Raw genomic sequence first — 50,736 nt, forward strand, 5'->3', positions numbered from 1 at the left:
GAACCGCTGACATCCTGCTTGCAAAGCAGGCGCTCTACCAACTGAGCTATACCCCCACGATTTCAGTTAACAGTCACCAGTCACCAGTCATCAGTTTTCACTGCTCGCTGTTTGCTGCTCACTGCTCGCTGAATCAGGTGGGCCATCCTGGACTTGAACCAGGGACCTCACCCTTATCAGGGGTGCGCTCTAACCACCTGAGCTAATAGCCCACGTTTTTCGGCCTCGTCGAGTTTTCAAAAACTGAAAACCGAGATTCCGAATCCTCGTTCGTTTGAAAGACACGACCGAATACTCTTCGCACGACCTAGGTTGACCTCAATTGAGTGGGCTTATTTATATCCTTCACTCAATTGGGGAACGGTCTCCCTAAAAGGAGGTGATCCAGCCACACCTTCCGGTACGGCTACCTTGTTACGACTTCACCCCAGTCATCAGCCCTGCCTTCGGCACCCTCCTCCGCGAACGGTTAGAGTAATGACTTCGGGCATGGCCGACTTCCATGGTGTGACGGGCGGTGTGTACAAGGCCCGGGAACGGATTCACCGCAGTATGCTGACCTGCGATTACTAGCGATTCCTCCTTCATGCAGGCGAGTTGCAGCCTGCAATCTGAACTGAGGCCGGGTTTGAGAGATTAGCTCACTTTCGCAAGTTGGCTGCTCGCTGTCCCGACCATTGTAGTACGTGTGTCGCCCAGGACATATGGGGCATGATGACTTGACGTCATCCCCACCTTCCTCCGGTTTATCACCGGCAGTCTCCCTAGAGTGCCCCACTTAAGGATGGCAACTAAGGACGAGGGTTGCGCTCGTTGCGGGACTTAACCCAACATCTCACGACACGAGCTGACGACAGCCATGCACCACCTGTCTCCGCGTTCCCGTAGGCACTCTCAACTTTCGCCGAGATTCGCGGGATGTCAAGCCCTGGTAAGGTTCTTCGCGTTGCATCGAATTAAACCACATACTCCACCGCTTGTGCGGGCCCCCGTCAATTCCTTTGAGTTTCACACTTGCGTGCGTACTCCCCAGGCGGGAGACTTAACGCGTTGGCTTCGGCACTGCCCGGGTCGATACAGGCAACACCTAGTCTCCATCGTTTACGGCTAGGACTACTGGGGTATCTAATCCCATTCGCTCCCCTAGCTTTCGTCCCTCAGCGTCAGGTTCGGCCCAGCAGAGCGCTTTCGCCACCGGTGTTCTTCCCAATATCTACGCATTTCACCGCTACACTGGGAATTCCCTCTGCCCCTACCGACCTCTAGCTTTTCAGTTTCCACTGCCTTTCCGAAGTTGAGCCTCGGCCTTTGACAGCAGACTTGAAACGCCGCCTACGAACGCTTTACGCCCAATAATTCCGGATAACGCTTGCCTCCTCCGTATTACCGCGGCTGCTGGCACGGAGTTAGCCGAGGCTGATTCCTCAGGTACCGTCAGTTCTTCTTCCCTGAGAAAAGGAGTTTACAACCCAAAGGCCTTCTTCCCCCACGCGGCGTTGCTCCGTCAGGCTTTCGCCCATTGCGGAAAATTCCCCACTGCTGCCTCCCGTAGGAGTCTGGGCCGTGTCTCAGTCCCAGTGTGGCTGCTCATCCTCTCAGACCAGCTACCGATCGTCGCCTTGGTAAGCTCTTACCTCACCAACTAGCTAATCGGACGCGAGCCCCTCTCAAGGCAAATTTCTTTTCACCTTTCGGCATATGGGGTATTAGCAGCAGTTTCCCGCTGTTATCCCCCTCCTCGAGGCAGGTTCTCACGCGTTACTCACCCGTCCGCCACTAAGTCCGAAGACTTCGTTCGACTTGCATGTGTTAGGCACGCCGCCAGCGTTCATCCTGAGCCAGGATCAAACTCTCCGTGTTAAACTTTGAGTTTGTTGCGTCCGAATTTCTTTACGCTTTTACACTCTTTCGAGTCTTTGGCGACTTCTTTCGTCCGACTTCCTGTTAAAGTGTTTTTTGACGAAGAGCTAAAGCTTTTTTCAAGCTTTAGGTCGTGCTTTCAAACGATTCTTTTTTCGAGGTTCGGTGCGCTGCTTGAGGGCGGCGTTGTTTGCCTCTCCTCTCGAGCGCTTAACCAATCTAACAAGACCATTAGGGACTGTCAACCCCTTTTCGGAGTTTTTTTTGACTTTTTTGAATGACGATGACTGAAATGCCCACACAGTAAGAGTTTTGGGCTTGGAATTTTTTTTGGATTTTTTCGAGATCCCCCTCCTCAACCCCTCGATCGCACTCTCAAGGCTTTTCGATCGCTCCCCAAATTTTTGGGCCAGATTCGCACGATCGCGACAGAATGTTTCGAGGCGAGGCCCCCAGAAGAGCGATCGCTCTCTCTAGGAAGCTTGTATATAGTAGGGAGTCATCAGAAAGACGCTAAAGCGACCCAAACGCCCCAGTTCGATCGCACCTCTGCGGGTCGGAAGTCATCAAATCTTGGAAAAGCAACCGTTCGAGTCTCTTTCGCGACTGGCAAAAACCCGTAAAATAGTCTGGATTTACAATTTGGTCGTCCCCTATATGGCATTCTCCGGGCTGGGGAGGTTTCGTCCAGCGGCATCGTTGCCCTTTCCAATGGAGAGCTGCCAGGACGGAATCGATCGTGGGGAACGGTGGGTATCGCCCCACCCCAGACAACTGAAAACTAGCCCCACTGTTCACTGCTCACTGCTCACTGTTCACCGAAAAAGCTATGCCTCGTCGCGAAGACCTCAAGAAAATTCTGTTGTTAGGGAGCGGTCCGATCGTTATCGGACAAGCCTGCGAGTTCGACTACTCGGGAACGCAAGCCCTCAAAGCGCTACGGGAAGAGGGCTACGAAACAATCCTGATCAACTCCAACCCGGCGACGATCATGACCGACCCGGAAATGGCCGATCGCACGTACATCGAGCCGCTAACACCAGATATCGTCGAACAGGTCATCGCGAAAGAACGCCCAGACGCCATACTACCGACGATGGGGGGACAAACAGCCCTCAACCTGGCGGTGGCGCTCTCGGAAAGCGGGGCGTTAGAAAAATATGGGGTAGAACTCATCGGAGCGAAACTACCCGCGATTCAAAAAGCGGAAGACCGGGATTTATTCCGTCAGGCGATGGACAAAATCGGGTTGAAAAGCTGTCCTTCGGGTATCGCTAGTACGTTGGACGAGGCGAAGGCGGTGGCTGCGGAAATCGGGTCTTATCCGTTGATTATCCGTCCGGCGTTTACGCTGGGGGGAACGGGAGGCGGTATTTCTTACAACCAGGAGGAATTCGAGGAGATGGCCGCCGGAGGGCTGGATGCGTCTCCGGTGAGTCAGATTTTGGTGGAGAAATCCCTCATCGGTTGGAAGGAATACGAGCTTGAGGTGATGCGGGATTTGGCGGATAACGTGGTGATTATCTGCTCGATCGAAAATATCGACCCGATGGGCATCCATACAGGGGATTCGATTACGGTAGCACCGGCGCAAACGCTGACGGATAAGGAATATCAGCGGTTGCGGGACGCTTCGATCGCCATCATTCGAGAAATCGGCGTCGAAACCGGCGGCTCGAACATTCAGTTTGCAGTGAATCCCGTCAATGGCGACGTCATCGTCATTGAGATGAATCCTCGGGTATCGCGCAGTTCGGCGTTAGCGAGTAAGGCGACGGGATTTCCGATCGCGAAGTTTGCGGCGAAGCTGGCGGTGGGGTACACCCTCGACGAGATTTCTAACGATATTACGAAGAAGACGCCAGCGAGTTTCGAGCCGACGATCGATTATGTGGTGACGAAGATTCCTCGGTTCGCGTTCGAGAAGTTCCCCGGAACGCAGCCGTTTTTGACGACACAGATGAAGTCCGTGGGGGAAGCGATGGCCATCGGACGAACCTTCACTGAGTCGTTCCAGAAGGCGTTTCGATCGCTCGAAACTGGACACGCGGGATGGGGCTGCGATCGCGCCTCGAAGATTCCGCCGTTGAGTACGATTCAGGCGGGTTTGCGGAAACCGAACCCGGAACGGATGTTCACACTGCACCAGGCGTTGACGGTGGGAATGTCCGTCGAGGACGTTTACGAACTGACGGGTATCGATCTTTGGTTCTTAGATAAGTTCGCCGAAATTTTGGAGACGGAGAAGTGGTTGAAGCTGACGCCGCTGCGGGAGATTTCTGCCGAACAGATGCGGCGAGTCAAGCAGATGGGTTTTAGCGACGTGCAGATTGCGTTTGCGACGAAGTCCAAGGAAGACGAGGTGCGGACGTATCGGAAAGAGCTGGGCGTGATTCCGTCCTACAAGATGGTGGACACTTGTGCGGCGGAGTTCGCTTCGGAAACGCCCTATTATTATTCGACGTACGACGAGGAAAGCGAGGTATTGCCCTCAGACCGTCGGAAGGTGATGATTCTCGGCGGCGGTCCGAACCGTATCGGTCAGGGCATCGAGTTCGATTATTGCTGCTGTCACGCGTCGTTTGCGTTGCAGGATAAGGGATTCGAGACGATTATGGTGAACTCGAACCCGGAGACCGTTTCGACGGACTACGATACGAGCGATCGCCTGTATTTCGAGCCGCTGACGAAGGAGGACGTTCTCAATATCATCGAGGCGGAGCAGCCAGAGGGAATTATCATCCAATTCGGGGGACAGACGCCGTTGAAGCTGGCGGTGCCGCTAGAGAAGGCGAACGCGCCGATTTGGGGAACTTCGCCGGATTCGATCGACGCCTCGGAAGATCGGGAGCGGTTCGAGCAGATTTTGCGGGAGTTGGAGATTTTGCAACCCCCCAACGGTATCGCTCGCAGTTACGAGGAGTCGTTGAAGGTGGCCAAACGCATCGGATATCCGGTAGTGGTGCGTCCGTCTTACGTGTTGGGGGGTCGGGCGATGGAAGTGGTCTACTCCGACGAAGAGTTGGAACGGTACATGACCTTTGCCGTGCAAGTGGAACCCGACCATCCGATTCTTATCGATAAGTTCTTGGAAAACGCCGTTGAAGTAGATGTGGACGCCGTGGCGGACAAGACGGGTACGGTAGTCGTCGGTGGCATTATGGAACACATCGAACAGGCGGGGATTCACTCGGGGGATTCGGCCTGTTCGATTCCGACGCAAACGTTGTCCGAGGCGGCTTTGGCCACGATTCGGGATTGGACAGAGAAGTTAGCGAAGCGGCTGAGCGTGGTGGGCTTGATGAACGTGCAGTACGCGGTACAGGGAGATGTGGTGTATATCATCGAGGCGAACCCTCGGGCGTCGCGGACGGTTCCCTTTGTGTCGAAGTCGATCGGGATACCGCTGGCGAAGGTGGCGTCTCGGGTGATGGCGGGTGAGACGCTGGCAGAGTTGGGGGTGACAGGAGAAATAATTCCGAGTCACGTTGCGGTGAAGGAGGCGGTGTTGCCGTTTAATAAGTTTCCGGGGACGGATACGCTGCTCGGACCTGAGATGCGATCGACTGGGGAGGTGATGGGCATCGATGACGGTTTCGGGAAGGCGTTCGCGAAGGCGGAACTGGCAGCCGGGGAACGGTTGCCGCTGTCGGGGACGGCGTTTGTTTCGGTGATCGATCGCGACAAGCCGTTGGTGGTGCCGGTGGTGAAGGAGTTGCAGGAACTGGGCTTTAAGGTGATGGCCACGGACGGCACGAAGCGAGCGTTGACGACAGCGGGAGTTGAAGGGGTAGAGTCGATCTTCAAGCTCTCGGAAGGGCGGCCTCACGTGCTGGATGCGATTAAGAACAAGCAGATTCAGTTGATCGTGAACACGCCTTCGGGGGAAGACGCACAAGCGGAGGGGCGGTTGATTCGCCGGACGGCATTGGCGTATAAGATTCCTGCGATCACGACGATCGCGGGGGCGAAGGCTGCGGTGGCTGCGGTGCGATCGATGCAGGCGGATACCTATCAGGTGAAAGCGTTACAGGATTATTTCGCGTAGCGATTGGGGAGAACGGGGATAATGCCTCGTCCCCGTTACCCCGATGTTTTTGCGACATCGGGGTTTTTTGTGGGGCGATCGCCAAGTCGTGCAATTTTCTTGGTTTAGAATTGAAAACCAATTTTAAACCAAGAAAATAAAATAGAGATGAAATCACGATTTTTTGTTAGAAAATAATACTCGCGTACAAATAATCTTAAATTTATCAAACAGTTTGTAAGCGACGATCGCATTGAAGACAAAATCGCGCTATCGTGAAATATAGAAGTTTCGATTTAATCTAAATAGGAGGAAATCGAACCATGTCTAAATCGATTACATTTGGAATTGCTCTCGCAACGATCGCAGGAATGACAATTTTTAGCGTTCCTCAAGTTCGGAGCAATCCGATCGACGAAACTTACGAAAGTCCTCAAGAACAACTCGACAGCCACCATCACGGTGGCGGCCGCCACGGCGGCCACCGTGGCGGAGGGGGCGGTAACTGTCCGCGCTGGTAGAAAAACTATCAAGATCCGTCGCAGTACTCCGCCTATACCGCGAAGCGGTTAGGGGGTGGTGAAGCGGCGGTGAGTTGAGGTGCGTCCCCTGAACAATGCGATAGCGAGAGAAGGGGATAGCGCCGAAACGAGCCATCAAATATAATTGATAAGGTGGTAACACGCTGAAAACATACGGATAGCTCATCCAGTAGGCAGCCCAGAAGTAACGGTTAAGACACTGGCAACACGGACATCTCACGGTGGCGAACCGAGTTCGCCACCCGTGTCCTCCTGTATAGAGCATAAAGCCCAAAACCAAAAATCAGATCCGTCCGGCTTGGGGGCACCAAGTGGACGTAAAACAAAAAGCCTGTGGAATCGTTCTGGCGGGGACTTGAAGTTATCTGAGTTCAAGTCTAGTCAAGAGGTTGAGAAGCAGGAAATCCTTGGTGTGAACCAGGGAATCTCCCTGCATACCCTATCGGGTATGCAGGGAGAGGATGTCAACCAGGCTGCATATCGATAATTCCCATCATCCCTAAATCTTCGTGATCGAGGATATGGCAGTGATAGACTGTTTTTCCAGCAAAATCTCGAAAACGAACGCGAATGCGAACAGTTTCGCCAGCAGGTACTGAAACAACGTCTTTCCAAGTGGGTTGGGAATCGAACTGTCCGTTGCGACTGACGACTTGAAACGGGTTGATGTGGAGATGAAAGGGGTGGTCGAACGTTCCTTGATTGACGATCTCCCAATCCTCCACATCGCCCAACCGAACTGACGTATCGATGCGATCGCCATCGTAAGCTTTTCCGTTAATTAAAAACACCATTCCCATACCGGGCTGCATCCCGTGGCTGAGGGTAAAGCGTCGTACTCGTGTCGGTTCGGGAAGGGGAGAAACGGGAATTAAACGGCTTGGTAGAGATTGCACGGGAGTTGACCCTTCGTAAGCAAGGGTAGCTAGGGTCTGCGGTTCGTTGAAATCGCGATCGCCGCCCATCATTCCACCGTGACGACCGCCCATCATTCCACCGTGACGACCGCCCATCATTCCACCGTGACGACCGCCCATCATCCCGCCGCCGCGACCGCCCATCATGCCCATTCCACCTCGGTTGTAGGGCAAATTCAACAGACGGAACGACGCAGCAGGCTTGTCACCCCGAATTAAAATATCGGCACGTTCTCCCGGCGTTAACAGCAATTCCTGTAGTTCCACAGGTTCGGCGATCGCTCCGCCATCAGTCGCCACGAGGTAAAACGGGCGGTCTTCCAAAGCTAAGCGATAAAAACGGGCGTTAGAGGCATTTAACAGTCGCAAGCGCAGTAACCCCCCTTCCGGAAAGGTCAAGGTGGGGTTTAACTGGCCGTTAACGGTGACGTATTGTCCCTCACGTCCCCGCATTCGTTCCATGTGTCCCCAGGTGTTCCCCGTCGGTTCGGTGTCGAAATCCTTCAAAAGCGCAAAGGTTTCGGTGGCGTTGCGGATTTCGGGAATTTCATCAAATTCTCCTCGAACGATAAAGAATCCCCCCAATCCGGCGAACACCTGACGGGCGACGAATCCGTGATAGTGGGGATGGTAGTAAAACGTTCCTGCGGGATGGTCTTGAGGAATGTCGAATTCGTAGAGAAGGGTTTCTCCAGGTGAAACCTTCAAAAAGACATTGTCGGCGTTTCCCGTGGGGGGAACGTGCAGGCCGTGGTAATGCAGGTTGGTCGGTTCGTCGAGGCGGTTCGTGAAGCGAAGGCGGACGCGATCGCCCGGTTTGGCTTCGAGGCGAGGTGGGGGAAACTGTCCGTTATAGGTGTAAATGGGGATCGATCGCCCGTCGAGGTTCAATTGCCCTCGTTGGGCTTCTAACTCCATTTCTACCGTACCGGAACCGGCTTGGTTTGCACCGATAACGGGGGTAGATCGGGCGGTGGCGACAGACACCCCAGACGTGTTTTCAGAGGTTTGAGTCTTCAGACAAGCGTTGAGTAATACTGCCCCCAAACTGCTGGTACTGAAGGTGAGAAATTGGCGGCGGTTGAAATGAAATCGAGACATGAGAAATTTACTGAAAACAACAATTGAGCGTATGTCAAAAATGCGAGAACGCTCTCGTCAAATCCACCCGCTAACCCGTACCACCTCGCCTCGCACCTTAACGAACGCTGAAGTTCTGAGATCCCGTGTAATCAGACAGTTCGGCGAGGCGATCGAGGGTTTTCGTACCGGGATACAACTGACCGTTAATTTCCCAGCTGGGATAACTTTGAATTCCGGCAGCTTGACAGACATCCGGCTGCGGGTTGGTTCCGCTAGCGTCGCATTCGACGTAGGGAATCGCTTCGGCGGCTTCTTTTCCAAAAAGCTGTTTTTGTTCTAAGCAGTGACTGCACCAAAACGCCCCGTACATCTTCGCTCCGGTTTCTTCGAGGTGTTGGGCGAGGGCAACGTTGTCTGGTGCCGAAACGGTAGTGATGGCGTAACCGCTGTCAGTTTCGGCTTTGGGGCTGTGGATGGGAGCGTAAACGGCAAGGGAACCGATGAGGGTGATGAAGGCGACGATAATGCCGGTGAAGATAATTTGTCCGAGATCTTCCCAATCTCTCCCGATGAGGGTCAGGACGAACAAGGCGATCGCACAGACTGCCGAACCGATACAGTACAGACACAGGGACTGGATTTCGGCGGTCATGATATACATCAGATAGCCGCTAAAAACCGCCATAGCCGTACTACTGACGAACAAAAACAGCCAAGTCCAATGTTCGAGGGTGTTGCGGAGCGACTTTTTCGTTTCTGGGTTGGCGAACCAAGGTAAAACGGCAAAGGTTCCCACGGCCAGATACGCCAGGAAGCCGAAGAGTGCTAGGGGTAAACCGAACACTGTGGCGTAGGGACTTTCCAGAACTTTGTCACAGCCTTCAGTGGGACAGGCGGCGGTTCCACCCGTGAGTTTGGTGAGGGTGAGATAGGCGGTGATGACGGCACCGAAGGCCGCGATCGCTGCAATGACAAAGCGCGATCGCCGTTGAATCCAAGGCTGAGAGCGTTTACGCATCGATAATATGAGGTCGTAGATTTTACGATGTACGATTTTAGGGGAGGATTTGGGAAATTGGGAATTTCAACGGGACGCGATCGAGAAACAAACTTCAATTCAATCAGATTTTAGATGTGATAAAATTGGAAGATTGGGATTTTTAAATCGAAGGTTTTAACTGAAGAATTGGCTAATTTGTTGGTGAAGTTTTCCAACGATCGACCTTTTAAGACTCGGGCGATCGCACTTCAATTTCGCCGCGAACCATATTCATGCCACAGTGAAACGAATAGGCTCCGGGTTTTTGGGGTGTAAATTCTACAGATGTCGTCTCGTTTAAAGCTAACTCTATCGATCGCTTGAAATCTGGTAAAATCACTTGTTCGACACAGGCACTCGGATCTTTGCGATAGAAGTTCAGACGGACGGGTTTTCCGGCTTCGACTACGATGCGATCGGGAGCGTAACCGCCATCGACAGTAATGTCGATCTGTTGAATTGCAGCATCCGACGTTGCTTTTCGGGCTTGGGTTTTACTGCCGAGAAACCACCACAGTTCTAAGCCAATTAAAGCGATGCCTCCGAGGGTAACGCCAACCTTCACGGGAAGGGGTTGTTCGATGGTTCTGAACGAATTCTCGTGACTGGGAGCGGTTTTCGGTTCGGCTAGAGCCGTCGTCGTCGTAAAAACGAACGTACCGAGCAGTGTAAGAAAGAAAGTCATAGTTGTTTCAACGGGATGACGAGATCGGTCGGTCAAGAGAGGAGGAAAGTTCGTCTTATTCGATCGCCCTTGGCTCCCCTCATCGTTGAAGGTTAGGTTTACAAGTCGACACGGCGCAGTCGTAGCGCATTGGTAACCACGGAAACCGAACTAAATGCCATTGCACCTCCAGCGATCGCGGGATTGAGTAACCAGCCGAGGAAAGGATAGAGAACGCCGGCCGCGATGGGAATTCCGAGGGTGTTGTAGATATAGGCGAAAAAGAGATTTTGTCGGATGTTTCGCATTGTCGCCCGGCTGAGTCGAACAGACGTGACAATTCCTTGTAAATCTCCTGAAATTAAGGTGATATCGCTGGCAGACATGGCGACGTCGGTTCCCGTTCCGATCGCAATACCGACATCGGCTTGGGCTAAAGCGGGAGCGTCGTTAATCCCATCCCCCACCATCGCGACGATTTTGTCTTCGGCTTGGAGGGCTTTGACGCGATCGGATTTTTGGCCGGGACGGACTTCGGCAAAAACGCGATCGATCCCCACTTGACGGGCGATCGCTTCGGCGGTTTTGCGGTTGTCCCCCGTCAACATCGCGACTTCTAATCCCATACGATGCAGCTTTTTCACCACGTCCGCCGAGGAAGGTTTCAAGGTGTCGGCAATTCCCAACAATCCCTCGAGTTTGCCATCGACGGCTATCCAAGCGGTGGTTTTCGCCTCGGATTCCCAGGCTTCCTGTTTGTCTCGCAATGGCGAAACGTCGATGTCTAATTCGGACATCCATCGCGTCGTACCGAGTTGTACCCGCTTTCCGTCCACGACAGCTTCGACGCCCATACCTTCTTTAGCTTCAAAGGCTTCGGCATCGAGTAAAGGAGTCTGGATGTCCTGAGATTTGGCGTAATTGACGATCGCCTCGGCGAGAGGATGTTCGGAGTAGCGTTCGACAGACGCCGCCAAACGCAACAGGTCGAGTTCGCTATCGATACCGGAAACAGTCACGTAATTGGTAACGCTGGGTTTGCCTTCGGTGAGCGTTCCAGTTTTGTCGAGGACGATCGCGTCGATTTTATGGGCGATTTCTAAGCTGTCTGCCCCTTTAATCAAAACGCCCTGCTCGGCACCGAGACCCGTTCCGACCATAATCGAGGTGGGTGTGGCTAACCCCAAGGCACAGGGACAGGCGATAATTAAAACGCTCACCATCGTCACGGTCGCTAGGGTAAGGTTTCCGGTGACGTTAAACCAGACGAGAAAGGTCACGATCGCGATGGCGATGACGACCGGAACGAACCACCCCGTTACGCGATCGGCTAGTTTTTGAATGGGGGCTTTGCTGCCTTGGGCGTCGCGGACGAGTTGGACGATTTGCGAGAGAACGGTATCTTTGCCGACGCGAGCCGCTCGAAATTGGAAACTGCCGCTTTTGTTGATCGTCGCCCCGATAACTTCGTCTCCTTTTTGTTTTTGGACGGGGATCGGTTCTCCGGTTACCATCGATTCGTCGATGGTCGAAGATCCCTCGAGAATCTCGCCGTCTACGGGGATTTTTTCGCCGGGACGGACTAAGATGCGATCGCCGACTTGTACGTCTTCGATGGGAACGTCGATTTCTTCGCCGTCGCGGACGAGGCGAGCGGTTTTTGCTTGCAGCCCCATCAGTTTACGAATGGCTTCTGAGGTTCGTCCTCGCGCTCGGTTTTCTAGCAATCGTCCTAATAGAACTAAAGCAATAATGACGGCAGCCGGTTCGTAGTAAACATCGGGTGAAATTCCCTGTTGGCGGAAAAAGTCGGGAAAAAACGTCGTCCATAAGGAATAGAGATAAGCGGCTCCGGTTCCCAATGCAACCAAGGTATTCATATCAGCAGCGTGGCGTTTGAACGCTTTCCACGCACCGACAAAAAAGCCCTGTCCGCACCACACCATAACGGGCAAACTCAACACCAGTTGCAGGAGAGGATGGTGCAGCCACATAGGAATCCAAGGGATCTCTAGCCCCGTCATCATCGGTAAAGAGCCGATGACGAGAACGATGCTGACGATGCAACCGAAAATGACTTTACGGGTTAGATCGCGCTGTTCGGCTTCGCGGGCGTCCCGTTCGGCATCGCCGACATCTGTGTCGTCGACGGGTTTAGCACGATATCCGGCATCTGAAACGGCGTGTTGAATCGTTTCGATGTCGGTCGTGTCACCCTGGTAGCGAACGGTGGCCTGGGCGGTGGCAAAGTTGACGTTGCAGCCTTTCACGCCAGGAACGTTGGCGATCGCTTTTTCGATGGCGTTGGCACAAGCGGCGCAGCTCATGCCTTGCAAGCTCAGATTGACAGTTTGAACCATGATCGATTCCGATGGCGTGTTGTTAAGTTCATAATTATTGACATATATAGATTTATATGATAATCGCGAATTTAAAATTGTATGATGAGGTATCCGTCACCTCAGTCCGAAAAGCCTTTATTCGGCTCGATCGCAAACCCAAAATTTGGTCTAAATTCCTACTCAAACAGTATTTCAGATGAATTGAGCGTAAAACATCTAACTTAAGAGAGGTTTTTTCGAGATCGCTAACATTCTCTTGTAAAAACGACAGCAGCACTGGAATACAACATCGATCGGCGATCGTGCATCGTATTATATGAATATATTTCGATTTATAGATGAAATGCAAGGGATAGGAAGATTGACACACAACCTTTAATGGTCGCTAGCACGACGGGACAATGCCGCTTGTCTGACAGCGATCGCCTCCATCATGACGCTCAAATATGAAACACTCGTGAAATCAACTGCATCGAGGGAACTGAAAACGCAAATCCGCGTTCTTTAAATCTCGAGATACAAGCGAGCAACAGTTATCCGGCTTCGGGATCGCTGAGGTTGAAAAGTGAATACAAATTGAGAAATTCCTAACTTCCTCTAACGTTTATCGTGCAACACCACAAAACAGACCGAATTGGGCAATTTATCAAACAACAGCGGTTGCGTTGGCGATCGACCGTCGCTCGAGTGTTAAAACAAAGCCCTTGGACGACGATCGATCGTCGCGATCGCTATCTCCCTGTTCGTCTGAGCGCGATCGTCGGTTTGGGTTGTTCGGCGATCGCCGCTGTGTTGGTGTCAGCCTCAGAACGAGGACGAACGGCGTACAACTTCGACAAACAGGTCGAGGCGTTAGCCTTGGCTCTCCAACAAGAGATCGATCACTACATCGAAGTTCCCGAAACTCTCGGAACGTTCTACGAAGCCGCCGATCGCGTCACTGCTGAAAACTTTTCCTTGATTTCAACCTCGTTTTTACAGCGATATCCCGCCATCGAGAGCGTGGCTTGGATCGATCGCGTAGAAAAAACAGAAAGAGATCTATACGAACGCGCGATCGCGGAACCGAGCATTTTAGCCGAACCCAACCGCGATCGCGCCCTCGACTTTCCCGAGAAACCGTTTCCCTTTTCCATTTGGGAACTCGACGATCGCGGACGCGCCGTTCCGTCTCCCCCTCGTTCGGAATACTTTCCGATCTCGCATATCGAACCCTCAGCTCAATATAGCTCTCAACTCGGATACGACGGACTCTCGAACCGTTCTTTCGAGATTTCCCCCCACCTACGAAACGCAGCGGTAGCGATCGCGTTCGAGACGGATGACGAAGGCCAGTTTCGGGTGGTACGCGGCGTGTATCGTTCTGAACCGACGGCGTTCGGGTTAGTCTCGATCGCCTATTCCCGCGATCGCCTAGTTCGAGAAGCGATTCGAGAGGTCAATCTCAACCATCTGAATTTCGAGATTTTCGATCTGACGGCGATCGCCGGGCGTCAACTGCTCGTCACTTACGACGCAGAACGGCGAACTCTGACCCCGCCGTCGGATAACGTGCGAATTGCAGATGCGACTTGTGCGGTATATCCCAACTGTACTCGTTCCTTACAGGTCGTCCCGCAAGCTTTCGACGGCGGACACAACCGAGAATGGCTGTTAGTCGTGCGTCCGCAACCCGAATATCGATCGCAGAGTCGGAAAGTCGAAGCGACTTTTGCAGTAGGACTTGCGTTAACGACGCTCGTGACGGCGTATTTATGGATGTCGATCCGGCGAACGGTGCAATTGGAAGATGCAAAACAGGCGTTAGAGCGATCGCGAGGGGAGATTTACGAACGAGCGCAATGGGAGCGGTCGATCGGTCGCGTGGCGTCGCAGATTCGTAATTTTCTAGATATCGACACGATTCTCGATACGGTGGTTCGGGAACTGCGAACGTTATTGAACGTCGAGCGGTGTAGCTTTTGTTGGTATCGCGGCGGCGAGACGCCTCATTGGGAAGTCGTGGCGGAATCTCACCACGTTCTCGCAGCCAGCGATTTGGGACAGTCTTATTCGGTCGGCGAGATGGGGTTGACGCCAGACACGGTTCGTCAGTTGAAACGCTGTCGTCCCAGCCATCTTCGGACGATGTCGGAAGAGGTTTATCGGTCGTTAGTGCGATGCGATCTGGCTTCGGAGTCCGAGACCGATCGCGCAGAACCTTCAGAAAACGCCGTTTCCTGTTTGACGCTTCCAATTCAAACTCAGCAGGGAGAATTGGGGGTGTTGGTGTTGGTCGATCGCCAGACGCGCGATTGGTTGGACGTGGAAATCGAGTCGATCGAAACGGTGGGAACTCAGTTAGCGATCGCGTTGAACCAAGGGGAACTGTACCAACAAACCCGCACCAAAGCGATGGAACTGGCGCGAATGTTGGAGAAACTGCAAAGTACGCAGTCTCAACTGGTGCAAACGGAGAAAATGTCGAGTTTGGGACAACTGGTCGCCGGTATCGCCCACGAAATTAACAATCCAGTCAATTTTATTTCAGGAAATCTTTCCCACGTGGAGGGGTATGCTGAGAGTTTGTCCGAGTTGTTGCAGCGTTATCGAGATCTCTATCCCGATCCGCCGCGATCGCTACAGGAGTACGCCGACGAAATCGATTTAGCCTTTTTGATGGAGGATTTCCCGAAAATTCTAACGTCGATGCGGGTGGGAACCACTCGGATTCAGGAAATCGTGCGATCGATGCGGACGTTTTCTCGAGCTGACGAGGCGGATATGAAGGCGGTCGATCTCCACGCTGGAATTGAGAGTACGTTAACGATCCTTCAGAGTCGTTTGAAAGCGACCGCCGATCGACCCGCGATCGCGATCGTGAAAAACTACGGTCGTTTACCCGATCGCGTCACCTGCTACGCCGGACTGCTCGGTCAGGTGTTTATGAACGTTCTCAGCAACGGGATCGACGCCCTCGAAACTGAGTACAATGGCGAACGACCGACGATTTGGATTTCGACAGAGATAGAGGACGAGGCGCGAGTCATCGTTCGCATTCGCGATAACGGGCCGGGAATTCCTCCCCAAACGCGCGATCGGCTGTTCGATCCGTTTTTTACGACGAAACCTGTCGGACGAGGAACGGGTTTGGGACTGTCGATTAGCTATCAGATTGTTGTAGACAAGCACGGCGGCGAGCTTCTCTGCAATTCTCAGCTCGGAGAAGGTACGGAGTTCGTCATCGCAATTCCTTTGCGGTAGTTTATAAAACTGATACGCCAAGGAATTTGAATCGTTGAAGGAGGTGAAACTTTATGATTTTGCCGTTGCGAGCAATGGCGTGTCAAACGTTGTTTCTCTTTGTCGCGATCGCCATTGAATCGACTGTCATTCACCGACAACTTCAAATTACAAAGCGAGCGAGTACGTATTATGCCGTGTCGATGAATTTGCTTTGTGTGGCGATCGGTTGGACGATCTTTTTTTATGTTTTCCAAAATTTAGATGCCGATCTACCGTTAAAAGCACAAACCGTTTCTTTTATTTTTACCGGGCGCTTGATTCCAGATTTCGGACGCGATCGGGTCGAACCGATTTTAGTCTTGAGTCTCGTCATTGTATTTTTTGTCAGTTTGTTTGTAAAATGTCAGGGATTGTATACGTTGCAGCGATTTAAGATCTTACCCGTCGAAAACTTGAGTTTGTACGAGGAAGTAGAGCAATCTCGATCGGAGCGCTTGATTCGTTACCGAGTTAAAGCCGACCAAAACCGTGCTATTTCGATCGGTCACGCCATGAGTCACGCAAGTATTTTACTGTTGCTCGTTTTGATGGTACTTGTTTTTTGACCTCTTTTATGCTTATTTTTAATGCTTTAAAACTTTACGCGTATGGACAACTGGAAATGGGTGCGATCGCAATTCCAACCGCCCAAGTTTGCCTCTTGGCAAACGCTCATGTTAACCAGTTGGGGAATTTGGTTAATTTCCTTGGCGCTCGTTCTAGCCGAACCGAGTTTTCAGCTTGCAGACTCTCCCATTACGCGATTGGGGTGGGTGGTTTTTCTCTTCGCGTTGGCGTGGTGGCAAAGTAGCAATCCTTGGAAAATTCTAGGCATTTCTTTAGGACCGGGAATCGTCGCCGCCGTTCTCTGTACGATGTTTTTTCGCGACGAATCGGGACGGGTTCCTCGCTGGGCGTTCGTCGCGTTTCCCCTCGTAACCAGTACGATCGCCGTTCTACCGTCCTTCGTCGGAAAACAACGCAATTTTAAAATTCCTTCAGTCGAAAAACGTCCGGCGTTGTTACTGCGAGGATTAATTGCCACGGTTTTCAGTTGTTGGATTTACTTCACGTTTCTTCTCCAAGATTGGGTCGCCGACTACCCTGGCGTGCGGTTGGCAGATTTAACGGAAAGTAATTTTATCGTCCGCGTTGCCAGTCCCTCACAATTGAGAGGTTACGCGATCGCGCGTACAGTCGAAGTTTTTCTCGAGAAGCATTTTAAAGATCGATCGTGGTCGGAAATTGAAAAAATTCTGCTGAACGTCCGTGCAGATCCTAATTTAGTCCGACGCAACCTCGAACCCGAAATTCAGCAAATCCAAGGCGATCGCCCTTGGGATATTTCCTTGAGAGTCGGCGGTAACGGTCGGGACGAGTATCGTTTGTTCGTACAATTGTACTGGGAGCGGTACTGGTTAGACGAGAACGGACAGACGATAACCTTAATGTGTCGGGTGAAGCGTCAGGAGGTTCCCCCGGCGATCGAAGCCCAGCAGCGGGATACGACGGGGTCGCTTCAATGTAATACTGATACGCAAGCGATCTTCACACCCTATACCGTTTTTGAGGAAAGCCAACCGGAATCATGATGTCAGAGACTCCAGAAACTCGAACTTCTCGCACGTCCTCCGTCGTCAATTTCAGTCGTTTTGCGGCGATCGCTACGAACGTTTTTCGGGAAGTCGTGCGCGATCGCATTCTTTACGTAATTGGATTTTACGTATTGGTTCTCGTTCTTGCGGTGCGTTTGCTTCCCGATTTATCGGCGGGGGCATATCCCAAAATCGTTCTCGATCTGGGATTGGGAACGATCGAACTGTTGGGGGTGTTTATTACGGCGTTTGTGGGAACGGCATTAATTAATAAAGAAATCGACAAACGAACGATGTTGGTGTTGGTTTCTAAACCGATTTCTCGTGGAGAGTTGATTATCGCGAAGTTTTTCGGACTCTGGGCTGTGTTGTTAGTTGCGATCGTATCGATGGCGATCGTGACGCTACCGATCGCCGCACTGAGCAACATCGAGATTCCGTTGGGTAGTTTTGCGATCGCCGTGGCGTTTCTGGGTTTAAAACTGGCGGTTTTAATTGCGGTTGCAATTTTGTTTGGCGTGTTTACGAGTTCGTTACTCGCATCGTTTTTAACGCTTGCAACGTATTTGGCAGGCAGTTTCAGTCGAGATTTATTACAGTTAGCGGAAACGACAAATAACGAATCGTTCAAACCCATTTCAACGGTGTTATATATCGTTCTGCCCGATTTGTTACGATTGGATGTTAAAAACGAAGCCATTTATGGCATGGCAGCGATGTCCGATGCTGGAACGTTGTGGTTGAACGTTCTCTACGGCGTGACTTATATTTTGGTCTTACTGGCACTGGCGATCGCCATTTTCCGACAGCGACAGTTTTAAACTTGGAGAATTTTAAAATCAATTCACCGATTTAAAAAAATGGAAAATGTATTGGCGATCGCCCTATTTTTCGATTACCTGAAGAGAATGTCGCTTTAGTTTCAGATCGATTTAAAGAGTGTCTCGAACAGCACCAATTAGAAGGACTTATTTTTCAAAAAGTGACCTAACGATCGCCTGTCTCGAAAACACTTCAAACCGCGAGTACGGATATTTCGACTACAACGTTCGGGATAAGACGCGATCGCCTCATTTATACTAAAATTAAAAACTATCCCTTCCCGATCGAGAGAGCGAAAAACCGATGCCGTATTTCCATTGGTCGTATCTCGTTTTGATTCCCGGTATTCTGTTAATGGTTTGGGCGCAAGCCCAAATCCACAATACCTATCGACGCTACGCTGAAATTCCCTCGACTTTGGGAATGACCGGAGAAGAAGTCGCCCGTGCAATTCTCGCCAAAAAAGGAATTTACGACGTGCGCGTCGAACCCGTAGGCGGAGAACTCACCGACCACTACCAAGATCCGTCGCAGTGCTCCGCCCATAGCCGAGGGCTTGGGGGGTGGTGAAGCGACGGGAGGGAGTAGTTCGCTTAAGCCTAGGAAACAAATATTTATTTCATAGGCTATAATAATTTCATGCTAAACATGACGTGGGAATTCAAGCTAGAGCCAACGGCGGAGCAGGTTTCAGACATCGAACACATTTTGGATGTGTGCCGCAATGTCTGGAATTTTGCCCTGCGGGAACGTAAGGATTGGCTAAATTCCCGAAAGTCGCCCGTAAATGCGTGTTCGATTCGGCAGGAATTTATCTGGCCTGCGGATGCACTATTTCCCAGCTATGCGCGGCAGTGCAAGTCGCTAACTGCGGCCAAAGCTGAATACCCCCGATTAAAGACTGTTAATGCCCAAGTGCTTCAACAAGTCATCCGAAAACTGGAAGCCTCTTGGGAGTCGTGGCGGTTAAAGCGTTCGGGTCTTCCACGGTTCAAAAAACCCAACCGGATGCGAAGCTTTGTCTTCCCCCAGATGCTCAACGCTTCGGCTCCGCTCAGCGTTGAGTCCGAGCGGAGTCGAGGACTCAAAAACTGTGTGTCTGATGAGGGTATAAAGCTGCCACAACTGGGATGGGTTCGGGTTCGGTGGTCGCGGAAAATTCCTGATTTATTCCAGGTTAAGCAAGCTCAAATTGTTCGCAAGGCATCCGGGTACTTTGTCGTGCTTAGCCTTCAGGCTGACGTCGATATTCCTGCTGTAGCCCCTCACGGACATCCGGTAGGGATTGACGTTGGACTGGAGTACTTTCTTTCAACGTCTGATGGGGAACAGGTCAAGCGACCTCGCTTTTTCAACAAACTGCACCGCAAGCTGAGATTGCTGCAACGCCGATTGAAGAAAAAGCAGAAGGGGTCAGCTAACTGGCTGAAACTCCAGAAGAAGATTGCGAGAGTCCATCAACGGATTGCCGATACGCGAAAAGACTGGCATTTCAAGCTGGCTCATCACCTCTGTGATGGTGCAGGGATGATTTTTGTCGAAGATCTCATCCCCCCACCCCCCCTTTTAAAGGGGGGCGAAGGGGGGATAGGAATGTTGGGCAAACACACTCTAGATGCTGGATTGGGTCAATTTGTCAACCAGATTCTTCCCTGGGTGTGCTGGAAGCGTGATGTCTTTTACGGCAAGGTGGATGCTCGTGGCACTTCTCAGGAATGCCCAGATTGTGGGGCAGAGGTTCATAAAGACCTCTCAACTCGAATCCATCACTGTCACAACTGCGGGTCAGTCAAACCCCGTGATGTGGCGAGTGGACAAGTTATCTGTACCCGTGGGCAACGGGGAATCGAAACTGCCTGTGGAGGGGAGGCGGCGGGGGCTGAGTTGGCTCAGTCTAGCTGGCACCTGTTGAAGCAGGAAATCTTTGGGGCGACCCAAGGAATCTCCCTGCATACCCGGAACGGGTTGCTGGGAGAGGATGTCAAGCCGTGCTGCAATTGGTGCAATTGTTGCTGATGCGTCGAGATTGAGTCGAACCCGATCGCGAACGAGGGGTAAGTCTTAGTGGTGCAGAAAAGTCTTGAAACCCTTGTTAGAAACGATATCGCCGTATTAAAGGGTTGGCCACGAAATCCCAGATCGGTAAATTGCTGCCGGAGATCCCCGGCATCTCCAAGATGCCGGGGATCTGGCTCGAGCCTAGATACATATTTTATGTGTTTTGTCAATCTCCGATTTTGAAAAATTTTCTGCACCACTGAGGGGGTAAGTCCAAACAACTTACCCCGATCTTTGTTTTAAACTCTTTTTTCTGGGATATTCTTTATCTTTCGGTGGGTTTTCACCACACGAGCAATTTCGCGAATGGGATACGCGATACAGAAAAACTTCCCATTGCTTCTCTTTTAAGATTACTCTAAAATTACAACTAGATTACAACAGAACTCTTTGCCCTCAAACGCTTTGATTCGAGAAGAAACCCTAAACCTCCTAGAATGGCCTCGATTGTGCCAGCATCTCTCCACTTTTGCGGCGACGAAGTTGGGGTCGATCGCGGCGCGTTCTCTGCCGATTCCCAACGAGCGATCGGAGAGTCTGCACCTGTTAGCGCAAACCCAGGAAGCCTATACGTTGGAAACGACTGTCGAGGGGGGACTGTCGTTCGGTGGAATTCGCGATATTGGAAGTTCGCTCGATCGCGCGGAAATTGGCGGAATTCTCGATGGAAACGCCCTGCTAGACATCGCCACAACCTTATATGGGGCGCGACAGCTTCGACGGGCGATCGAAAAAGCCGGACAAAACACCGTTGACAACGCGGATTTGGAGTTTCCCGTTTTAGAGAGGTTGGTGTCCGAGTTACGGACGTATCCAGAACTCGAACAGGAAATCCATCGCTGTATCGACGATCGCGCAAATGTGGCCGATCGCGCCAGTACAGAGTTAGAGTCGATTCGCCGCCAACTCAAACAAACCCGCGATCGCATCTACCAAACCCTCAACCGCATGATGCAGCGTCAGGGGGGCGCGTTGCAGGAACAGCTAATCACCACGAGAAGCGATCGCTTCGTGCTTCCAGTCAAAGCCCCGCAAAAAGACAAGATCCCCGGAATCGTTCACGATGCGTCTGCGACGGGGGCGACGTTGTATATCGAACCCAAGGCGATCGTCAACGACAACAACCAACTACGCACCCTAGAACGGCGAGAAAAAGTCGCAGAAGAGGCGGTATTGCGGGCGCTAACCGAACGAGTCGCTGAGGTAAAACCCGACTTAGAACGGTTGCTAGCGATCGTCACGACGTTGGATTTAGCCGCTGCGCGGGCGCGATATGGCTTGTGGTTGGAAGCCAACCCGCCGCGATTCGTAGACACCGAGGAAAATACGACGCTGCGACAGTTACGCCATCCGTTATTAGTGTGGCAGCAGAAACACGAAGCCGGGCGCGACGTGGTTCCGATCGACGTTACGATGTCGCCTCAGATTCGTGTGGTGACGATTACCGGACCGAATACGGGGGGGAAAACGGTGACGTTGAAAACCCTGGGTTTAGCCATGTTGATGGCGAAGGTGGGGATGTTCGTTCCGGCGCGAGAACCAGTCGAGTTACCTTGGTTTTCGCAGGTGTTGGCGGATATCGGCGACGAACAGTCGATCGAACAGAATTTATCGACGTTTTCCGGTCACGTGCGCCGCATCAGTCGTATTTTAGAGGCGGTGACGGAGGACGATAACGCGTTGGTGTTGTTGGACGAAGTGGGGGCGGGAACCGATCCCAGTGAAGGCAGTGCGCTGGCGATGTCGCTGTTACAGTATTTGTGCGATCGCGCTGGGTTGACGGTAGCGACGACGCACTTCGGCGAGTTGAAGGCGTTGAAGTACCAAGACGATCGCTTTGAGAACGCGTCGGTGGAGTTCGACGACGCGAGTTTGTCGCCCACGTATCGTTTACTGTGGGGGATTCCGGGGCGATCGAACGCCCTTTCGATCGCCAGACGGTTGGGGTTAACCTCGCAGGTGGTGGACTCGGCGCAAGAATACGTCACCTCGGGAATCAGCGTCGATGTCAACGAAACCATCGCCCAGTTAGAAGCACAGCGGCGGCGTCAGGAGACGAAAGCCGACGAAGCCAGTCAAATCGTGGCGCAAGCGGAACGGTTGAATCAGGAAATTGCGGAAAAAGCCGAACAGTTGCGCCAGCGAGAAGAACGGCTGAAACTGGAACAGGAACGGGCGATTCGGGAAGCGATCGAGGCGGCGAAGGAAGAAATCGCCAAGGTGATTCGGCGGTTACAGCAGGGAACCCCCACAGCGCAAGACGCGCAGAAGGCGACAGCGGCGATCGACGCCATTGCGGAACGGAATTTACCCTCTCGTCGAGAACCGCCGAAACCGAAACCGGGATTTCGTCCGAAGGAGGGCGATCGCGTCCGCATTCCCCGTTTGGGACAAACAGCGGAAGTCCTCAGCGAAGCAGACAAAGATGGGGAACTGGTGGTGCGGTTTGGTTTGATGAAGATGACGGTTCCCTTAGCGGATGTGGAGTCGCTGTCTGGGGAAAAACCAGATTTACCGCAACCGAAAGCGAAACCCGCGCCGACGGTGACGATGAAAACTGCGCCTGTGGTGAGAACCTCTAAGAATACGTTGGATTTGCGAGGAAATCGCATTCACGAAGCGGAACATACGTTAGAAAATGCGATCGCTGAAGCGGTTCCCGTGGGCGGTGCGTTGTGGATTATTCACGGAAAGGGAACGGGAAAATTGCGCGAGGGGGTGCATGAGTTTTTGAAGCGATCGAGTCATATTGACCGGTTTGAGTTAGCGCAGCAGAAGGATGGCGGTGCGGGGGTAACGGTGGCGTATTTGAAGTGAGGAGTTTGAAATACGCAAGCCCGCGATCGTTGGCAAAGTTTAGTCAATTTAACAGAAGCTTACGAAAGAAAAATCGAATATTTTTTTTTAGGATTTAGGTGTTGAGGCGATCCCAGTCTTGCAATTGAAACCCAACCCATTCTCACATTAATATAGGGAGATCTCAAAGGACGTTCGGCAAAGCGCAAAAGGGAAATCCTAAAAAATCGAGATGTTTTCTTCTATCAAACTTATGTTTTTACAAAACTGAGATGTACCCTTTTGCGTTTTATTTCCATCTCTGAGTTTTTGTGTCGCCGATCTTATAAATTGTCGACTCAAACAGCTTCAATCTTCTTATCTCGATCGATCCAACATTAAAAACACGACCGAGCCGCGTTGTTTCTGTATTGCCGAACACGATATCTAAAATAACTTAAGATTAAAACTCTAAAAAAATAATGAATTTTTCACAAGAAATTTAAATCGAAATTTTATAAAAGTTTAAACATTAAATTATATCGCAATCCAAAATGAGTCGTCAAAAATTAAAACACCCAAAAAAATCTGATTCCCCGTTCCCCGTTCTCCGTTCCCCGTTCCCTTTTTGTCTCAATTTTGTTACACAACTGATTTAGGGTTGCTATATTTCTTAAACTCTCGCGAAAAAAATCTCACAAACCTTACACTTGACTAAAGTTCGTTGACTTTTCCCGAACCCGGCTATAGACTCAAACCGAATACAGATCCCTAAAACTCCAGAATATATCCAGAATACGATAAAGCCATGCCTTTCATCCAGAAATCTCGGAAGATTCTGAACGCTGCGGCTCAGATGCTCGGTCGCACTCTCGCGGTAGGAGCGGGTGCGAGCTTGCTGGCGTTTACCGCCCCTGCCGACGCCCTCGAAACCATTATCATTCGGTACAACCAAGACGAAGTTACCGTCACCCTCGACGATATTCTCGACTTTGCTGCCACCGGAGACCTTCCAGAACTCGAACAACTCCTCATCGATCAAGAGGACATTCTGCAAGAGGCTGCCGAAGACATTCTCAACGTCCTTCAAGATGCCCTAACCGAAGAAGTTCGCCTCAGTGCCAGACTACGCGGCGACATCGAAAGTTTTCTCAACAGTACCACTGGGGAATTCTTGCTCACCCAGCTCGAGCAAGTCATCACCCGTGCTGACAACACCAGCGATCTCGAATCGATTCGCGCGGCGTTGGTAGACGTATACGAAGAGCAAGACTACGTGTCGGTTCTCACTCTCATTCAGGCATACCCGGAAGATATCGTCAAAATCAATGCCAGCGGCTTAGAAGGCGTGGTACGCGATGTCGATTCCTTCATCACTGAAATCGAACCCGCCTTGCAAGCGATTAAAGACGTACTGCAAGACATCATCTGCGATTGTCCACCTCGGGACGAAAGCAACTTACCCACCGACGAACTCCGGGCTGAATGTCGTCCGACGTCCGACTCTCTCGTCGAAGCTGACATCGAAACCGATGCCAATACCTTATCGGCAGCGAAAGCTGTAAAGCCGAGTAAAGCTGCCCAGTAACGCGTTTGGAGAACATCTATGCCTGATTCGATATTCCGTCCGCCGTCTTGGTTGCGATCGCCTGCGACGAAATTGCTCTCGGTCGGGTCGGCGTTAGTCCTCGGTGTTGCAGGGATAACAGCCGACGCTGCGGCCGCTGACCGACTGGTTTTCACCTACGGGGCTGCCAACCGCGACATCGATATTGCCGATTTAGAAGCCTTAGCTGAAACCGGAGAAATCCCTCGCGATGCCTCGACGTTGCGGTTTATTGCGAACACCGCCAACCTGAGCGCTGAGGATATGCAGATCGCTCTGACGCAAGAACTCAGTGTCAGCCTGCGCTTCATCGACGACGTAACCTATTCTCTGCCGGGGGAATACGTTTTGTTCCAAATGGGGCAAGTCTTCCACAACCGAGGTCGCGTCGCGGAAATTCAATCGCTGCGTGCAGCCTTTATCAACTCCGTCAGCAGTGACGGTCGCATTACCTTACTGGAATTTTTGCAAAACTATCCCAACCGCGACCTCTATATTGACGGAGCGCGACTCCTCAATGATGCTCAAGACGTCATCGCGTTTGTGCGAGATGTCGGCGATCGCCTCGAAGTTCCTCTCGCTGTCGCCAAAGAGGTTCTCGAAGGCGTCGTGTGCGAGTGCGAAGTAGAGGAATAGTAGTTCGTGAGAGGAGGAGATGATGAGGTGATGAGACTTCGTCAGTGAAGAAGGAAGAGTAAAGAGTGGTGGCAGTTAAAAAGTTCTCCCCTTCTCCCCCTCTCCCCCTCTCCTCCTCTCCCCCTCTCCCCCTCTCCTCTTCTCCCTACTGAACGAAGGTTTGAACCTGACCGTCGTGACCGAGAACCAGCCGTAACCGAACGCCCGAACTCGCAGGCGACACGAACGCTTCGCCGAGGTCGGGCAATTTGGCATTCTCGACAAACTGCGTCGCGGTCTTGCCGAGGGGAGTGACCGCATCGAGACGACCCTCAGAATCGATCGCCAGGGTATATTCCAAAGTCTGAGTCAATCCCTCGGGGGGTTCCCAGCGGTCTTGAAAATAGCGTCGGACTTCTGCCACCTGCGGGACGACATCGAACGCCGTCCCTAAATCTCTAGACGCCGATCGCGTTGGCGTCGTCGGTGAGGGATCGAAACTCGAGCCGGGTTTCGAAACGTCCTCGAAGCGAACTTGTGGAATCGTCGGTGCCACTGGCGAAACTGTCGGTTCTGTGGTGGGTGTCACCGCCATTGAGGGCGCGTTTGAGGGGGAAGAGGTCGCGCGATTTGTCCCAGGCGAGGCGGTCGTATTACCCGAAGACTCCGAGGTGGCGACGGGCGTGGCTGGGGTGGGAATTTCGATGGGAGTCGGCGCGATCGCCGTTGGAGGTGGCACGGTGGGACGGCTCAAGGGGGGCGGTGTGGCTAGGTTTTTCGGAGCTGGGGGCAACGTGCGCTCGGGTGACGCTAACGTGGCGTCGGTCGGGGTAGATTCTAGAGCAGACTGGGAGGTTGCCGTCGGTGCGGGCGATCGCGCGACGTCGAGTCGTCCGAGCGCGGTGGTCAGTCCCAAGGTGGCGATCGCTCCGGCTGCCGCACTGACCCACAGGGGCAGGCGATCGTGCGTTCCGTCTCGTTCGGGAAGTTGCCCTAAATCCGCCGCGTACTCTTCCAAGGCCGCCGCCAAATCGAACAGTTGCAGAGTTCCCAAGCGAATCGCCGTTCCGGTCTCTTCGGTCGCCAGCGACCCCAAAACTAACTCGTGAGAGACGAAGCCCTTCGGTTGCAGGTATATCGAATCGGAGGTGTAGGGTAACGGCGCGATGCGTGCGGCCGTCACCGGCCAGCGATCGCCGTGCGATCGCCGATGTCCAGAGGCGACCGTCACCGGTTGCGGGGGTTGCGCCAACAGATGCCCCACATAAGTCGTCACGGCATCACAGAGGCGATCGAGTTGGGCCTTATCCCCCCGTAGAGTTTTCTGCTGCTCGTCGGGAAGCCGAGGATCGTCGAAGGACAGCGCGAATCGTACTCGCGACAGCACGGGAGTTTGCGAGCGAAACCAAGACGCCCCACACTTAGCCGTGACCGATAGCGAACAGGTGGGGGGCGTGTACTGACGGCGGATCGAGCCGCGCAACATAGTAGCGATGGCGTCAGACGACAGCATAGACGAACGGCAACCTCATGTTTACGGCAAGTCCAACTCAGACGGACGCTGCGATCGCGGCAAGTTTCGAGATGGTGGTTTTCCGCGCTTGTCGCGCGATCGAGGCGTGTCGCTCCCTCGATCGCAGAAGGCGTCCCTCGGGCGTGGAAACGTCGCTTCGGCGTTCTGGGGAAGCATCTGTGCGACCTCGCGATCGAACAGAGCCAACCACAAGCGACGCGCTCCTTCGGGCCCGCTGTAAAACAACAAGTCTACCAGGAGCTTCAGCGCTAATTGTTCGAGGACTTGGGGCGACACGCGATCGCCGTCGATCATGCGCTCTTGATAGGCGTCCGTGAAGCGATCGAGATAGTCTCCCAACAACCCCGCCTCGTGGGGCGGGCGATCGATGGCATCGTACTGTTCCAGCAGCGCCATCGCTCGCCGAATCAGTTCGTGATGTTCCCGAGCTAAAGCGCATACGACTAACACGAGCGATCGCGCCTCTTCCACGTCCAGCTTTTTACGTCCCCCCTGACCGTTTCTCAGGGGACTTGACTGTCGCAGTCGCCACAGCGTGACGCGATCGCCGATCGTCTCCGCTTGTCCCAGTTTCGCCGCCACGCGCAACACGGCGTCCGACCCGATACCGGCCAGCGCCTCCAACGCGAGCAGCGTCAGGTCGAGCTTGGCTCTTATATTCTCCAACTGAGCGAGATCGATCGTTTGCACGACAAGCACATCTTCACGCATGGGACATCACACACACACACATTTTGGAGGGGGAGCCGGGGAGAGGGGGAGAGGGGGAGAGGGGGAGAGGGGGAGAAGGGGAAAAACTGTCAACTGTCTCCACTGCTTCGTGGCTCACTGCTTCGCGGCTCACTGCTTCGCGGCTCACTGTTCCCTGTTCCCTGTTCCCCGTTCCTTGTTCCCCGTTCCCTGTTCCCCGTTCCCCGTTCCCTATCAACGTATTACCAAAGCGATTAAAGCTAGGATAGCGGTTACGCCGTAAAACGTCGCGACGACCTGTAACTCCGACCACCCCGATAGCTCGAAGTGGTGGTGTAACGGTGCCATTTTAAACAGACGTTTTCCGATGCCGTCGGGATCCTTCGTCGCTTTGTAATACCCCACTTGGGCGATAACTGATAAAGTTTCGGCAAAAAATAGCCCGCTGAGAACTAACAAGCCAAACAGAACGTTTGCCAATACCCCGACGGCTGCTAAAGCGCCCCCTAACGCCAAGGAACCCGTATCTCCCATAAATACCCGTGCGGGATTGCGGTTGTGGGCTAAAAAGCCCAAGCAGGCACCGCTCGCGATCGCGCAAAACAACGCCAAACCGGGAAACGTCGGCGCGACGATCGCCGCCAGTCCCAAAAACGCGATCGCCCCCGTTCCCCCCATCAAACCGTCGAGGCCGTCAGTCAGGTTAGTGGCGTTGCTTTCGGCCACGAGGACGAACCCTGCTAACAGCCAAAACAGCGCCCCCAAGGGAAGCGCCCAACCGCCGGGAAACTGTACGGTTTCGCTCTCGGCCAGACCGGGGGTTATTTTCGCCCAGGCACAAAACAGGATGGCGAAGCCGATTTGCAACGCTAATTTCGTGCGTGGTGAAATTCCCTTGTTGGATTTGCGGCGCAAGACTTGCCAGTCGTCGAGCCATCCAATAAAGGCGTAAGCCAGGGTCAACGCCGAAACGCCGACGACCGAGATGCGATCGACCGACGACATTTCCCCGGACAGGAACACCCACGCCCCAGCAACGATCGCGGCTGCGGGAACGAACAGAATTCCGCCCATTGTAGGCGTTCCCGCTTTTTTAAAATGAGCTTGGGGTCCTTCTTGGCGAATTACCTGACCGGTTTTAAGCTGTTGCAGGACGGGAACCCCCCAAACGCCGACGATCGCCGACAATGCTGCGCCGACCCACAGCGGTAACGTCAGTGAGAACGCAGGATCGAACAGGCGATCGCCCGAAACGTCAAAACCGATCGCAGCGAGACTCAAGCCTCCCGCCAACCCCCACGACAGACGCCCTCCTGTGAGGGTCGCTCGTCGGTTTGAAACTTTCGTATCCACAGCACTTCTTTTTGACACTCCCCACCCACACTATGTCGTTGTCGATCGCCGGTTTCGTTCGAGTTCGATCGAGATTCCCAGAGATCGAGCCTGAAAACCAGAACCTACAAGTCGTCCCCGTCGCTGTCGTCGCTGTCGCTATAACTATCGTCCTCTTCCTCTGCAATCAAACCGATGAATTCTTCTTCTTCGCGAGCGGAAGACTGCTCTCGATCGTCGCGAGGAATGATGCGCCCCGAGGCTTTGAGCCATTCCAAAAGAGAAGTTTCGCGATGGGACGGAATGAGTTCCGCCGGTTCGTGACGGGGTAGTTGACGCAGAGAGGGATTGATCGGATCGTTCATTCTCGTTTTTGGGACTTTATGGAATTAATTCGTCGTTGAATGGTAACACTTTGCCCGCAATTGCCCGGCTGTCGTCGAGCAAAAACGCTACAGAACGCAGGCAAGTCGATTACCTCATCGATTTTAAAACATTGGTGGCGGCGTTAACCCCTTTAACCGATCGCGATCGCTCTCTAAGCCTTTGCTTTGAACCAACACGCCGAATCCCCCCAATCCCATCGGGTCGATGAGGGAGTGCAACACTTGGCGACGCTGCATGATGTCGATAATCTCCTGTCCGGTAGCTGGACGGTTCTCCTGTCCCAGTTCGGCCAGGCGTTCTCCGAGTCCCAACGCCATTAAAAACAAACCCTGTTGGGTAAAGCCTTCTGTCGTTAACCCGCAGGCATCTCCTTGACGTTGTAAGGCAGTAAAATCCACGTGAGCGGTGATGTCTTGTTCTCCGATCGCCGTATAGGGATCGTCGTGATAGCGATGTTGGCAATAACACTGTAACGTCCCGCGCGATCTCCCGATTGCGTAGTATCGTCGTGCTTCGTAGCCGTAATCGACGGTCAACACGTAACCTCGGTCGAGTTTGTTCGCAACGGTTTCCATCCAAGAGAGGGCTTGCAGGTTCACCTCGGTTCGATAGCCCTCCCGAAAGTGGCTGGGGTCGATTCCTACGAAGTCGAAATACGATCGCAGTCGTGGTGCAGACAATTCCCCCGTTACCTCTCGAAACGCGCCCGATTCGTCGAGCGTGGTGTAGATTTCTTGCAACTGACCCCCTTCGACGGCGATGCGGTGGACGGGAAAGGCATCGACGAGTTCGTTGGAGAGAAAACAGCCGACGATCGACGAATCGGGAATCTCTTCCCAGTCGCACCAACGCAGGTTAGCCCCTTGAATTTGTTTCTGATGCGATCGCAAACTCGAGGAGGTTTCGACAATAACGTATTCGATCGCCTCGAAACACCCGAACGCTTCTCGTTGTAGATATTTCAACAGATCGACGGCTAAAATACCTTGACCTGCCCCCATTTCTACGATCGAAAACGGCTTGGGTTTTCCTAAGATTTCCCACATCTGACGCAACTGTTTCGCCAGCATTTCCCCAAAATCTGCACTGAGATGGGTTGAGGTGACGAAATCGCCCCCGGCTCCGAATTTCGCTCCACGGGAGTAGTAGCCGTGTTGGGGGTGATACAAGACCGTTTCCATGTAGTCGGCGAAGGAAATGCGACGGTCGGGCGCGTTTTCGATGCGATGTTGGATCGATCGAACCAGTTCGGGGTTGGAGTTGGGCGTCATGGCCACGAAAATCGAGTTGAAGGATTTATGAAAATGTCGCGATCGATTGTAATACTGTTGCGAGTTAGATTGGGCGATCGCATCGAAATTTGACTGTTCTCGCGAATTTAGGCTGGAGTGCAAACGCGATCGATCTTTTGGGCTGGTAACGATTTACCCCCATTTTTTTCTAAAGTCTCTCTCTAGAGAGAGGCAACGTCTCGATTCAATTGAATACCCTAAAAACAAGACTCGGTTAATGTCTTGAAAGCTGTAAAAATTCAACTATTGATATGACGACTACAGTAAAACGCCCCACCTCGATCGAATCCTATCTCGGCGACGAAGCCGACGATCTCCTTAACTATCAAGCGCGACTTCCCAAGGAGATGTTAAATCTTCCTTCGGGAGATGTGGTCGATCGCCTGTTCGTCCAGAGCGATCGCAATCCCCAAGTGTTGCGAAGTCTCCAACAACTCTTCTCCCACGGTCGCCTCGCCCATACTGGCTATCTCTCGATTCTCCCAGTAGACCAAGGAATCGAACATTCCGGCGCAGCCTCCTTCGCTCCCAACCCCCTCTATTTCGACCCGGAAAACCTGGTTCGTCTGGCGTTAGAAGGGGGATGCAACGCGATCGCCACTACGTTAGGCGCGTTGGGGTCGGTGTCTCGCCGCTACGCCCACCGCATCCCCTTTATCGTCAAGCTCAACCACAACGAGTTACTGACCTATCCCAACCGATACGATCAAATTCAGTTCGCGTCTGTCGACCAAGCTTGGAACCTGGGGGCGACGGCTGTAGGTGCGACGATTTACTTCGGGTCTGAAGAATCGACCCGCCAAATCCGCGAAGTCGGCCGTGCGTTCGAGCGAGCCCACGAATTAGGAATGGCGACGATTTTGTGGTGTTATCTGCGAAATTCCGTCTTCAAACAGGATAAGGACTACCACACCGCCGCCGACCTCACTGGACAAGCCAACCACATGGGTGTCACCCTCGAAGCCGACATCATCAAACAAAAACAGCCCCAAAGTAACGGCGGATACGACGCCGTCGCTCGCGGTACGGGCGGAAAATACGGCCGTACTGACGATCGCGTTTACTCGGAACTCACCAGCGACCACCCCATCGATTTGACGCGATATCAAGTCCTCAATTGCTACGCCGGACGCGCTCCGTTAATTAATTCTGGAGGCGCTTCGGGAGATAACGATTTCGCCCAAGCGGTACGTACGGCGGTCATTAACAAACGGGCTGGCGGTGGCGGTTTGATTTCCGGTCGCAAGGCGTTCCAACGTCCGATGGAAGACGGGGTGAAACTCCTCCACGCCATTCAAGATGTGTATCTGTCACCGGAGGTTTCGATCGCCTAAATTCGCCTAAATTCGCCTTAAATTTGCATTAAATTTATCGATCGCGCTGAGATCCCCGGTATTTTCGAGATACTGGGGATCTGTGAATTTCACTGAATTTCCAGTTCGGTCGGACAGCCAACCTGTCGTTTTCCGTCGCGGTACTCGGCGACGATTTCCCGAAACCGTTTTTGTCCGAAAATGCGGTAGTGTCCGGGGTAGACGGTTTCGATCGCCATTTTTTGCAAGCGATCGAAACTCTGTAAATAGCTGGAAATTTCACTTCCGGGGAGGTCGTCGAGGAGGTCGCCGTCGTAGACCACATCGCCGGAAAATAACTCTCGCTTCTGGGAATCGTACAGCGCGATCGCCCCAGGGGAATGTCCCGGTAAATGCAGTACTTCTAAGGCGCGATCGCCTAAATCCAAAACGTCGCCGTCGTGGAGAATTTGCGTCGGTTCGGCGGCGTTCAGCTTGTACTCGGTGACGGTAAAGCCAGGATAGGGAAGTTCGGCGAAATGCTCTTCTTGTACCCATCCCGAATCGCGATCGCACAGGGCGGCGTGGTTATCTCCCTGTTGTAACGCTTCGGCTTCGCAGGCGTGGATGGCGCGGCGATCGAACTCGTGAATTCCCCCCGCGTGGTCGAAATGGACGTGCGTGGCGATCGCCAACAGGGGTTTGTCTGTCAGTTCGGCGATGTGATGTCGCAAGCTGGCCACGCCCAGCCCCGTATCGATGAGTAAATCTTGGGTTTGTCCTTTAATCAGCCAAATATTGGCGCGATTCCACTCCCAATAGAAATCTTCGGTAATGCAGTAGAGTCCGTCGTGGATTGTGCGAGTTACAAACCACTGTTTCGCAACGGATTTTGGTACTTCTTGAGTCATCGAGCATTAGTATTTTAGGATTTATAAACAAATTTATATTTAGCTTGACAAAATTGAAGATACTCTATAATGAAAAATCAAATATTTCGGAGCGATCGCACAATTTTTCGTTTGATTTCGAGAAACTCCGGTGTTAATTTCATATCCAAGGTTCGATGAGACGGTAAATTGACAGTTACCTGTTCTTGAATCGAACCGGGGTGAGTTCCCATAACATAAATTCGCTGACAGAGAAAAATGGCTTCTTCGACATCGTGGGTAATTGTCAATACAGTAATCTGGGTTTTTTCCCAAAGATCGTGAAAAAATGCTTGAAGCTGTTCTCGTGTTTGTGCGTCTAACGCGCCAAAGGGTTCATCCATTAACAACACTTCTGGTTCGTTAACTAACGCGCGAGCGATCGCAACCCGTTGTTTCATTCCACCCGAGAGTTGTTTCGGGTAAGCGTTCGCAAACCGAGTCAATCCAATAATCTCTAAATAATAGGCAATGCGATCGCGCTGTTCGGCTTTTGGCATTCCTTTCAACCGTAACCCAAATCCAATATTTTTCGCGACAGTCAACCAAGGATAGAGGGTGTAACTTTGAAAAACCATACCGCGATCGGAACCCGGCCCCGGCACCACCTCACCCTCGACGATAACTTTTCCCGAAGTCGGTTTGACCAACCCCGCAATAATATTTAACAATGTCGATTTTCCACAGCCTGACGGCCCGACAATGCCAACAAACTCGTTTGAATAAAGCTCTAAATTAATATCTTGTAAAACTGTCAAAAATTTCCGCTTTTGTCGAAATTTATGAGTGATATTGCGAACCTCTAGCTTCGGCTCGTTCATGACTCTCAATCGTCTAGCAACTCGTAGGTTTAATGGAGGCAAGAAATTCAACACACCCAACTGATGAATTTCAAAAAAAATCTATAGCGATGTTAAATGATTCGTGGCAAAATCCCCTATCGGTTAAGGGTCGGGTGAGATCCCCGGCATCTTGGAGATGCCGGGGATCTGGACATCAACAATTTTTAAAATCTTTCAAAAAATTCACAAAATCTCGAGAGTCCAAACAAGCATTTTTCTGCAAATAGACCATTGCCTTAATCGCCGCACGATGCGCCTCCCAATCCGAACCAATACAACAATCTTCAAGAACGAAAAAATGATAATCGTGTTGGTGAGCGTCTACCGCCGTATAATGCACGCAAACATCTGTTAACGCTCCCATCAAAACGATGGTATCAGCTTTCAACCCGCGTAGTAAAATATCGAGATCTGTCGCAAAAAACGCACTGTATCGCCGTTTGGGGACTGTAAACTCCCCTTCAATTGGCAACAGTTCCGGGTGAAAATCGGTTCCTGGCTCGTTTTCCAAACAATGAATCGGTTCTGCACCATCTAACTCGCGTCCGAAATCCACTAATTCTTTACGATGAACTTCTTGAGTGTGAATAATAGGTATCTTGGCACGACGCGCCACCTCTAATACCTGTTTCGCTTTGGGGACGACAACATCTGTTCCAACTGTTGAAACGATCGATTCCATAAAGTCTTTTTGAAAATCGATCGCCAACAATACAGCATTTTCTAAAATAAGTTTCAAAGTCAGAAAATCTCCATTTTGTACATCATTTGTAGGGTGGGCATTGCCCATCAAACTCTACTAAATTTATCAACTAAATCATACGAGATCCGTCATCCGATAAGCTAGGTTTCAAGAAGTCTTCACCACATTTCCCCTTAGCCCCCTATCCCCCTTCCGCCCCCTTTCAAAGGGGGGTTGGGGGGATAGAGTGACTTGTCGGGTTGGGAAAAACCAGTATTTGAGTCCTCGACTCCGCTCGGACTCAACGCTGAGCGGAGTCGAAGCGTTGAGATTTGGATTCTGTATCATTTGGGATTTCTATTGCTTGCTTTTAGAGATTCCAACTTCAAAAAAATTAAGCTGAGGTGGGCGATGCTCACCCTACTAAATCTTCATCTTTAATTTGAGGTCGGTTCTGCCCAAGGTAATGTTAATTTGAAAATCAACTTAAATAGAAAGTCCAAAATCAGACCGATCGCACCAATCACGACAATACAAAACAGCACTTTGTCAGTTTGTAAAAAACGCTGAGAATAAATAATTTTAAATCCCAATCCACTTTGAGCGGCAATCAATTCAGAAATCACTAAAAAATTCCAAGCTCCCGCCACGTTTACCCGTAACGTATCGATAATGTTCGGTAACGTTGCTGGAAGAATAACTCGCCAGAGTAAATCCCATCGCGTCGCACCAAGCGTATACGCAACGTTCAACATTTCGTTCGGAATAAACTTCACTGCATCGGCAATCATAATCGCGTTGTAAAAAACGATCCCTAAAAAAACGATGATGATTTTAGCAATTTCTCCCAATCCCGCCCACAATACAATTAAGGGCATAAATGCAGCCACTGGCATATACCGCACCGTCCCCACAAACGCCCCAAACAGACTTTCCATACTGTGAAACGTTCCCATCGCAATTCCAATCGGAATTCCCACGATCGCAGCCACCAAAAACCCCGCTAACACCCGTCCGAAACTGGCAAAAATATCGACAATTAAATTTTCTTCGACAAACATCTCGATTCCCGCCTGAAGGACAGCCGTAGGGGTGGGAAGAAAGCGGGGATCGACCATTTCGCCGTAACTGAGAACTCCCCAAGCACATAGCGGGATAAATAACGCCAACGCCGTGAGCGTCAAACTCAGCCAGCGAGGGAATCCCTGGCGGATACTCCAAAACACAGACGGACGAAGATAGCGTTTGCGATCGTCGGACATAAGCAGGGGAGAGGGGGAGAGGGGGAGAAGGGGAGAAGGGGAGAAGGGGAGAAGGGGAGAGGGGGAGAAGGGGAGAAGGGGAGAGGGGGAGAAGGGGAGAAGGGGAGAAGGGGAGAGGGGGAGAAGCTGTTATCTGTAAACTGTCTTCACTGGTGACTGAAACACTGTTGACTGCTCACTGTAAAAGGCTGGTGGCTGTCGCTACATCACGATCCTTCTTCCATAACCGCTTCGACGAACTTGGGTTCTAACAACGGCTCGAGATCGGGAATCGTATCGATTTGACCTTGACTCTTTAAAAATTCTGCCAAATCGGTTAGGGATTTGAGTAAATATAGATTGCTTTCGGGATCGCCTAACATTTCCAAATTCATCTCGGCGTCGGGAAATTGAATCCCTTTGAGATCGGCAGCTAACGCCTCTGGAGTCACTTCAAACTGCTTGGCGGCAATTTCTAACCCTTCTTCGGGGTTCGTTTCGAGGAACGACAATCCTTTAAAAATTCCTTTAACAAAAGCTTCGGCGATTTGAGGATTCGCTTCGAGAAATTCGAGATCGAACGCATAAACGTCGGCGATCGCCATCGGCATTTTCGAGGAATCGTAAATAATACGTCCGTCTTCCTGCGCCTCGTTCGCCCGCTGCATAAACGGTGCGTAAGTCACTGCAACATCGATGTTTCCAGCCTGATACGCCGCCGCTGCTGAGGGAGGATCGGCGTTCACGAGTGTCACGTCTGACTCCGATAGTCCTACCTCCTCCAACACCTGAAGTAAGAAAAAGTGACTGACGCCGCCGCGATCGACGGCGATGCGTTCTCCTTTAAACGCCTCGATACTCTCAATGCGATTTCGTGCCAAAATTCCGTCGCCGCCGATGGAGGTATCCTCGACTAACACGATGCGAAAATCTTTCTCTTTCGCGGCTAGGGACACCACCTCAGAGGTGACGGGTGCGACTGCATCGATTTGTCCGGCAAGAAACGCCGCCACATAGTCGGAATTGGCACCAAAGCTTTTGAATTCTACCTCGAGACCTAATTCTCGAAAAAATCCCTTATCTTGGGCAATAAACAGCGGCGTAAGTCCGATCCAAACCGTCGAACCGACAGACAAAGACATCATTTCGGTCGGGGTCGTCTCAGCTCCCTCGGGATCGGGGGACGTGCAAGCGTGCAAGACAAGTCCTCCAGTCACGCCAGACAACAGTTGAAGAACCCGCCGCCGCGAAAACTGGAACGTCGAAGTAGAGGTCATAATTTCCGTCAAGCCTTATGTTAGAACAAACAGAGCGAGAACCGATCCCCACGAATCGAGTCGATTTTAAGGAGTATTTACCCTTACCGCGTTGGCACAAACTGTAGCCGAAACATCTTTTCTAGATCTTTCCTACCACGATTTGACTCCCATCGAGTCGCGATCGCCTCTCGTTCCCGAATTTTCCCATCATCCCATCTACTTCGCCCCTCTGTAACAGACCTCGCCTCAAACTGCCATGTAAAATTGTAAAGCTACTCCTTATGTGTGACTTGGTTTATGAATAGCGCCTTCCTCGATCGACTCCACAGTCCCGAGCGTCCCGTTCTCGTGTTCGACGGCGCAATGGGAACCAACCTACAAGTGCAGAACCTCACCGCCGACGACTTTGGCGGCCCCGAATACGAAGGCTGTAACGAATACCTCGTTCACACGAAACCCGACGCTGTCGCTACCGTTCACCGCGCCTTCCTCGAAGCCGGTGCCGACGTCATCGAAACTGACACCTTCGGCGGAACCCCAGTCGTCCTCGCCGAATACGACCTGGCTAACAAAGCTTACGACCTCAACAAAGCCGCCGCCAAACTGGCCAAAGACATCACCGCCGAATACTCTACCCCCGACAAACCTCGCTTCGCCGCCGGGTCAATGGGGCCTGGAACCAAACTCCCTACCCTGGGACATATCGACTTCGACACCCTCCGCAACGCCTACACCGTCCAAGCCGAAGGACTCTACGACGGTGGTGTAGACCTATTTCTCGTCGAAACCTGCCAAGACGTTCTGCAAATCAAAGCCGCACTCAACGCGATCGAAGACGTCTTCGCCAAAAAAGGCGATCGCCGTCCCATTATGGTTTCCGTCACTATGGAACAGTTCGGAACCATGCTCGTCGGTTCCGAAATCGGCGCGGCGTTGACCATCCTCGAACCCTACAATATCGATATCCTGGGTCTCAACTGCGCCACCGGCCCCGACTTGATGAAAGACCACATCCGGTACTTATCGGAACATTCCCCCTTCGTGGTTTCCTGCATCCCCAACGCCGGACTTCCCGAAAACGTCGGCGGTCAAGCGCACTACAAACTCACCCCCCTCGAACTGAAGATGTCCCTGATGCACTTTATCGAGGACTTAGGCGTGCAAATTATCGGCGGATGCTGCGGAACCCGACCCGAACACATCGCCGCCTTAGCTGAGATTTCCAAAACTCTCCATCCCAAAGACCGAAAACCGAACTACGAACCCTCGGCGGCCTCGATTTACAATACCCAAACCTACGAACAGGACAACTCCTTCCTGATCGTTGGCGAACGCCTCAACGCCAGCGGGTCGAAAAAAGCCAGAACCCTCCTCAATAACGAAGATTGGGACGGGTTGATAGCCTTAGCGAGAGCGCAGGAAAAAGAAGGCGCTCAAATTCTAGACGTTAACGTGGACTATGTGGGACGCGACGGCGTGCGCGATATGCACGAATTGGTCTCGCGTTTGGTGAATAACGTCAAACTTCCGTTGATGCTGGACTCGACGGAGTGGGAGAAAATGGAAGCGGGGTTGAAAGTCGCCGGAGGTAAATGCCTTCTCAACTCCACCAACTACGAAGATGGCGAACCGCGATTTTATAAAGTTTTAGAACTGGCCAAAAAATACGGTGCGGGAATTGTCGTCGGCACCATCGACGAAGACGGGATGGCGCGAACCGCCGAGAAAAAATTCGAGATTGCCAAACGCGCTTATTACGCCGCCATTGAATACGGAATTCCGGCGCGAGAAATCTTTTTCGACCCCCTGGCACTTCCCATTTCGACGGGGATTGAAGAAGACCGAGAAAACGGAAAAGCCACCATTGAATCCATTCGCCGAATTCGCGAAGAGCTTCCAGAGTGTCATATTACCCTCGGCGTTTCAAACATCTCGTTCGGCTTGAACGCCGCCGCGCGACAAGTCCTCAACTCCGTCTTTCTCCACGATGCAATGGAAGTCGGATTGGATTCGGCGATCGTCAGCGCCAGTAAGATTTTACCCTTGGCGAAAATCGATTCCGAACACCAAAAAATCTGTCGCGATCTTATTTACGATCGCCGCGAATTCGACGGAGACGTTTGCACCTACGATCCCCTCGGTGTCCTCACCACCCTCTTTGAAGGGAAATCGGCGAAGAAAACCAAACAAATCGACGAAAACCTTCCTATCGAAGAACGGTTAAAACAACATATCATCGATGGCGAACGGATCGGCTTAGAGGAATCCCTGGAAACTGCACTCAAACAGTATCCACCACTCGAAATTATTAACGTTTTCCTCCTCGATGGCATGAAAGTCGTCGGCGAGTTGTTTGGTTCCGGACAAATGCAGCTTCCGTTTGTGTTGCAGTCGGCGCAAACCATGAAAGCGGCGGTGGCGTATCTCGAGCCTTACATGGATAAAGAAGACGCTGACGACAGCGGAAAAGGCATCTTCTTAATCGCCACTGTAAAAGGGGACGTTCACGACATTGGTAAAAACCTCGTCGATATTATCCTCTCGAACAACGGCTACAAAGTCGTCAACCTCGGCATCAAACAACCCGTTGAAAACATCATTCGTGCCTACCGCGAACACAACGCCGACTGTATTGCCATGAGTGGGTTGTTAGTGAAATCTACTGCCTTCATGAAAGACAATTTAGAAGTCTTCAACGAAGAAGGCATTACCGTCCCCGTGATTCTCGGCGGTGCAGCGTTGACACCAAAATTCGTCAATGAAGATTGTCAGAATTCCTATAAAGGACGAGTGGTTTACGGAAAAGATGCTTTTGCTGACTTACACTTTATGGACAAGTTAATGCCAGCAAAGGCGGATGGCAATTGGGACGATTTGAAAGGCTTCTTAAACGAAGAAAACGGTAAAGCTGAAGTCGTCAAAACCACAGACGCTGCTGCGAAGAAGTCAGACCAAGAAAAAACCCAAGCCGCCGAACCCATCGAAGTCGATACGCGACGTTCCGAAGCGGTGGATGTGGATATTGCACGTCCGAAACCGCCGTTTTGGGGAACGAAAATCCTGCAACCGGAAGACATTCCCCTTGAGGAACTCTACTGGTATTTGGACTTACAAGCCTTGATTGCGGGTCAGTGGCAATTTCGCAAACCTCGCGAACAGTCTCGGGAAGAGTACGACGCGTTTTTACAAGAAACGGTTTATCCGATTTTGGACACCTGGAAAAAACGAATCCTCGAGGAAAACTTGCTGCACCCTCAGCTCGTTTACGGCTATTTCCCCTGTCAATCGGAAGGAAACTCGCTGCATCTCTATAAACCCGAAGACGCGGAATCGGGACAGTTAACCGAACCCGTCGCTACCTTTACCTTCCCCCGTCAGAAATCGATGCGTCGTCTGTGTATTGCGGACTTTTTCGCGCCGAAAGAAAGCGGACAAATCGATGTCTTTCCGATGCAAGCGGTGACAGTGGGTCATATTGCCACAGAATTCGCAAACAAACTGTTTGCCGCGAACGAGTACACCGATTATTTGTACTATCACGGGATGGCGGTTCAGGTGGCGGAAGCGATGGCGGAATGGATTCACGCGAAGATTCGCCGCGAGTTAGGGTACGGACATTTGGAACCGGACAACGTTCGGGATGTTTTGGCGCAACGCCACCAGGGTTCGCGATACAGTTTTGGCTATCCTGCGTGTCCGAAGGTTTCCGATCAATACCGTCAGTTGGAGTTGATGGGAGTCGATCGCATCGGAATGTATATGGACGAAAGCGAACAGTTATATCCGGAACAGTCTACCACCGCGTTTGTGGTCTATCATCCGATTGCGAAATACTTCAGCGCCTAGGCGTTTTTCGTTTGAGTTTCCAGGGCGATCTTTAACGATCGTCCTGGCATTCTATCGAGCTTTTGTATTATGTTTGTTGTTATGAAAATTGAGGAAATCAAGTCGAAAGTTAAAGCTCGACAATATGTTTATACCTCTCATGGAGATACCGAACGTAAAGCAGATGGATTAATGGTTAGTCAAGTTCGAGAAGCTATCTTAAATGGAGAAATCTTAGAACAGTATCCAGATACAGGACGAGGAGAAAGTTGCTTGATTTTGGGATTTGCAAACAAAATCCCTATTCATATTGTTTGTGGATGGCGTGGTAAAAAAGTTGCAATTATTACAGTTTATATTCCTCGTCCACCTAATTTTTTGAATTCCCAGATTCGATCGAAAGGAGAAACCAATGGCGAAAGTGAGATGTAACAGTTGCGGAAGTTCTAGATTTGAAGAACGAAAAGTTGACTACCTTTACAGTCATCAAGGCAAATATCTAATCGTCCAAAATACACCTGTAGAAGTGTGTTTAGATTGTGGGATGATGTACTATGACGGTGCAGTGCTTGAAGATATTGAAGAACAGTTTTTATCGATTTACGAAGGAAATAAAGAGCCAGAGAGCTACATCAAGATTCCTACACAAACCTATTGCAAGCCATAACAAACCCCATGAACTACATCCCACTCGTCGCGCGTATTTGCCTCGCTACCATCTTTCTGAGAGCGGGAATCAGTAAAATTATGGGATTTGCTGCAACCGCTCAAATGATGGGCGATCGCGGGTTGCCGATCCCGGAAGTGCTGCTCGTCGGAACCATCGTGTTTCAACTCCTTGGCGGCTTGTCCCTGGTTCTCGGGTACAAAGTTCGCATCGGCGTCGTTTTATTAATTCTGTTTCTCATCCCCGCCACGATCGTCTTTCACAATCCCACCGATCCCGAACAAACCACCGCGTTTTTCAAAAATCTCGGGTTACTGGGTGGGTTGTTGATGGCGTTTTATTTCGGTTCGGGACCGGTGAGTTTGGATCGCGGGCGGTAACTGTCGTTTAATACAGCCAACTTCGATAGTCTGGCGAGGCGTCTTTCATGTCTTCGTACAGCCAAACCATGCGATCGAGAAACCAAAACTTCCCGCATAAGACGAGACAAGTTCCCAGCAGTACGCTCCAAAGATTCAACACCACCAACCCCCAAACCAGGAAGGGAAGCCCCAACGCTGAAATGCTGTTGAGGACGTTGGGTGCGTTGCGGTGGTGGCGAGGAACGGGGATTTCGTCGCGGTTGAGCCACACTCGCTCGCCGAGAACGGCTTTTGACGCCCAGTTATCCGTAGAGGCGGGTTTCTCGAACAGGCGGGGATTAAACCACATCCAGAATAGGGATAACGCCACCGGAACCATCGCCCACCACCCCAGCCATACCCGACTCCAAATCGCCGCGACGAGCAAGGGTAGAACTGTGGTTCGAGTCCAAACGCTCCAGGGGTTGGCGTGTCGCTGCCACACCGTCTCGCTCATGCTGAAGGTTTGGGCAATCCGCTGTTCGAGGTTCATGGTTGCTGATGGCTCTCGATAAGAGGTTGCTTTTACGGTAGCAAACGGCAACGGCGAACTTGACGCGAGGAGCGATCGGCTAAATTGGAACTATCGCCACACCCGGACAATTCCCGACGATGGTTCAACTTCCCAAACCCGCTCAAATTCTCGTTCAATGGTTCCCCTCCGGATTGTTTGGAGGCTTGGCCGTTCACTCCGCCATTGCTGGCGATATCCGAGAGGCTGTCATTTCGACGGCGATCGCTGCTGCGGGTTCCATCTGGGCGAGTTACAGCAAAGGCTTCATGGAAACGATGGAGAAGGGGGCGAACGAACGGGGACAACGCACAGCGGAACAGATACTCATCGCCACCGACAAGCTCCCCGGAAAGCTGAAATGGAAGCTGTCGGGATTCCTCGGGAAGTATTACAACAGCCTCATCGACTACTACTGCGAACTGAAAACCGAGGGATTTAACGTCGGGTTGCCCGTGTTGGATTTAGAGGATGTCTTCGTTCCGTTGCGGGTGGTGCAGGAAATCCCGCGAAACGTACCGGGAGGTGTGGTGACGCGCCAACCTGTAACCTTGCCAGGTGAAGGCGAAACCCAGCAACTTTGGGATTTTTTGAGGGAAAGTCAAAAAACCCGAAGCTATCGCCGTATTGCGGTACTTGCGCCGCCGGGTTCGGGGAAAACGACGCTACTCCAGCACGTTACGCTGATTTACGCTCTGAAAAAACACGGCAAACACAACGCGCCGAAACGGGTTCCGGTGTTGATGCGGATGCGGGACGTGCGAGATCGCCTCGTGCAGTCAAAACCGCCCAATTTACCGCAATTGATTCGAGAGCGAGTTAAAAAATTACCCGCCTGCGAAACCTTAGAACCGCCTGCGGGGTATTTCGAGAACCTGCTGCGAAACGGGCAGTGTTTGGTGATGTTGGACGGGTTGGACGAGGTGGCGGATGTTAAAGAACGCCAGACGGTGAGCGATTGGGTTAACAAACAGATGCAGCGATATTCCAACGCGACGTTCGTACTGTCGTCTCGTCCCCACGGCTTCGAGGGGGAACGTCTCAACCACGTGGGAATTGTGCTGGAGGTGCAACCGTTTAACCTGGAACAGATTCGGCAGTTCGTGCAGTCTTGGTATCGACAAACGGAGATTCGCCAGCGAGGGGGACGAGATACGCCTGCGGTGAGAGCCGATGCGAAGGAAAAAGCGGACAATCTCATCGAGGCGTTGCTGTTGAATCCCGCGATTCGCAGGATGGCGAGCAATCCGCTTTTGGTGACGATGATTGCCACGGTTCACGCCTTGGGGAACGCACTACCGAGGCGACGGGTGGAACTGTATCGAGAAATTTGTGATGTGTTGTTGGGGCGGCGACTGTATGCGAAACGGTTGAAGTTACCACTCGAACCGGAACAGAATCAGAGAATTTTACAAGTGCTGGCGTTGGCGTTGATGGAAAAGGGTAAACCGACGTTTGAGTTGAAAGCAGTAGAACCGCTGATTCAAGAACAGTTAGCGAAAACCAGCGGACAGACATTAACGCCAGCACAGTGGGTGAAGGGGATTAAAGAAGATGTGGGTTTGTTGGTTGAGAAAACGATCGGCAGCTATGAATTCGCCCATTTAAGCTTTCAGGAATACTTGGCAGCAGTTCAAGTCAAAGAACTGAAGCAAGAAAATCTTCTGCTGCAAAATTTTGAGGATTCGTTTTGGGCGGAAGCCATTCGACTGTATGCCGCACAAAGTAACGTGTCAAATTTAATTCAATACGCGATCGACAATCAAAACGTCCAAACCTTGAGCTTAGCTTACGATTGTTTGGAAGAAGGTCGAGAAGTCAATCCGCAGGTGAGACGGAAAATTGAAGAAATCCTAGAAACCGGTTTGTGTTCTGACAATCCAGAAATTGCAGCAATGGCAGCGATTGTCATGCTATCGCGCCGTTTAAATCGCTTGCTGGAAGATGACGCTGGACTCGCGATCGATTTGTGCTATCTCAATCAAGCGGAGTATCAATTTTTAATTCATCAAGGGGACGAAAGCGAAAATAGAGCTGCTTTAACTTTGGAGATGACTCCAGCAGAAGCAAAGAAACCGGCTACCCCGATTGAATATGCCCTCGTCTCGCAAGCATTAACTCGTTTAAACCAACAGGATTTGCAGTCAGAACAACAAGAAGAGGGAAGTTTTTATTATTATCGACTGCCGACAAGTGAGGAACTATCGTGTTACCCGGCTAGACATTATCGAAATTTAGCCTGTTGGACAGAGAAAGATTTCGAGACGGGATCGCAGTCCAAAGGAATTCGCATTTTACGAGAGAAAATTCCAAAGAAATATGAAACACTGGCGAACTATCTCGCGGCGGGAGCATGGGAAGAGGCAGATAACGAAACACTTGCGGTGATGCTAAAAGCTGCCAATCGAGAAAGAGAAGGCTATCTAGATAAAGAGTCGATCGAGAATTTTCCCTGTGAAGACCTGCGTGCGATCGATCGACTTTGGGTATACTACAGTAGTAGGCGCTTCGGTTTTAGCGTTCAGAAGCGAATTTACGAGGAAGTCGGAAAAGACTGGAGTAAGTTGTACGATCGGGTCGGTTGGAATTCTGTACGATATGTGGTGGATGCCCCTGTGGGACATCTCCCTTCATCTCCCTTGTGTGGGACATCTCCCTTCATCTCCCTTACTTCAGTATATCCGAGTGGTCTCTCGCGCACATTTCGAAGCCGCATTGCGGGGGGTCTCTCGCGCGCGTACACCATTAGGCGTGGTACGGCGGGTTGTACTCTTCTCTCGCGCAGCGACTTGTAAACTGTAACATATAAGCGCCACAGCCGTTTGAGAAAAGTTTGAATTTACAGCTTCTCCGACGAGAAACTTAGTCTTTGCGCGTTTCCATACCTGGCACTCCCCCCTCTCTCTTCTCTTACTCTTCAAACTGTTGTGCGACAATCTTCGGGTCGTAACAGTTCGCCAACACGAACTGTTTGGCAACTTTACGAATTTCAGAATCGTTCGCTTCCCATCGATTCCAGGGAAGGCTCATTTGTCCCGGTGACACCTTCTTGTTTTGTCCGGTTACAATTTTAGAGAGTGCTGATAGAGGAAACTGGTTATGGATTCGACGTTCGCAAAAGCCACGTCACAGTTCGATCGTCACGAAGTCGTTCGAGTTAGTATTACGGAATTTCGGGACAAATTCAGAGAAATTTTACAAGGAATCCGAGAAAACGACGATTGGGTTGTTCTGACAGAAGACGGAGAAGCTGTCGCCGCAACCATTTCTATAGAGGCGTTTGAGTTTTTCTTGCGGATGTACGAGCAAGTTGAGGATGAAATTGATTTAGCAGCCGTTCGGAAAGCGAAGGAAGAAAGTGATGACGGTGAGACGATGACGCTTGAGGAATTCAAACGCGAATTGGATGACTAGGGTGCAGTTGTGAGCTATATTGTCGAGTTAAAAGCTGCTCCACAGCGACAGCTTAAAAAACTTGAAAAGCCGATTCGGAATCGAATCCTCAAAAAACTCGAAGCGTTAGCGATCGAACCTCGTCCCCCAGGGGTTAAAAAACTATCGGGAGAAGAGGAAACTTATCGAGTTCGAGTTGGTGACTATCGCATCATCTATCAAATTTTCGATCGCATTTTGCGGGTTTCCGTGATTCAAGTTGGACACCGTCGAGAAATTTACAAAAAGTAAATTCAATAAATTTCAATTTTTGCTGAATTTTTTTTGAATTTTAATTACATTTTTCAAAAATGTAAAATCAATAAAATCTTAAATCATTTGTTATGAAAACTCCTACTCAAACCCGATATTATACGCCGCAAGAATACCTCGAACTCGAAGAACAATCCGAGGACAAACACGAATATCGAGATGGGGAAATTGTGCCAATGGCAGGAGGGACAACCAATCACAATAAAATTGCGTTGAACTTTTGTCGCCAATTTCCCCTCAGTATTGGTGACATCGATTACGAGGTGTATTTGGGAGAAGTCAAACTGTGGATTCCCAAATATCGACAGTACACTTATCCCGATGTCATGGTCATTGAAGGGGAGCCGATTTACGAAGGAACGGGAACGACGACGGTTATTAATCCGACGTTAATTGTTGAGGTGTTGTCGAATTCAACGCGCAATTATGACCAAGGGGATAAGTTTGATTTCTATCGATCTCTCCCTCAGTTTCGCGAATATCTCCTCATCTGTCCGGACGAAGATCGCGTCAAACAGTTTTCTAAAACCTCGGAAAATCAATGGTTGCTGACGGAATATCGAAACCCCGAAGATGAAATTCAATTGAGAGCGATCGCGTTTCAGATTTCGCTACGGGAAATTTACCGACGAGTCAATGTTCGGGAAACCTCAAAAAATTGATTCTGGCTCAAACTCCAAGGGTGGAAATCCTTGCAATTTCGCTTTGCTAAGGAGAGGTGTCGGCGGATGTCCTAGCGCAAGCGCGTTAACTGTACGCGGTAGCGTTGTTTCTTCGTAATCGCCACTTCTCCCACTTCCAAACGTCCTTTTCCTCGAATCGCGATGAGATCGCCGGATTTCACCGTGTAACTCGACTGTTTGGCTGCTTTCCAATTCACACGCACGTCACCGCTACTAATCAGCGATGACATCTTGCTGCGAGACATTCCAAATCCCGCCGAAGCGATCGCATCGAGACGCATCGACGCTTCTACCGTAGTCATTTCCTTCTTCTTCGGGGGACGAACGCGCAATTCTGTCAGGGCGATCGCCTGGGTTTTCACCGGAACCGATCGCACTTGCGTCAAATTCATCTCTAAAAATTCTACGAGGTCGGGAACCACGATCGCCTGAGCGCCTCGCTCTCCCAACACGAGAATATCCCCGGTTTTCTCCCGCACGATTCCCGTTCCCAACATCGCCCCGAGGAAATCTCGGTGTGTGGCGGTGTCGAAGAGAAAATTTCCCGCCATTTCAACGGCGACGACTTCCACGTTCGCGGTATCGAGGGGAAGTTCCGATCGCGCGATCGCGAGTCGCTGGCGTTCGGCTTGCGGATATCCCCCCCAGGCGACAGCACGAACCTCGGTCAAGCGAGAAAATATCTCGAGGGCTTCCATTAATTCCGGCGGCGATAGAAAATCGGTCTGGGCAATTTCCCAAGTTTTCAACGCATCTTCGGCGCGATCGAGAATCTTTGCTACAGCCTCTCGATTTTCGACACTATTTAATAATTCGTCTCTCGGTAGCATACGGGGAACGGGGAACGGGGAATAGGGAACGGGGAATAAAGAGACAGCGATCGACTCTCAATTATTTTCTTGATAGCCTTGTAAACTTTCGGGTTTGAAGCGTCGCAGAATAGGGGTGGCCTCTTGAATCTGAAATCGCGAACCGCTGACGACGACGATATATTTTCCGCGACGCAGGCGATTGCGGTAGGGGAGGGCGTCTCCTGCGCCGATAATGGCACCGACACCGCCTCCAACGAACACACCACCCATCGCACCGGCGATCGCGCCCAAAAAACCGCCGATAATCTGATTTCCCACGACGCCCGCCCAAGGAAACGTCTGCAATCCTGTAATCGTATCGAACGCAAATCCCCCAAAAAATCCAAAGGGAACGAGCCACGTTACCATTTGCAGCGCCCGTCGTTTGGCGGTTTCGTTGGGGTCGATGAGTCCGAACTCGTCAGCACTTTTGTAACCCGCCCCCAGAATCGCGAGGGTGTCTGAGGGCAAACCCGCTTTTTCGAGTTCTGTATAGGCGGCTTCCGCTTGGATGCGATCGGGTAAAACGGCAACTAAGTATTCCATCGGGCTGTCTCGAACGGTAAAACCTGCTGCTTTCCAGCGTAACAGTTTGCGTCTGCCTTGATTTATAGTCAAACAAGAGTTCGATTGAAAACGAGTGCCAGACATGGACGCCGAGGACGCACGCCAACGCAATTTCGAGGTCGCGATCGCCTTCGTGCGAGAGACCGAACAGCAGTATCCCGACGCCTCCCCTCACGAAATCGCGAACCGACTGCGACGTCACACGCGACCGTCTTATACGGAAATGCTGTTCGATATCGCGACGTTCTCTCGTCAGCCCCATCTCGACAATCGCCTGGATTTAACGGTGTCTCTAGCCGGTCAAGTTACGGACTTCGCCCACTTCGTCGCCTCGCTGTCCGACCAGTTGCGCTTACCGCCTTGGGCGCAGTGGTTCGACGCCGCGACCCGCTGGACGGGAAAACACAGTTCTTGGGCTGGAGATCTCGGTCAAGCGGTCGTGGACTACCGCAATCGCCGGTTTTCTTCGTTGGACGAGGCGCTGGCTGCGGATGCCTCGTTTCCCGATTTGGCGGCGGACGTGGCGGCGGTTTGCATCGGCGATCGCCTCAACAGCCCGTTTCCTCCGACTGTATCTGAGGCGATCGGGCAGTTCGATCGCCGGCCTTACGAGGAAAGCGTGCGTCAGTTCCTCGAAGCAGAATTGAAAAGTGAGTTTCGGGGGCGAATCTTATGGAATTACAGCGACGTTCTCGAAACCATCGGTCGCGGTGTGGCTGAGTTTTTGATGTTTGTCGAGTTAAAACAAATTGCCAAAACCCGGCGCGTAGACGCCCGAATTTTGGAATTTTCCGAACGGTATCACCCCGATGTCGAGCAAGCTTCAGCTTATTTTGCAACGTATCTTAAAGAACGCAGTCACTCAATCTAAGTCCGAATAAAAAAAAGAATTGTGCTAAAATAGAGTGACTATTTTTTTCAAAAAACGCTTTCATAAAAAATGAAGAAAACAGGGATTTGCTCGCGATCGAGACCGATAGAGCCGTATAACAATCTCTCGATTCTCAACATTTCGAGTTTCTTCAAAGGCATCCTTTCCCTTCGGGCGATCGCTCGATTTCGAGCCGTTGTGAACGAGATGCCAGCCGCGACGCGACGGGAGAGCGCGACCGACCCCGCGATCGCCTCCTGGGTAGACAATTGCATCTGAAGATCGGAGCGTTGTCGATGCCGCGAGTGTTTCGTGTCAGTCTCGCGATCGTCGGGTTTTGGACGGTCGTGCTGTTGGGCTGCACCCGAATCCACGACCCCTTAACGGTGTCGTTACCCGATCTGGCAACGGGAGGACGAGTCCTCGGCGCGATCGCCAGTACCGTTAGTCATACCGTCGCCTCAGAGAACGCTGTCGAGATGCCCCAAATCGACGGCGATCGCCTGTTCCGCCACGTCGAAGCCCTCGCCTTTCCCCGGAACGACCGTCGCGATCGTCGCCGAGTCCGTCAGTATCTCTTAAACGCGCTGAGAGAGGCGGGATGGTCGCCCGAATTACGAGCCTTCGACGGCGGAGCGAACGTCGTGGCCACCCAGGCGGGAACCGACCCAGACGCCGGAACCGTACTCGTCGGCGCTCACTACGACACCGTTGCCGACTCCCCAGGGGCTGACGATAACGCCAGCGGCGTGGCGACCCTCTTAGAACTGGCGCGAGTCTTGCGATCGAATACCCACCAACGCCGTTTGACATTGGTACTGTTCGATCGCGAAGAAGACGGCCTCTTAGGAAGCCTGAATTTCGTCGCTCCCGAGACCACCGCCGACTTACAAGGGGCGATCGTCCTCGAAATGACCGGGTATGCCTGCTATGAAGTCGGCTGTCAAACCTATCCCTCCGGACTTGGGCGCGACTTCCCCAAAACGGGAACGTTTCTCGCCGTGGTGGGAAACGTCGCCGCAGCCGAATCGATCGCCGCCTTCTCCGAGCGCCGAGAGGCCGATCGTCGAGGGACAGACTTACCCGACGTCGAAACGCTGACGGTTCCGTTCGATGGCGTAGTGTTTCCCGACCTGTTGCGAAGCGACCACGCTCCGTTTTGGCTGGCGGGACTCCCGGCGGTGATGGTGACAGATACCGCCAACTTTCGCAATCCGAACTATCACCGTCCCAGCGATACCCCCGAGACGCTCGATCGCGCCTTCTTCACCGGAAGCGCCCAACTCGTCGTCAACGCAACGGCAACGTTACTCGAACCCGAAACGCTCGCATCGCGATCGCGCGTCCAGTTTCCCTGACCTGCTTCCATCCGACTCGAGTTCGCTCGGTATCATAGATAACGTCAACAACCCGCCGTCAAGCCTGTTAGCTATGACGGGGGCTTGAAAAAGCCCACAAGTTGACCAGCCTAAGTCTTCCGAAGACTACGTTACGTCCGAGAGTTTAAGTTCCTACCGACGAGTACGTTGCCAGCTTGTCGCTCTAGAACTGAAAAGTTAAACAGCTTAAAACGGGTTAAGGCAGTGCTTTTCAGAGAGTACCGAGACGTAACCTTGGCGAGGCAAACGTTACCCCTTTTGGGAGTTGTGTATTATGCACGTTTTCGTTCTAGACAAAGACAAAAACCCCCTAGCACCATGCCATCCAGCCAAGGCGCGGCGGCTCCTGAAATCCGGTCGTGCTTCGGTGTTTCGTCCCTATCCATTTACCATTATCTTGCACGAGATTGAAGCCAAAGATTGTGTCGTTCCGGAAACTCAACTCAACGCTTCGGCTCCGCTCAGCGTTGAGTCCGAGCGGAGTCGAGGACTCAAAATCGATCCCGGCTCGCAAACAACTGGGTTGGCTATCCTGTCCGAAAACCGAGTCATTTGGGCGTCCGAACTCAGCCATCGCGGACAGCAAA

The 50,736-nt window shown here is 51.8% G+C and carries 42 protein-coding genes, 2 tRNA genes and 1 rRNA gene (1 of these 45 only partly in view); 24 read left to right on the forward strand and 21 right to left on the reverse strand.

What is annotated here, in order from left to right:
• From GEI7105_RS0101915 to GEI7105_RS0101925, 3 genes are all read right to left on the reverse strand, one after another.
• Positions 1-56: transfer RNA gene (locus GEI7105_RS0101915), tRNA-Ala, on the reverse strand (it extends 17 nt beyond the left edge of the window).
• 82 nt (positions 57-138) lie between these two features.
• Positions 139-212: transfer RNA gene (locus GEI7105_RS0101920), tRNA-Ile, on the reverse strand.
• 160 nt (positions 213-372) lie between these two features.
• Positions 373-1,860 (reverse strand): 16S ribosomal RNA (locus GEI7105_RS0101925).
• Positions 1,861-2,689: 829 nt separating this feature from the next.
• Between GEI7105_RS0101925 and carB the strand changes: the two genes are divergently transcribed.
• Entirely contained in the window at positions 2,690-5,908 is a 3,219-nt protein-coding gene (gene carB / locus GEI7105_RS0101935; protein WP_017658801.1) for a carbamoyl-phosphate synthase large subunit, read from the forward strand.
• A 302-nt stretch (positions 5,909-6,210) separates the two neighbouring features.
• Positions 6,211-6,408, forward strand: a complete 198-nt coding sequence (locus GEI7105_RS0101945) for a hypothetical protein (RefSeq protein ID WP_017658802.1) — start codon at positions 6,211-6,213, stop codon at positions 6,406-6,408.
• Positions 6,409-6,893: 485 nt separating this feature from the next.
• Here GEI7105_RS0101945 and GEI7105_RS0101950 read toward each other — a convergent pair whose 3' ends face one another.
• From GEI7105_RS0101950 to GEI7105_RS28650, 4 genes are all read right to left on the reverse strand, one after another.
• On the reverse strand, positions 6,894-8,447 hold the full coding sequence (locus tag GEI7105_RS0101950; protein WP_017658803.1) for a multicopper oxidase family protein: 1,554 nt from the start codon (positions 8,445-8,447) through the stop codon (positions 6,894-6,896).
• 97 nt (positions 8,448-8,544) lie between these two features.
• Positions 8,545-9,447, reverse strand: coding sequence for a vitamin K epoxide reductase family protein (locus GEI7105_RS0101955; RefSeq protein WP_017658804.1), 903 nt, complete (start codon positions 9,445-9,447; stop codon positions 8,545-8,547).
• Positions 9,448-9,655: 208 nt separating this feature from the next.
• Positions 9,656-10,153 (reverse strand): cupredoxin domain-containing protein, encoded by a 498-nt coding sequence (locus GEI7105_RS0101960; RefSeq protein WP_017658805.1) that lies wholly within the window; start codon positions 10,151-10,153, stop codon positions 9,656-9,658.
• A 98-nt stretch (positions 10,154-10,251) separates the two neighbouring features.
• A complete protein-coding gene (locus GEI7105_RS28650; RefSeq protein ID WP_017658806.1) occupies positions 10,252-12,492 on the reverse strand; it encodes a heavy metal translocating P-type ATPase in 2,241 nt (746 codons plus the stop codon).
• A 591-nt stretch (positions 12,493-13,083) separates the two neighbouring features.
• Here GEI7105_RS28650 and GEI7105_RS33025 point away from each other — a divergent pair.
• From GEI7105_RS33025 to GEI7105_RS0102010, 9 genes are all read left to right on the forward strand, one after another.
• A complete protein-coding gene (locus GEI7105_RS33025) occupies positions 13,084-15,717 on the forward strand; it encodes an ATP-binding protein (RefSeq protein ID WP_017658807.1) in 2,634 nt (877 codons plus the stop codon).
• Positions 15,718-15,770: 53 nt separating this feature from the next.
• On the forward strand, positions 15,771-16,304 hold the full coding sequence (fraC, locus tag GEI7105_RS33030) for a filament integrity protein FraC (RefSeq protein WP_017658808.1): 534 nt from the start codon (positions 15,771-15,773) through the stop codon (positions 16,302-16,304).
• 42 nt (positions 16,305-16,346) lie between these two features.
• Entirely contained in the window at positions 16,347-17,330 is a 984-nt protein-coding gene (locus GEI7105_RS0101980) for a DUF5357 family protein (RefSeq protein WP_017658809.1), read from the forward strand.
• A complete protein-coding gene (locus tag GEI7105_RS0101985) occupies positions 17,327-18,154 on the forward strand; it encodes an ABC transporter permease (protein ID WP_245555358.1) in 828 nt (275 codons plus the stop codon). Before GEI7105_RS0101980 ends, GEI7105_RS0101985 begins: the two co-directional genes overlap by 4 nt.
• 304 nt (positions 18,155-18,458) lie before the next feature.
• Entirely contained in the window at positions 18,459-18,725 is a 267-nt protein-coding gene (locus GEI7105_RS0101990) for a zinc metallopeptidase (protein ID WP_017658811.1), read from the forward strand.
• Between the two features lie 69 nt (positions 18,726-18,794).
• A complete protein-coding gene (locus GEI7105_RS0101995; RefSeq protein WP_017658812.1) occupies positions 18,795-20,171 on the forward strand; it encodes an RNA-guided endonuclease InsQ/TnpB family protein in 1,377 nt (458 codons plus the stop codon).
• Positions 20,172-20,618: 447 nt separating this feature from the next.
• Complete coding sequence (locus GEI7105_RS0102000) at positions 20,619-23,030, forward strand: endonuclease MutS2 (RefSeq protein ID WP_017658813.1); 2,412 nt, start codon at positions 20,619-20,621, stop codon at positions 23,028-23,030.
• A 766-nt stretch (positions 23,031-23,796) separates the two neighbouring features.
• A complete protein-coding gene (locus GEI7105_RS0102005; protein WP_083862282.1) occupies positions 23,797-24,576 on the forward strand; it encodes an alpha/beta hydrolase in 780 nt (259 codons plus the stop codon).
• Positions 24,577-24,594: 18 nt separating this feature from the next.
• Complete coding sequence (locus GEI7105_RS0102010; RefSeq protein WP_083862284.1) at positions 24,595-25,230, forward strand: alpha/beta hydrolase; 636 nt, start codon at positions 24,595-24,597, stop codon at positions 25,228-25,230.
• Positions 25,231-25,375: 145 nt separating this feature from the next.
• On the opposite strand, the gene GEI7105_RS0102015 is transcribed toward GEI7105_RS0102010, so the two are convergent.
• From GEI7105_RS0102015 to GEI7105_RS0102035, 5 genes are all read right to left on the reverse strand, one after another.
• Positions 25,376-26,722, reverse strand: coding sequence for a DUF4335 domain-containing protein (locus GEI7105_RS0102015; protein ID WP_083862286.1), 1,347 nt, complete (start codon positions 26,720-26,722; stop codon positions 25,376-25,378).
• 21 nt (positions 26,723-26,743) lie between these two features.
• Positions 26,744-27,433 (reverse strand): DUF3038 domain-containing protein, encoded by a 690-nt coding sequence (locus GEI7105_RS28665; protein ID WP_342662805.1) that lies wholly within the window; start codon positions 27,431-27,433, stop codon positions 26,744-26,746.
• Positions 27,434-27,667: 234 nt separating this feature from the next.
• Positions 27,668-28,786 carry a phospho-N-acetylmuramoyl-pentapeptide-transferase gene (gene mraY, locus GEI7105_RS0102025; RefSeq protein ID WP_026097360.1) on the reverse strand — a complete coding sequence of 373 codons (1,119 nt, stop codon included), beginning with the start codon at positions 28,784-28,786 and terminating at the stop codon, positions 27,668-27,670.
• Positions 28,787-28,890: 104 nt separating this feature from the next.
• A complete protein-coding gene (locus GEI7105_RS0102030) occupies positions 28,891-29,130 on the reverse strand; it encodes a DUF3134 family protein (protein ID WP_017658819.1) in 240 nt (79 codons plus the stop codon).
• Between the two features lie 123 nt (positions 29,131-29,253).
• Entirely contained in the window at positions 29,254-30,546 is a 1,293-nt protein-coding gene (locus GEI7105_RS0102035; RefSeq protein ID WP_017658820.1) for an SAM-dependent methyltransferase, read from the reverse strand.
• A 149-nt stretch (positions 30,547-30,695) separates the two neighbouring features.
• Here GEI7105_RS0102035 and GEI7105_RS0102040 point away from each other — a divergent pair, with 149 nt between their 5' ends.
• Entirely contained in the window at positions 30,696-31,778 is a 1,083-nt protein-coding gene (locus GEI7105_RS0102040; protein WP_017658821.1) for a class I fructose-bisphosphate aldolase, read from the forward strand.
• Positions 31,779-31,867: 89 nt separating this feature from the next.
• On the opposite strand, the gene GEI7105_RS0102045 is transcribed toward GEI7105_RS0102040, so the two are convergent.
• From GEI7105_RS0102045 to GEI7105_RS0102065, 5 genes are all read right to left on the reverse strand, one after another.
• Positions 31,868-32,647, reverse strand: a complete 780-nt coding sequence (locus GEI7105_RS0102045; RefSeq protein WP_017658822.1) for an MBL fold metallo-hydrolase — start codon at positions 32,645-32,647, stop codon at positions 31,868-31,870.
• Between the two features lie 77 nt (positions 32,648-32,724).
• The gene (locus GEI7105_RS0102050) at positions 32,725-33,486 is read right to left on the reverse strand and encodes an ABC transporter ATP-binding protein (RefSeq protein ID WP_017658823.1); all 762 of its coding nucleotides are present in this window, start codon (positions 33,484-33,486) and stop codon (positions 32,725-32,727) included.
• A 175-nt stretch (positions 33,487-33,661) separates the two neighbouring features.
• The gene (locus tag GEI7105_RS0102055) at positions 33,662-34,297 is read right to left on the reverse strand and encodes a cysteine hydrolase family protein (RefSeq protein WP_051044110.1); all 636 of its coding nucleotides are present in this window, start codon (positions 34,295-34,297) and stop codon (positions 33,662-33,664) included.
• A gap of 329 nt (positions 34,298-34,626) precedes the next feature.
• The gene (locus GEI7105_RS0102060; protein WP_035492409.1) at positions 34,627-35,451 is read right to left on the reverse strand and encodes an ABC transporter permease; all 825 of its coding nucleotides are present in this window, start codon (positions 35,449-35,451) and stop codon (positions 34,627-34,629) included.
• Positions 35,452-35,657: 206 nt separating this feature from the next.
• Complete coding sequence (locus GEI7105_RS0102065; protein ID WP_035492581.1) at positions 35,658-36,707, reverse strand: ABC transporter substrate-binding protein; 1,050 nt, start codon at positions 36,705-36,707, stop codon at positions 35,658-35,660.
• Positions 36,708-36,986: 279 nt separating this feature from the next.
• Here GEI7105_RS0102065 and metH point away from each other — a divergent pair, with 279 nt between their 5' ends.
• The 4 genes from metH (at position 36,987) to GEI7105_RS0102090 (ending at position 41,561) form a co-directional block, all read left to right on the forward strand.
• Positions 36,987-40,535, forward strand: a complete 3,549-nt coding sequence (gene metH / locus GEI7105_RS0102075; RefSeq protein WP_017658828.1) for a methionine synthase — start codon at positions 36,987-36,989, stop codon at positions 40,533-40,535.
• An 81-nt stretch (positions 40,536-40,616) separates the two neighbouring features.
• The gene (locus tag GEI7105_RS0102080) at positions 40,617-40,946 is read left to right on the forward strand and encodes a DUF4258 domain-containing protein (protein ID WP_202804378.1); all 330 of its coding nucleotides are present in this window, start codon (positions 40,617-40,619) and stop codon (positions 40,944-40,946) included.
• Entirely contained in the window at positions 40,927-41,181 is a 255-nt protein-coding gene (locus tag GEI7105_RS34260) for a type II toxin-antitoxin system MqsA family antitoxin (protein ID WP_071591950.1), read from the forward strand. Before GEI7105_RS0102080 ends, GEI7105_RS34260 begins: the two co-directional genes overlap by 20 nt.
• Before the next feature lie 8 nt (positions 41,182-41,189).
• Positions 41,190-41,561, forward strand: a complete 372-nt coding sequence (locus tag GEI7105_RS0102090; RefSeq protein WP_017658831.1) for a DoxX family protein — start codon at positions 41,190-41,192, stop codon at positions 41,559-41,561.
• Positions 41,562-41,568: 7 nt separating this feature from the next.
• On the opposite strand, the gene GEI7105_RS0102095 is transcribed toward GEI7105_RS0102090, so the two are convergent.
• Positions 41,569-42,075: a DUF6653 family protein gene (locus GEI7105_RS0102095; RefSeq protein ID WP_017658832.1), complete on the reverse strand. Its 507-nt coding sequence runs from the start codon at positions 42,073-42,075 to the stop codon at positions 41,569-41,571.
• A gap of 119 nt (positions 42,076-42,194) precedes the next feature.
• Here GEI7105_RS0102095 and GEI7105_RS33035 point away from each other — a divergent pair, with 119 nt between their 5' ends.
• On the forward strand, positions 42,195-44,888 hold the full coding sequence (locus GEI7105_RS33035; RefSeq protein WP_017658833.1) for an NACHT domain-containing protein: 2,694 nt from the start codon (positions 42,195-42,197) through the stop codon (positions 44,886-44,888).
• A gap of 115 nt (positions 44,889-45,003) precedes the next feature.
• Here the strand turns inward: GEI7105_RS33035 and GEI7105_RS40300 are convergent, their stop codons facing one another.
• Positions 45,004-45,138 carry a hypothetical protein gene (locus GEI7105_RS40300; protein ID WP_017658834.1) on the reverse strand — a complete coding sequence of 45 codons (135 nt, stop codon included), beginning with the start codon at positions 45,136-45,138 and terminating at the stop codon, positions 45,004-45,006.
• 54 nt (positions 45,139-45,192) lie between these two features.
• Between GEI7105_RS40300 and GEI7105_RS0102110 the strand changes: the two genes are divergently transcribed.
• The 3 genes from GEI7105_RS0102110 to GEI7105_RS0102120 all read left to right on the forward strand — a co-directional run bounded on the left by GEI7105_RS0102110 (position 45,193) and on the right by GEI7105_RS0102120 (position 46,460).
• Positions 45,193-45,507 (forward strand): DUF6290 family protein, encoded by a 315-nt coding sequence (locus GEI7105_RS0102110; RefSeq protein ID WP_017658835.1) that lies wholly within the window; start codon positions 45,193-45,195, stop codon positions 45,505-45,507.
• A gap of 9 nt (positions 45,508-45,516) precedes the next feature.
• Positions 45,517-45,777 carry a type II toxin-antitoxin system RelE family toxin gene (locus GEI7105_RS0102115; protein WP_017658836.1) on the forward strand — a complete coding sequence of 87 codons (261 nt, stop codon included), beginning with the start codon at positions 45,517-45,519 and terminating at the stop codon, positions 45,775-45,777.
• A gap of 92 nt (positions 45,778-45,869) precedes the next feature.
• Positions 45,870-46,460, forward strand: a complete 591-nt coding sequence (locus GEI7105_RS0102120) for a Uma2 family endonuclease (RefSeq protein ID WP_017658837.1) — start codon at positions 45,870-45,872, stop codon at positions 46,458-46,460.
• A gap of 71 nt (positions 46,461-46,531) precedes the next feature.
• Here GEI7105_RS0102120 and GEI7105_RS0102125 read toward each other — a convergent pair whose 3' ends face one another.
• Positions 46,532-47,311 carry a photosystem II electron transport protein, Sll1252 family gene (locus tag GEI7105_RS0102125; RefSeq protein ID WP_017658838.1) on the reverse strand — a complete coding sequence of 260 codons (780 nt, stop codon included), beginning with the start codon at positions 47,309-47,311 and terminating at the stop codon, positions 46,532-46,534.
• Between the two features lie 57 nt (positions 47,312-47,368).
• The gene (locus GEI7105_RS0102130; protein ID WP_026097363.1) at positions 47,369-47,878 is read right to left on the reverse strand and encodes a hypothetical protein; all 510 of its coding nucleotides are present in this window, start codon (positions 47,876-47,878) and stop codon (positions 47,369-47,371) included.
• A gap of 103 nt (positions 47,879-47,981) precedes the next feature.
• Between GEI7105_RS0102130 and GEI7105_RS0102135 the strand changes: the two genes are divergently transcribed.
• The 4 genes from GEI7105_RS0102135 to GEI7105_RS28680 all read left to right on the forward strand — a co-directional run.
• A complete protein-coding gene (locus GEI7105_RS0102135; protein WP_017658840.1) occupies positions 47,982-48,770 on the forward strand; it encodes a hypothetical protein in 789 nt (262 codons plus the stop codon).
• Between the two features lie 69 nt (positions 48,771-48,839).
• Entirely contained in the window at positions 48,840-49,049 is a 210-nt protein-coding gene (locus GEI7105_RS36535; protein ID WP_144053637.1) for a hypothetical protein, read from the forward strand.
• Between the two features lie 17 nt (positions 49,050-49,066).
• The gene (locus GEI7105_RS0102145; RefSeq protein WP_144053638.1) at positions 49,067-50,128 is read left to right on the forward strand and encodes a M28 family peptidase; all 1,062 of its coding nucleotides are present in this window, start codon (positions 49,067-49,069) and stop codon (positions 50,126-50,128) included.
• A gap of 295 nt (positions 50,129-50,423) precedes the next feature.
• On the forward strand, positions 50,424-50,736 hold a 313-nt coding region (locus tag GEI7105_RS28680), incomplete at its 3' end, for an RRXRR domain-containing protein (RefSeq protein ID WP_017658843.1).

This window comes from Baaleninema simplex PCC 7105, from assembly GCF_000332355.1.
Taxonomy (GTDB): domain Bacteria; phylum Cyanobacteriota; class Cyanobacteriia; order Cyanobacteriales; family Geitlerinemataceae; genus Baaleninema; species Baaleninema simplex.

Bases quoted from the DNA above. Each gene is read 5' to 3' on its own strand.
- GEI7105_RS0102125 (WP_017658838.1), bottom strand. From the start codon at position 47,311: ATGCTACCGAGAGACGAATTATTAAATAGTGTCGAAAATCGAGAGGCT.
- metH (WP_017658828.1), top strand. From the start codon at position 36,987: ATGAATAGCGCCTTCCTCGATCGACTCCACAGTCCCGAGCGTCCCGTT.
- GEI7105_RS0102145 (WP_144053638.1), top strand. From the start codon at position 49,067: ATGCCGCGAGTGTTTCGTGTCAGTCTCGCGATCGTCGGGTTTTGGACG.
- GEI7105_RS0102040 (WP_017658821.1), top strand. From the start codon at position 30,696: ATGACGACTACAGTAAAACGCCCCACCTCGATCGAATCCTATCTCGGC.
- fraC (WP_017658808.1), top strand. From the start codon at position 15,771: ATGATTTTGCCGTTGCGAGCAATGGCGTGTCAAACGTTGTTTCTCTTT.
- GEI7105_RS0102060 (WP_035492409.1), bottom strand. From the start codon at position 35,451: ATGTCCGACGATCGCAAACGCTATCTTCGTCCGTCTGTGTTTTGGAGT.
- GEI7105_RS0102135 (WP_017658840.1), top strand. From the start codon at position 47,982: ATGGACGCCGAGGACGCACGCCAACGCAATTTCGAGGTCGCGATCGCC.
- GEI7105_RS33035 (WP_017658833.1), top strand. From the start codon at position 42,195: ATGGTTCAACTTCCCAAACCCGCTCAAATTCTCGTTCAATGGTTCCCC.
- GEI7105_RS0102005 (WP_083862282.1), top strand. From the start codon at position 23,797: ATGCCTTTCATCCAGAAATCTCGGAAGATTCTGAACGCTGCGGCTCAG.
- GEI7105_RS0102095 (WP_017658832.1), bottom strand. From the start codon at position 42,075: ATGAACCTCGAACAGCGGATTGCCCAAACCTTCAGCATGAGCGAGACG.
- GEI7105_RS0102120 (WP_017658837.1), top strand. From the start codon at position 45,870: ATGAAAACTCCTACTCAAACCCGATATTATACGCCGCAAGAATACCTC.
- GEI7105_RS0102050 (WP_017658823.1), bottom strand. From the start codon at position 33,486: ATGAACGAGCCGAAGCTAGAGGTTCGCAATATCACTCATAAATTTCGA.
- GEI7105_RS0102015 (WP_083862286.1), bottom strand. From the start codon at position 26,722: ATGCTGTCGTCTGACGCCATCGCTACTATGTTGCGCGGCTCGATCCGC.
- GEI7105_RS0102045 (WP_017658822.1), bottom strand. From the start codon at position 32,647: ATGACTCAAGAAGTACCAAAATCCGTTGCGAAACAGTGGTTTGTAACT.
- carB (WP_017658801.1), top strand. From the start codon at position 2,690: ATGCCTCGTCGCGAAGACCTCAAGAAAATTCTGTTGTTAGGGAGCGGT.
- GEI7105_RS0102090 (WP_017658831.1), top strand. From the start codon at position 41,190: ATGAACTACATCCCACTCGTCGCGCGTATTTGCCTCGCTACCATCTTT.
- GEI7105_RS0101960 (WP_017658805.1), bottom strand. From the start codon at position 10,153: ATGACTTTCTTTCTTACACTGCTCGGTACGTTCGTTTTTACGACGACG.
- GEI7105_RS0101950 (WP_017658803.1), bottom strand. From the start codon at position 8,447: ATGTCTCGATTTCATTTCAACCGCCGCCAATTTCTCACCTTCAGTACC.
- GEI7105_RS0101945 (WP_017658802.1), top strand. From the start codon at position 6,211: ATGTCTAAATCGATTACATTTGGAATTGCTCTCGCAACGATCGCAGGA.
- GEI7105_RS28650 (WP_017658806.1), bottom strand. From the start codon at position 12,492: ATGGTTCAAACTGTCAATCTGAGCTTGCAAGGCATGAGCTGCGCCGCT.
- GEI7105_RS0101990 (WP_017658811.1), top strand. From the start codon at position 18,459: ATGCCGTATTTCCATTGGTCGTATCTCGTTTTGATTCCCGGTATTCTG.
- GEI7105_RS0102110 (WP_017658835.1), top strand. From the start codon at position 45,193: ATGGATTCGACGTTCGCAAAAGCCACGTCACAGTTCGATCGTCACGAA.
- GEI7105_RS0102010 (WP_083862284.1), top strand. From the start codon at position 24,595: ATGCCTGATTCGATATTCCGTCCGCCGTCTTGGTTGCGATCGCCTGCG.
- GEI7105_RS0101995 (WP_017658812.1), top strand. From the start codon at position 18,795: ATGCTAAACATGACGTGGGAATTCAAGCTAGAGCCAACGGCGGAGCAG.
- GEI7105_RS0101985 (WP_245555358.1), top strand. From the start codon at position 17,327: ATGATGTCAGAGACTCCAGAAACTCGAACTTCTCGCACGTCCTCCGTC.
- GEI7105_RS0102065 (WP_035492581.1), bottom strand. From the start codon at position 36,707: ATGACCTCTACTTCGACGTTCCAGTTTTCGCGGCGGCGGGTTCTTCAA.
- GEI7105_RS0101980 (WP_017658809.1), top strand. From the start codon at position 16,347: ATGGACAACTGGAAATGGGTGCGATCGCAATTCCAACCGCCCAAGTTT.
- GEI7105_RS0102055 (WP_051044110.1), bottom strand. From the start codon at position 34,297: ATGGGCAATGCCCACCCTACAAATGATGTACAAAATGGAGATTTTCTG.
- GEI7105_RS34260 (WP_071591950.1), top strand. From the start codon at position 40,927: ATGGCGAAAGTGAGATGTAACAGTTGCGGAAGTTCTAGATTTGAAGAA.
- GEI7105_RS36535 (WP_144053637.1), top strand. From the start codon at position 48,840: ATGAAGAAAACAGGGATTTGCTCGCGATCGAGACCGATAGAGCCGTAT.
- GEI7105_RS0102030 (WP_017658819.1), bottom strand. From the start codon at position 29,130: ATGAACGATCCGATCAATCCCTCTCTGCGTCAACTACCCCGTCACGAA.
- GEI7105_RS0102080 (WP_202804378.1), top strand. From the start codon at position 40,617: ATGAAAATTGAGGAAATCAAGTCGAAAGTTAAAGCTCGACAATATGTT.
- GEI7105_RS0102130 (WP_026097363.1), bottom strand. From the start codon at position 47,878: ATGGAATACTTAGTTGCCGTTTTACCCGATCGCATCCAAGCGGAAGCC.
- GEI7105_RS0101955 (WP_017658804.1), bottom strand. From the start codon at position 9,447: ATGCGTAAACGCTCTCAGCCTTGGATTCAACGGCGATCGCGCTTTGTC.